The sequence below is a fragment of the Pseudomonas sp. ArH3a genome (genome assembly GCF_022648765.1).
Classification (GTDB): domain Bacteria; phylum Pseudomonadota; class Gammaproteobacteria; order Pseudomonadales; family Pseudomonadaceae; genus Aquipseudomonas.
Genome location: NZ_CP080330.1, coordinates 5,994,834 through 6,050,927, shown reverse-complemented (window position 1 = coordinate 6,050,927; position 56,094 = coordinate 5,994,834). Strand labels below are relative to the sequence as shown.

At 58.2% G+C, this 56,094-nt stretch carries 59 protein-coding genes, 2 tRNA genes, 1 other RNA gene and 1 pseudogene (2 of these 63 running past the window's edge); 49 read left to right on the top strand and 14 right to left on the bottom strand.

Going from position 1 to position 56,094, the window contains the following annotated elements:
• From K0P33_RS27825 to K0P33_RS27790, 8 genes are all read left to right on the top strand, one after another.
• A protein-coding gene (locus tag K0P33_RS27825) for a replicative DNA helicase (RefSeq protein ID WP_242152702.1) crosses the window boundary here: on the top strand, positions 1-855 show its 3' portion. Its footprint begins 519 nt before the window's first position; only the last 855 of its 1,374 coding nucleotides appear in the window; its start codon lies off the left edge, out of view; it ends in the stop codon at positions 853-855.
• 166 nt (positions 856-1,021) lie between these two features.
• Positions 1,022-1,609: a hypothetical protein gene (locus K0P33_RS27820; protein ID WP_242152700.1), complete on the top strand. Its 588-nt coding sequence runs from the start codon at positions 1,022-1,024 to the stop codon at positions 1,607-1,609.
• Between the two features lie 149 nt (positions 1,610-1,758).
• Positions 1,759-2,226, top strand: a complete 468-nt coding sequence (locus K0P33_RS27815; RefSeq protein ID WP_242152697.1) for a hypothetical protein — start codon at positions 1,759-1,761, stop codon at positions 2,224-2,226.
• Positions 2,227-2,309: 83 nt separating this feature from the next.
• Positions 2,310-2,654, top strand: a complete 345-nt coding sequence (locus tag K0P33_RS27810; protein WP_242152695.1) for a hypothetical protein — start codon at positions 2,310-2,312, stop codon at positions 2,652-2,654.
• Positions 2,655-2,716: 62 nt separating this feature from the next.
• Positions 2,717-2,802: transfer RNA gene (locus K0P33_RS27805), tRNA-Ser, on the top strand.
• Positions 2,803-3,381: 579 nt separating this feature from the next.
• Positions 3,382-3,467, top strand: a tRNA-Ser gene (locus tag K0P33_RS27800).
• 105 nt (positions 3,468-3,572) lie between these two features.
• On the top strand, positions 3,573-4,061 hold the full coding sequence (locus tag K0P33_RS27795; protein ID WP_242152692.1) for a hypothetical protein: 489 nt from the start codon (positions 3,573-3,575) through the stop codon (positions 4,059-4,061).
• 16 nt (positions 4,062-4,077) lie between these two features.
• Positions 4,078-4,293, top strand: a complete 216-nt coding sequence (locus tag K0P33_RS27790) for a hypothetical protein (protein WP_078826855.1) — start codon at positions 4,078-4,080, stop codon at positions 4,291-4,293.
• Positions 4,294-4,389: 96 nt separating this feature from the next.
• On the opposite strand, the gene K0P33_RS27785 is transcribed toward K0P33_RS27790, so the two are convergent.
• A complete protein-coding gene (locus K0P33_RS27785) occupies positions 4,390-4,818 on the bottom strand; it encodes a type II toxin-antitoxin system HicB family antitoxin (protein ID WP_242152689.1) in 429 nt (142 codons plus the stop codon).
• 53 nt (positions 4,819-4,871) lie between these two features.
• Positions 4,872-5,051 carry a type II toxin-antitoxin system HicA family toxin gene (locus K0P33_RS27780; RefSeq protein ID WP_054919606.1) on the bottom strand — a complete coding sequence of 60 codons (180 nt, stop codon included), beginning with the start codon at positions 5,049-5,051 and terminating at the stop codon, positions 4,872-4,874.
• Positions 5,052-5,141: 90 nt separating this feature from the next.
• On the opposite strand from K0P33_RS27780, the gene K0P33_RS27775 reads away from it, so the two are divergent.
• Genes K0P33_RS27775 through K0P33_RS27765 form a run of 3 tightly spaced genes read left to right on the top strand, consistent with a single transcriptional unit; the run spans position 5,142 to position 6,051 of the window.
• A complete protein-coding gene (locus K0P33_RS27775; protein WP_099236455.1) occupies positions 5,142-5,513 on the top strand; it encodes a chemotaxis protein in 372 nt (123 codons plus the stop codon).
• Entirely contained in the window at positions 5,513-5,863 is a 351-nt protein-coding gene (locus K0P33_RS27770) for a hypothetical protein (RefSeq protein WP_099236454.1), read from the top strand. Before K0P33_RS27775 ends, K0P33_RS27770 begins: the two co-directional genes overlap by 1 nt.
• On the top strand, positions 5,860-6,051 hold the full coding sequence (locus K0P33_RS27765; protein ID WP_099236453.1) for a hypothetical protein: 192 nt from the start codon (positions 5,860-5,862) through the stop codon (positions 6,049-6,051). Before K0P33_RS27770 ends, K0P33_RS27765 begins: the two co-directional genes overlap by 4 nt.
• Before the next feature lie 66 nt (positions 6,052-6,117).
• Here K0P33_RS27765 and K0P33_RS27760 read toward each other — a convergent pair whose 3' ends face one another.
• Positions 6,118-6,651, bottom strand: coding sequence for a hypothetical protein (locus tag K0P33_RS27760; protein ID WP_242152686.1), 534 nt, complete (start codon positions 6,649-6,651; stop codon positions 6,118-6,120).
• 213 nt (positions 6,652-6,864) lie between these two features.
• Here K0P33_RS27760 and K0P33_RS27755 point away from each other — a divergent pair, with 213 nt between their 5' ends.
• From K0P33_RS27755 to K0P33_RS27655, 21 genes are all read left to right on the top strand, one after another.
• Positions 6,865-7,314, top strand: a complete 450-nt coding sequence (locus K0P33_RS27755) for a structural protein P5 (protein ID WP_242152683.1) — start codon at positions 6,865-6,867, stop codon at positions 7,312-7,314.
• A complete protein-coding gene (locus K0P33_RS27750) occupies positions 7,311-7,766 on the top strand; it encodes a lysis protein (RefSeq protein WP_242152680.1) in 456 nt (151 codons plus the stop codon). Before K0P33_RS27755 ends, K0P33_RS27750 begins: the two co-directional genes overlap by 4 nt.
• A 39-nt stretch (positions 7,767-7,805) precedes the next feature.
• Entirely contained in the window at positions 7,806-8,369 is a 564-nt protein-coding gene (locus tag K0P33_RS27745; protein WP_242152678.1) for a hypothetical protein, read from the top strand.
• Positions 8,359-10,041 (top strand): terminase, encoded by a 1,683-nt coding sequence (locus tag K0P33_RS27740; protein WP_242152675.1) that lies wholly within the window; start codon positions 8,359-8,361, stop codon positions 10,039-10,041. The genes K0P33_RS27745 and K0P33_RS27740 overlap by 11 nt, the downstream gene beginning before the upstream one ends.
• Positions 10,038-10,391 (top strand): hypothetical protein, encoded by a 354-nt coding sequence (locus K0P33_RS27735; protein ID WP_242152672.1) that lies wholly within the window; start codon positions 10,038-10,040, stop codon positions 10,389-10,391. Before K0P33_RS27740 ends, K0P33_RS27735 begins: the two co-directional genes overlap by 4 nt.
• Positions 10,384-12,708, top strand: coding sequence for a hypothetical protein (locus K0P33_RS27730; protein WP_242152668.1), 2,325 nt, complete (start codon positions 10,384-10,386; stop codon positions 12,706-12,708). Before K0P33_RS27735 ends, K0P33_RS27730 begins: the two co-directional genes overlap by 8 nt.
• 188 nt (positions 12,709-12,896) lie before the next feature.
• A complete protein-coding gene (locus K0P33_RS27725; RefSeq protein ID WP_099236444.1) occupies positions 12,897-13,838 on the top strand; it encodes a hypothetical protein in 942 nt (313 codons plus the stop codon).
• Positions 13,839-13,885: 47 nt separating this feature from the next.
• Positions 13,886-14,824 (top strand): hypothetical protein, encoded by a 939-nt coding sequence (locus K0P33_RS27720; protein WP_099236443.1) that lies wholly within the window; start codon positions 13,886-13,888, stop codon positions 14,822-14,824.
• 63 nt (positions 14,825-14,887) lie between these two features.
• Positions 14,888-15,571 carry a hypothetical protein gene (locus K0P33_RS27715; RefSeq protein ID WP_242152665.1) on the top strand — a complete coding sequence of 228 codons (684 nt, stop codon included), beginning with the start codon at positions 14,888-14,890 and terminating at the stop codon, positions 15,569-15,571.
• A gap of 3 nt (positions 15,572-15,574) precedes the next feature.
• The gene (locus K0P33_RS27710) at positions 15,575-16,273 is read left to right on the top strand and encodes a DUF6682 family protein (protein ID WP_078826842.1); all 699 of its coding nucleotides are present in this window, start codon (positions 15,575-15,577) and stop codon (positions 16,271-16,273) included.
• Positions 16,270-16,815 carry a hypothetical protein gene (locus K0P33_RS27705; protein ID WP_242152661.1) on the top strand — a complete coding sequence of 182 codons (546 nt, stop codon included), beginning with the start codon at positions 16,270-16,272 and terminating at the stop codon, positions 16,813-16,815. The genes K0P33_RS27710 and K0P33_RS27705 overlap by 4 nt, the downstream gene beginning before the upstream one ends.
• A complete protein-coding gene (locus K0P33_RS27700) occupies positions 16,812-18,428 on the top strand; it encodes a hypothetical protein (RefSeq protein WP_242152658.1) in 1,617 nt (538 codons plus the stop codon). The genes K0P33_RS27705 and K0P33_RS27700 overlap by 4 nt, the downstream gene beginning before the upstream one ends.
• Positions 18,428-20,191, top strand: a complete 1,764-nt coding sequence (locus K0P33_RS27695) for a DUF1983 domain-containing protein (protein ID WP_242152656.1) — start codon at positions 18,428-18,430, stop codon at positions 20,189-20,191. The genes K0P33_RS27700 and K0P33_RS27695 overlap by 1 nt, the downstream gene beginning before the upstream one ends.
• Positions 20,188-20,469 (top strand): hypothetical protein, encoded by a 282-nt coding sequence (locus K0P33_RS27690; protein ID WP_242152653.1) that lies wholly within the window; start codon positions 20,188-20,190, stop codon positions 20,467-20,469. The genes K0P33_RS27695 and K0P33_RS27690 overlap by 4 nt, the downstream gene beginning before the upstream one ends.
• Entirely contained in the window at positions 20,466-21,302 is an 837-nt protein-coding gene (locus K0P33_RS27685; RefSeq protein ID WP_242152651.1) for a hypothetical protein, read from the top strand. Before K0P33_RS27690 ends, K0P33_RS27685 begins: the two co-directional genes overlap by 4 nt.
• 17 nt (positions 21,303-21,319) lie before the next feature.
• Positions 21,320-23,137, top strand: coding sequence for a GDSL-type esterase/lipase family protein (locus tag K0P33_RS27680; protein WP_242152648.1), 1,818 nt, complete (start codon positions 21,320-21,322; stop codon positions 23,135-23,137).
• A gap of 10 nt (positions 23,138-23,147) precedes the next feature.
• The gene (locus tag K0P33_RS27675; RefSeq protein ID WP_242152645.1) at positions 23,148-23,612 is read left to right on the top strand and encodes a hypothetical protein; all 465 of its coding nucleotides are present in this window, start codon (positions 23,148-23,150) and stop codon (positions 23,610-23,612) included.
• The gene (locus K0P33_RS27670; protein ID WP_242152642.1) at positions 23,609-24,301 is read left to right on the top strand and encodes a hypothetical protein; all 693 of its coding nucleotides are present in this window, start codon (positions 23,609-23,611) and stop codon (positions 24,299-24,301) included. Before K0P33_RS27675 ends, K0P33_RS27670 begins: the two co-directional genes overlap by 4 nt.
• Positions 24,301-24,717 carry a hypothetical protein gene (locus tag K0P33_RS27665; protein ID WP_242152639.1) on the top strand — a complete coding sequence of 139 codons (417 nt, stop codon included), beginning with the start codon at positions 24,301-24,303 and terminating at the stop codon, positions 24,715-24,717. The genes K0P33_RS27670 and K0P33_RS27665 overlap by 1 nt, the downstream gene beginning before the upstream one ends.
• Before the next feature lie 3 nt (positions 24,718-24,720).
• Positions 24,721-24,969: a hypothetical protein gene (locus tag K0P33_RS27660; protein WP_242152637.1), complete on the top strand. Its 249-nt coding sequence runs from the start codon at positions 24,721-24,723 to the stop codon at positions 24,967-24,969.
• A gap of 87 nt (positions 24,970-25,056) precedes the next feature.
• Positions 25,057-25,722 carry a hypothetical protein gene (locus tag K0P33_RS27655; protein WP_242152635.1) on the top strand — a complete coding sequence of 222 codons (666 nt, stop codon included), beginning with the start codon at positions 25,057-25,059 and terminating at the stop codon, positions 25,720-25,722.
• 66 nt (positions 25,723-25,788) lie between these two features.
• Here the strand turns inward: K0P33_RS27655 and K0P33_RS27650 are convergent, their stop codons facing one another.
• Entirely contained in the window at positions 25,789-26,190 is a 402-nt protein-coding gene (locus K0P33_RS27650; RefSeq protein ID WP_242152631.1) for a hypothetical protein, read from the bottom strand.
• 12 nt (positions 26,191-26,202) lie between these two features.
• On the opposite strand from K0P33_RS27650, the gene K0P33_RS27645 reads away from it, so the two are divergent.
• The 7 genes and pseudogenes from K0P33_RS27645 to K0P33_RS27615 all read left to right on the top strand — a co-directional run bounded on the left by K0P33_RS27645 (position 26,203) and on the right by K0P33_RS27615 (position 33,600).
• Positions 26,203-27,324, top strand: coding sequence for a hypothetical protein (locus tag K0P33_RS27645; protein WP_242152628.1), 1,122 nt, complete (start codon positions 26,203-26,205; stop codon positions 27,322-27,324).
• A 10-nt stretch (positions 27,325-27,334) separates the two neighbouring features.
• Positions 27,335-30,526, top strand: coding sequence for a hypothetical protein (locus K0P33_RS27640; RefSeq protein ID WP_242152625.1), 3,192 nt, complete (start codon positions 27,335-27,337; stop codon positions 30,524-30,526).
• Between the two features lie 310 nt (positions 30,527-30,836).
• On the top strand, positions 30,837-31,343 hold the full coding sequence (locus tag K0P33_RS27635; protein ID WP_242152622.1) for a hypothetical protein: 507 nt from the start codon (positions 30,837-30,839) through the stop codon (positions 31,341-31,343).
• 266 nt (positions 31,344-31,609) lie between these two features.
• Positions 31,610-32,116 (top strand): hypothetical protein, encoded by a 507-nt coding sequence (locus K0P33_RS27630; protein ID WP_242152619.1) that lies wholly within the window; start codon positions 31,610-31,612, stop codon positions 32,114-32,116.
• Positions 32,117-32,125: 9 nt separating this feature from the next.
• Entirely contained in the window at positions 32,126-32,545 is a 420-nt protein-coding gene (locus K0P33_RS27625) for a helix-turn-helix transcriptional regulator (protein ID WP_242152616.1), read from the top strand.
• Positions 32,520-33,101 (top strand): hypothetical protein, encoded by a 582-nt coding sequence (locus tag K0P33_RS27620; RefSeq protein WP_242152613.1) that lies wholly within the window; start codon positions 32,520-32,522, stop codon positions 33,099-33,101. Before K0P33_RS27625 ends, K0P33_RS27620 begins: the two co-directional genes overlap by 26 nt.
• Positions 33,102-33,172: 71 nt before the next feature.
• Positions 33,173-33,600, top strand: a pseudogene (locus K0P33_RS27615) (lysis protein).
• Between the two features lie 3 nt (positions 33,601-33,603).
• Here K0P33_RS27615 and K0P33_RS27610 read toward each other — a convergent pair.
• The 7 genes from K0P33_RS27610 to K0P33_RS27580 form a co-directional block, all read right to left on the bottom strand.
• Complete coding sequence (locus K0P33_RS27610) at positions 33,604-34,218, bottom strand: hypothetical protein (RefSeq protein ID WP_242152609.1); 615 nt, start codon at positions 34,216-34,218, stop codon at positions 33,604-33,606.
• 19 nt (positions 34,219-34,237) lie between these two features.
• Positions 34,238-35,152: a DNA-processing protein DprA gene (locus K0P33_RS27605; protein WP_242152606.1), complete on the bottom strand. Its 915-nt coding sequence runs from the start codon at positions 35,150-35,152 to the stop codon at positions 34,238-34,240.
• 298 nt (positions 35,153-35,450) lie between these two features.
• The gene (locus tag K0P33_RS27600) at positions 35,451-35,729 is read right to left on the bottom strand and encodes a hypothetical protein (protein ID WP_242152603.1); all 279 of its coding nucleotides are present in this window, start codon (positions 35,727-35,729) and stop codon (positions 35,451-35,453) included.
• A gap of 121 nt (positions 35,730-35,850) precedes the next feature.
• Positions 35,851-36,247, bottom strand: a transfer-messenger RNA (tmRNA) gene (gene ssrA / locus K0P33_RS27595).
• A gap of 104 nt (positions 36,248-36,351) precedes the next feature.
• Positions 36,352-36,633, bottom strand: coding sequence for a hypothetical protein (locus K0P33_RS27590; protein WP_094951694.1), 282 nt, complete (start codon positions 36,631-36,633; stop codon positions 36,352-36,354).
• 136 nt (positions 36,634-36,769) lie between these two features.
• Complete coding sequence (locus tag K0P33_RS27585) at positions 36,770-39,580, bottom strand: FAD-binding and (Fe-S)-binding domain-containing protein (RefSeq protein ID WP_242152599.1); 2,811 nt, start codon at positions 39,578-39,580, stop codon at positions 36,770-36,772.
• A 71-nt stretch (positions 39,581-39,651) separates the two neighbouring features.
• Entirely contained in the window at positions 39,652-41,346 is a 1,695-nt protein-coding gene (locus tag K0P33_RS27580) for a lactate permease LctP family transporter (RefSeq protein WP_242152596.1), read from the bottom strand.
• A gap of 250 nt (positions 41,347-41,596) precedes the next feature.
• On the opposite strand from K0P33_RS27580, the gene K0P33_RS27575 reads away from it, so the two are divergent.
• Positions 41,597-42,364, top strand: coding sequence for an FCD domain-containing protein (locus tag K0P33_RS27575; RefSeq protein WP_094951697.1), 768 nt, complete (start codon positions 41,597-41,599; stop codon positions 42,362-42,364).
• A gap of 38 nt (positions 42,365-42,402) precedes the next feature.
• Here K0P33_RS27575 and smpB read toward each other — a convergent pair whose 3' ends face one another.
• Positions 42,403-42,885 (bottom strand): SsrA-binding protein SmpB, encoded by a 483-nt coding sequence (smpB, locus tag K0P33_RS27570; RefSeq protein ID WP_003176160.1) that lies wholly within the window; start codon positions 42,883-42,885, stop codon positions 42,403-42,405.
• Between the two features lie 166 nt (positions 42,886-43,051).
• On the opposite strand from smpB, the gene K0P33_RS27565 reads away from it, so the two are divergent.
• Positions 43,052-43,486, top strand: a complete 435-nt coding sequence (locus tag K0P33_RS27565) for a type II toxin-antitoxin system RatA family toxin (protein WP_094951698.1) — start codon at positions 43,052-43,054, stop codon at positions 43,484-43,486.
• The gene (locus K0P33_RS27560; RefSeq protein WP_094951699.1) at positions 43,479-43,781 is read left to right on the top strand and encodes an RnfH family protein; all 303 of its coding nucleotides are present in this window, start codon (positions 43,479-43,481) and stop codon (positions 43,779-43,781) included. The genes K0P33_RS27565 and K0P33_RS27560 overlap by 8 nt, the downstream gene beginning before the upstream one ends.
• A gap of 63 nt (positions 43,782-43,844) precedes the next feature.
• Here K0P33_RS27560 and K0P33_RS27555 read toward each other — a convergent pair whose 3' ends face one another.
• A complete protein-coding gene (locus K0P33_RS27555; RefSeq protein ID WP_094951700.1) occupies positions 43,845-44,372 on the bottom strand; it encodes an outer membrane protein assembly factor BamE in 528 nt (175 codons plus the stop codon).
• 98 nt (positions 44,373-44,470) lie between these two features.
• Between K0P33_RS27555 and fur the strand changes: the two genes are divergently transcribed.
• Positions 44,471-44,875, top strand: a complete 405-nt coding sequence (fur, locus tag K0P33_RS27550) for a ferric iron uptake transcriptional regulator (RefSeq protein ID WP_083360362.1) — start codon at positions 44,471-44,473, stop codon at positions 44,873-44,875.
• Between the two features lie 87 nt (positions 44,876-44,962).
• On the opposite strand, the gene recN is transcribed toward fur, so the two are convergent.
• A complete protein-coding gene (gene recN, locus K0P33_RS27545; RefSeq protein ID WP_094951701.1) occupies positions 44,963-46,636 on the bottom strand; it encodes a DNA repair protein RecN in 1,674 nt (557 codons plus the stop codon).
• 254 nt (positions 46,637-46,890) lie between these two features.
• Here recN and grpE point away from each other — a divergent pair, with 254 nt between their 5' ends.
• The 6 genes from grpE to carB form a co-directional block, all read left to right on the top strand.
• On the top strand, positions 46,891-47,451 hold the full coding sequence (gene grpE / locus K0P33_RS27540) for a nucleotide exchange factor GrpE (RefSeq protein ID WP_094951702.1): 561 nt from the start codon (positions 46,891-46,893) through the stop codon (positions 47,449-47,451).
• A gap of 102 nt (positions 47,452-47,553) precedes the next feature.
• The gene (gene dnaK / locus K0P33_RS27535; RefSeq protein WP_094951703.1) at positions 47,554-49,470 is read left to right on the top strand and encodes a molecular chaperone DnaK; all 1,917 of its coding nucleotides are present in this window, start codon (positions 47,554-47,556) and stop codon (positions 49,468-49,470) included.
• Between the two features lie 316 nt (positions 49,471-49,786).
• Positions 49,787-50,911 (top strand): molecular chaperone DnaJ, encoded by a 1,125-nt coding sequence (dnaJ, locus tag K0P33_RS27530; protein ID WP_094951704.1) that lies wholly within the window; start codon positions 49,787-49,789, stop codon positions 50,909-50,911.
• Between the two features lie 10 nt (positions 50,912-50,921).
• A complete protein-coding gene (gene dapB, locus K0P33_RS27525; protein ID WP_242152593.1) occupies positions 50,922-51,728 on the top strand; it encodes a 4-hydroxy-tetrahydrodipicolinate reductase in 807 nt (268 codons plus the stop codon).
• A 259-nt stretch (positions 51,729-51,987) separates the two neighbouring features.
• Complete coding sequence (carA, locus tag K0P33_RS27520; protein WP_094951706.1) at positions 51,988-53,124, top strand: glutamine-hydrolyzing carbamoyl-phosphate synthase small subunit; 1,137 nt, start codon at positions 51,988-51,990, stop codon at positions 53,122-53,124.
• Positions 53,125-53,229: 105 nt separating this feature from the next.
• On the top strand, positions 53,230-56,094 hold the 5' portion of the coding sequence (gene carB / locus K0P33_RS27515; RefSeq protein ID WP_094951707.1) for a carbamoyl-phosphate synthase large subunit. The gene runs 357 nt beyond the window's last position; only the first 2,865 of its 3,222 coding nucleotides appear in the window; its start codon is at positions 53,230-53,232; the stop codon falls past the right edge of the window.

The following is a 56,094-nucleotide window of genomic DNA, read 5'->3' as shown; positions in this document are numbered from 1 at the left end:
AGCGTGCAGTCGGGGCTTTCCACCGGCCTGGTCGATCTGGACAAGCTGATCCGTGGGCTGCGCAAAAAAACCGTGACGATCGTTGCCGGCCTACCGGGCAGCGGCAAGACAACGCTCGGTCTGCAGATCGCCCAGCATATCGCTTGCACCGGTCTTGGCGTTGGCATGGTGTTCTCGTTGGAAATGCCTGAAGAGGAGCTGGCCAACCGAGCTCTGGCGTCACTCGGCAGCATTGACCTGCAGCTGCTCGACAACGGGAAGCTGGAGGACGATGACTGGCCGCGTCTGACCTCCGCAGTCAACAAGATCATGGATAAGCCCCTCTACGTGAGTGATAAGTCGGGCCTGACCGTGCCACGCATCCGCAGCATCTGCCGACAGGTCAAGCGCAAGCACGGCCTCGACGTGGTTGTGATCGACTACATCGGCCTGATCGGCTCCGATGGCAAGGCGTTCAACCGCACCGCGGAACTCGGCAAGATATCCACAGGCATCGTCAACATCGCCAAGGAGCTTGAAGTGCCTGTGATCCTGCTGGCCCAGCTCAACCGGGATTCAACCAAGCGCCCGAGCAAGAAGCCCATTGCCTCTGACCTGCGCGACTCCGGACAGATCGAGGCTGACGCCCACTGCATCATCCTGGTCCACCGCGACATGGACAGCGAGGAGGGCCAGAACGGCGCGACTGAGCTGCTCATGCCCAAGTGTCGGCACGCGCCGGTGGGTTCATGCATCGTCCAGCAGCAGGGCAAGTTCGCCAGGTTCGTCAATTTTGCGGGCCGTGAGCCCACCCAAGAAGAGGTGGAGATCGGCCGCCCCTTCTCTGAGCAGTACAGGGGGAGGAAGAAATCATGATCGCCACCGAAGTGTTAGACCGCATAGCAGGAAACGCTAATGCCGAGCAGACAGGCGTTAGATTCCAATTTTTTCGTATTCAGCTACAACCCACGGCTTGCGAGGCCAGCACTCCGCATCCACAAATTGTGATTATGGAGGTTTGTAAAAGCCTCGGGAGCGAACTATGACGGTATATCGCGACGTCATGCCGGCCATTGTGAGAATCCTGGCGGCCGACAGCATCGACAACTCAACGAAGCAGAGCTGGCAGAAGCTTATTGACTCAGGTACACGCACAGGTGGGTTCAGGGCGCTCTTATCAGCTCGTGACCAGTTCGATTACGACTGCTGCCTATACGCGCTACTGCACCGAGAGCTGACTGGGCCAGAATGGGATGTGTTGGTGGGCAAATTTTCGACGCACAAGGGCAACAGGATCGGCGCGATCAGCCGAACTGTGTACCGGATCAACTCGCCGGCCCCCGCGTTGTTCCGTTACAAGGCCACCACGGTTTGGTTCATTCCGAAGATGAAGGGGCTCAAAGTTGGCGTCGATCCGAAAGGCCGCCAGGTCAAACGATCAACTCAGGTTGAGGTGCTGCCGGATGAGTTCTACGACATTAACACTTGGGACACGGACGCCAGGCCAGAGTCGACGCGCAGTCGATGGCGCCTCGGTATCCACAAGTCCCTGGAGGCGATGCAAGAGGCGGCGGTGATCCATGTCACCGAAATCTTGGAGCGTGAAAAGCTCATTGATGATGTTGCTTGACACTAGTGGGCAAATGAGCGAAATTGCCATCCATCATCTGATCCCTGCGCGTTAAGGGGATCGAAGAAAAAGCCCGGCCTCTGAGTCGGGCTTTTTGTTTTTCTTTTGGCATGGCACTCTGCCTATTTAGCTAAGATGGAACTGGTGCGATGTCGAAGTTTGATGAGATTCAAAAACAATACATTTCGCTGTGCGATGCCGAAGACGCTTATTGGGTAAAGCTTGATACAGCAAAAGATAACGTGCGGGCGGGATTTGCTGACTACCTCGGCGTTGCTGCTGACGAGAAGGTTGGCCTCTCTGGACAACCTCGAATTTGGTTTGGGGGCAAGCAAGGCTTTACTGGGAAATCTGAACATCTAACGACACGAGAGTCCAACGAGCTTGTATTCACTCTGAATCTGATTTTGGATCAAGCAGACCGAGCTTTTCCGCCGAACACTCTGAAGTTTCGGTGCCGCATAAAATATGTCGCTGAAAATTTTATGATCTCCTTGATCGACTCGGAGAAAGGCTATTTTACCGTCAAGAACGACTTCAGTCCTTTTTACGAGTTTATGTATGAAGAAGGTCAAAAACGACTATCTGCATTCGTGCAACCGTTCAGTATCGATTGAGCTAACCAAGCTAAGTCGAGTGCCTATGAAGTAGAAGCCGGCTCGCCGTGATTGATCCTTGAAGCATTTAGAGCCCAGCCACCGTGCTGGGCTTTTTCGTTTCTGGAGAAGGGACTATTATTCAAGGCCATCTCAAAGCAGGCAGTCATCAGATGAAACGGAGTAAAGGAGTTGCCAAGAGAGTTTTGGAGGCGGTGCGCGACCTCGACACGTCCGACGGTGCAAGTCTGTTACATGTCCTTCTGCGCTGTGAAAAAGCAGGTGATACAAACGATGAAGTTCACTCCTCGATTAGTCTTCTGAAGGAGAGCGGGTATCTCAATGAGAAAATCCACATACTCAAGTTGACATGGGGTGGCCATGATTTGTTAGAGACCCTGGAGGCAGAGTTCCTCGAGGAAATGCGAGCAGCTCTGAATAGGCGCTAAATTTCGTTTTTTGGTTTTGAATTATTTCGAAGCCCCGCCAAGTGCGGGGCTTTTTCGTTTTCAGCGGGTGGCGCCAATTGGACGGCAAACGGCCTTGAAAGCCGTGCTACTGGAAAAGGTAAGGGTTCGACTCCTTTACCTGCTGCCAATTTTGCGAGACGCCATAGCCAGGGTGGGCCTTCGGGCGGGCCTGCACGCGATATCGCCGGTAGTCACGCGTTGCGAAAGAACACCGGCATCCAATGCATCTATGACCTCCAGTTGATGCTGGGTGGTATTGGCGGGCAGCGTGGGAAGACACGCATTTGCGGTAGCGTAGGTCGCTAGACAGCCTTCAAAGCTTTTGATCAGGGTTCGATTCCCTGTATCCGCTCCAGTTTGCATCTGCGCCGTTTCACAATGAGCCAGGGTGCGCAGTTCTGCGCAGTAAGTGCGCACCTGCGCAGCTCGCGCAAAAGTAGACGCTGCGCGGGTTGTGTGTAGTTTGCAGGTGATTGGAATTGCGCATATTGCGCAGCTGATGCCCGATTGTTTTATGCAGGTTATCGCCCAGGCAGCTGGGCTAAGTCGGTAGAGGCGTCGTCTAATCCCGTGCGGACAATGGGCGGCTACGCGATGAGAGGGCAGGGTACGTGACCCGGCGATCTGCCCCACCAGAGCTGGATAATTGCGCCAGCCACCTGCACCCATTCAAGAGCCCCGCCATCGTGCGGGGTTTCGCGTTTCTGGAAGGCGGCGCCAAGTGGTAGGCAAACCGGTTTGAACCCGGTGCTGCTGGAAACGGTAGGGGTTCGACTCCTCCGCCTTCCGCCAATCAACGAGTTTTATGTGGGTGAATGCTCAAGGATGAGCAAAGGCCGGATCAGCAGCATGGATCGCGTCCGGTTGCCCGCGCCTATTACGACCTGGAGATCCGCAATGCAGAGCCATGACTATGTGCCAGGCCTGTCTGGCCTTCGGCTGGACGAAGCAACCGGCGCCATGGAGCTGAATTCGGGACACACAGACCAGTTGAAAGTCCCGCGCCTGATCACAGTGGAAGTGGGGGACTGGGCCGAGAGCGAACTGCCAACCAATGCGATCGAGCGTTACCGATTCATTGGTGGCCAGGTTATGGCTATTCCCGCCGAGTACCGAGACAGTGCGGAGTTCTCGACCACGGACGAGTCATACGACCGCGATTGTGCCGACATTCGCACCAGGCTGATCTACAAGCGGCCAGAGACGGCTGCTGAGATGGCAGAGCGCTTGGCCGCACGCCCGTCAGCCAGCACGCTGGTGGTGTCCGCTGATCGAGTAGAGATCAGCGCCGGCGGTCACGTCATGATCGTGATGGCCGCTGAGCCGCCATTCGTGCTGCACGCTGATAAATGCCACATCAATGGCCGGATGATTGCCGACCGCTAACCAGATAGGTGAACCCATGCCTTTTGTAGTGATCCCTCAGCCTTTTCCCAACTCGCCGCTGCAGACGCAGTTCGCGACTGAGGATGAGGCGAACGCCCGCGCTGAACAAATGGTCCAGCAGGCGCCCAAGCAGCCCGTGTACGTCGCGGAGCTGAAAACGATGTACCAAGGCTCAGTGACCGTCACCACCGCGGCGGCAGTTGCTCAGCCACTGAATCCCGAACAGGGGTGATTGCACCGCCACGCCGTGAGGCGTTGCAGCGACGTGCCGTATCGTCGGGATGACGACACATAAGCACAAACCGCCAGGGTTCGCCCTGGCACCTATTCAGGCTGCCTCGACAGACACCGACAGGCGTTTGCCGAGAGCGGCCAAGGCGTTTTCCAGCTGCTCCATCTTCGACGTGTGCAGGAAGTCGACCAGGCGATCCCCTTGGGCCTGATGAACGCCCAGCAGCCGGCACAAGTCGGCCTTGCGCATATCCCGATCCATCATCGAGTTCCACAGGACAATCTTTGCCACGGTCACCGCTGGCAAGTAGATGACGTGTTCGCCCTCCTGTGCGGCGGATGCCTCTGGAATAGCCCGGCGCTCGTCGACGTAGATGGACAGCGCGCTTTCAATCGCATCCAGCGCTTCACGGATCGCGTGTTCTTTGTCGTCGCCGTAGCTGTTCAGCTCAGGCAGGTCGCGGCAGAACACGGCCAGGCCGGAAGCGCTGTCGTCCTGCTCGAAGCGGATTGCGTAGTCGTACATGGTCACTCCTCTGGAGGTGATCGTTCGGCGTTCAGATGTGGCGAAGGGGCTCATCAGAGCCCCAGTTGTTTAATGATCGCCTTGCGGGTCGGTTCGGGCATTTCCTTGCTTCCGTGATCCGCGAAGGTGGTCCTGTTGCCGTTTGGGGCGATTACTTTGAAGTGGCTTCCCTTGCCAGCTTCGAAGGTCACCCCTTGGGCCTTCAACCATCGTCTGAACTCGCTGAACTTCATCACCTCGCCTCGTTGTTGGGATAAGACCATAATACAACACATTTGTAGTATTACAACACTTTTGTAGTGTTCTTTTTTGTGGAGAGACGGATGGACCCAAACGACCTCGGCCCAGGGACGTTCGCATGGCTGGGCGGTACCGGCACTGTGTTGCTCGGCGGCCTGCTGTGGCTGAGGAGATTCCTCTCCAAAGATGCAACCGACCGCGCAATGGATAGCGCCGACATCGGAACGCTCAAGCGCCTAAACGAACTGCTGAATCAGGAGCGCGCCGCTCGCAAAGAGGCCGAGGCCCGGGCTGACCAGTTCGCCAAAGAACGTAACGAGCTGGCTGCAGCGGTTGGGCGGATGGAAGGGAAGGTTGAGGCGCTGACCAGTCAGATCGCCACCCTGACCGAGAAGGTGACCACGCAGAGCGCTGAGATTGCGCGCCTGCGCACGAAACTGGGAGACGACAACTGATGGACAGATGCGCAATGGAATTCATCGCCCGCCACTGGTGGCGTCGGGTCGAAATCTGGCTAATCGCCCTTCTGCTGGTGGTCGGAGGCGCAACCCTGGGCTGGCAAGCCGGCGTGTGGTCAACCACCACTGAACACACCAAGCAACTCACTGAGGTTCGCGCCGCCTACGTAGCAGCCCTGGGCAAGCGTGACTTGCGCCTAGACAACCTGGCCGAGAAGACCCAGGACGCCGCAGTGAAGGTGCAAGAGGCATCACACACTGCCGTCCAAGCAGCTGACACGGCGAGCAAGGCGGCTGACAAGGCCGGTGAAGCCCTGACGCGGGCACAGACTGAGGAGCGGCCATGATCGAACTGACTGACCACAATGGTTACAGCCACTATTTCGCGCCCAGCGCCATCGCTCATGTGCAAGAGACCTCAACCAGCACGCAATACCGGGGCATCCACGCAATTGTCCGCACCTTTGACGGCCGCGAGACAGAAGTGCGGGAGTCTGCCCAATCCATCGTCAGCAAGATAAGGCAGTCGAGCTGAAATCCGCGCCACGTTTTCGAATGCGCCGAATCGTGGCGCGATAAATGAGAGTTCAGCGTTCTGAATTTACCTACGGTAGGACTGACATACATCCAGAGATCTGTATTTTTTCTCGAGACTCGACTCCCCCTGTGCGCGTTGGACGTCAGAGAGTCGCGGAATTACGTAGGCGGGACGTTGGAGTTCCTCTTCAAGATCTGTGATTTCTTTCCGGATTGGCGCACAGGGGTCTGAGCTTCTTAGCGATGCGCTCAATTGCGCAACACGCTCCTCAAGTTGTTTTGCTTTTAGCTCACTTTCATCAAGCAGCTTCTTGTCATATTTGTTGTCGTTCTGCTCCGTCAGGAGTTGTTTACGCAGATCGTCAATTTGCAGTTGAAGAGATCCCTTTTCTGCTTTGAGCTTTTCGTTCTCGGACTTGCTCTCGACAAGCTGGCCTTTTGTGAATGCGAGTGCAGCTCTGTTCTCACCGTACTCGGCCGATCTCTCGGTTGAGTCGTGCCACATGGTGTAAGCGATGGTGAGGAGCGCGGCGACGCCCGCCCCACCTAGCACCACTTGAATGATCGTTTTGACTGCGTTTGTGGCACTGAAAGCCATGAAGACCCCATTGTGAAATAGATCGAATCGCCATCATACCAAGTGCGAGTAAAGCGTTGGTCAACACCTCCGTGCATAGCTCTTAGGTTTGCCAGGATTTGCCTCGTGTTGAGTTCAAAGCTCATCTCTGCAGAGTTCCAACTACGTCAGATGGATGCCACTTCCAAGTGGCCCGTACTTCCCCCGAATTCATCACAAAACTAGGTAAGGATCATGTCCTCAACTACACGTGGAGTACGCAACAACAACCCCGGGAACATTGACTACAACCCGCGCAATGCTTGGCAGGGGCAGCTTGGGTTGGAAGTCGGCGTGCCCTCCCCACGGTTTTCCCGCTTTGACACGCCCGAGAACGGCATCCGCGCCCTGGGCAAGCTGTTGATCAACTACCGCGGCAAAGACGGCATGCCTGGCGTGGGTGGCCCTGGCATCGACACAGTGCGTGAAACCATCACCAGGTGGGCACCTGGCAATGAGAACAACACTGAGGCCTATATCGAGGCCGTGGCCGGCCGCTTGGGCGTGAATGCCAATGACGTGATCGACGTCCGGAAGCCGGCAACGTTGGGTGTGATGGTGACCAGCATCATTGCCCATGAGTGCGCGGGCTTCGCGTATTCGGAAGCGGTTTTAGCGGAAGGGCTCCGCCGAGCATTATCGTGATCCGCTACCTGATCGCAGCGCTGATTGGATGCCTGATCATCATCTATGGAGGCTATCAGCGCATTGAGTCTCAAAACCAGGCCCTGAAGAAGGCCAGCGATATGGTGGAGACGATGAACAAAGCGGCGGAGTCGCGCCGTACAACCCAGCGGCTCCTCGCCCAGCTCGATACGGACCACACAAAGGAATTGGAGAATGCCCAAGCCGTTAATCAGCGTCTTCGCACTGCTGTTGGTACTGGCGCTCGCCGGTTGTCAATCGAAGCCACCTGTCCCGCAGTGGGAGCCGCCACCACCACCTCCGGCCTGGGTCATGAAAAAGCGCGAGCCGAACTTGACCCAGCGGCTGGAGAAAGAATTGTCGCCATCGCCAACGACGGTGATGAAGGACTGATAGCGCTCCGCGCCGCCCAGGACTACATCACCACGTTCTGCCAGGCGCCGCAGCAGTAAAACAGCTCAACACCATACTCACGCAAAGGAAGTGCTCCCATGGCTGCTAAATGTGATTGGGCAGCCGTCGAAAGGGATTACCGGACGGGCTGCTTTACGAACCGCGAGCTTGGCCGTCGGCACAATGTGTCGGAAAGCTCGATCCGTAACCGTGCCGACAAGCACGAGTGGCAGAAAGACCTTTCCGAGATGATCCGCCAGCGCGTACGGGAGAAGACCGGGCGCGCCGCCGCTGCTGCTGTCGCAGAGGCAACCAATGACGCCGAGATCGTCGAACAGGCCGCCGAGGCCGGTGCCCAGCTGGTGCGCGGCCACCAGGTGGTGATTGCCAGAACCCGCGATATCACTCAGCAGTATGTCGAGCGCATTCATGAGCAGGTCGCCGCCGGCAAGATCACTGTCATGACCCAGAAGGGTGAACCGGTTGAGATCGACATTCCGTTGGACTACGTGGGCAAGAGCATCGGCCACGCCACGCAGTCCCTGGAGCGGCTGATCAAGATGGAACGTCAGGCCCACGGCCTGGACACCGATAAAGAACGGGAAAGCACAGGCAAGTCCCTTGAGGATCTGCTGGCTGAGGCAACTGGTGATGGGGAATGAAACCGACCGCCAACGGCTGATGCGAGAGGGTGACGAGTTCATCGCCCTGCACCGCGCCAAGCAACTCAAGGGCAAGCCTTTACTGCTGAAGGCTCTGAGCAACAAGTGGTACAGGCTCAACGCCCTGTACAAAATCAAGGACAAGAACGGCAAGGTTCAGCGCTTCAAGCCAAACCAGCAGCAGCGCGAGCGATTCCTCGACGAGCATAACCGCGACATCATCCTCAAGGCCCGGCAGTTGGGCTTTACCACCTTCGAGATGATCGACGCGCTCGACGATTGCCTGTTCACCAGGAACTATAGCGCCGGCTGCATCTGCCACACGCTGCCGGATGCCAAGGAGATCTACCGCAACAAGATCAGGTTTGCCTACGAAAAGCTTTCAGGCGACCCGGCCTGGTCGGCAATCTTCAAGCTGATCGGCATGCGCCTGCCGGTACCGCGCAGCGACAAGGACCAAGGCTACATCTTTGACAACGGCTCCAGCATCCAGGTGTCTACCTCGTTCCGGGGTGGCACGCTCCAGCGCCTGCATGTGTCGGAGTTCGGCAAGATCTGCAAACTGAGCCCTGACAAGGCTCAGGAAATCGTCACCGGTGCATTTGAAGCGGTAGGCCTGGGCAACCGGGTCACCATTGAAAGCACCGCCGAGGGCCGTGAAGGTTACTTTTTCACCTATTGCGAGTTGGCCAGGGCCATTAAGGACGCCGGCCGCACGCCGACGGTGATGGATTGGCAGTTCCACTTCTTCCCCTGGTTCAAAGACCCCACGTATCGCCTTGAGGCATACGAGCAGGTGGTGGTGCCGCAATGGTTGCAGGAGTACTTCGCCGAGCTGGCAGCCAAGCATGGCATCCGCCTCGATCGCGCCCAACAAGCCTGGTACGCCAAAAAGGCCGAAGCGCTCCACGACGATATGAAGCGCGAATACCCGGCCACGCCGGATGAGGCGTTCGACCAGGGCATCAAAGGCGCCTACTACCTCACGCAGATGCGATTCCTGCGGCAACAGGGCCGAATCACCAAGGCGGTGACTCGCAACCCTACCTTGCCGGTGTTCACTGCCTGGGACTTGGGCATGGGGGACGCTATGTCCATCGTGCTGTTCCAGGTGGTGGGCCGCCAGGTGCACATCATCGATTACATCGAGCATTCCGGCGAGGGCATGGAGTACTACGGCGATTTGCTCAAAAAGCTGGGCTATTCATACGGTGCTCACTATGCCCCGCACGACATCGTGGTGCGCGAGATCGGTACAGGAAAATCCCGTATCGACGTGGCAAAGCAATACGGGATCACGTTTCAGATCGTCCCGCGCGTCTCCCGCAACAGCGAGGGCGTGCAGGCAGTGCGTAACTTCCTGCCGCTTTGCTGGTTCGCCGAGGATGAGCAAGACACCCGGGCGTCGACTGGCGATGCCGATACAGGCAAGCCAAGGACCGCCGGCGTTTCGAGGCTGATCGACTGCATCGACAACTACCGCAAGGAGTGGGATCTGAGGTTGGGCGTGTACAAGGACCAGCCGCGTCACGACTGGGCAAGCCACGGGGCCAAGGCATTTGAAACCCTGGCCCGCTGCGGAGTCTTCGAAGCAACGGCAGGGGCAATCCCTGCGGCGCCAACAACATCAAACACAGACCGAGCCCGACGCAACTGGAGCGCGCACACATGACCACTATGTTTATTGAATGGAAGCAGGTCGCCGACGTCATAGCCCACCTGGTTGCCCCGCTCACCGTCCAGAGCTTCCAGCTGCGCCGTGATATTGGCTTGGTCCAGGTCGACGCGGTTGAAATCAAGGAGCCGGACGGTGGGCACCCGGCAGTTCGGGTGCAATTCGAGATGGCTCACGACTTGGGCGTGACACTCAACGTCAAGTTAACCGAGTTCGCGGCCGACCCCGTCAACTACATGCAGGATCTGCTGGCCAACCTGCGGCAACTGGAGCACGGCGCGAAACTGCGCCGCTCCGGCCGGCAGGCTGAAATCAACAATGTTCATGAGGCAATGATCCATGGCTGAATTAGGTTTGCTGCAATTCAGGAGCGCCGCAGACCTGCATGCTGATGACGTCGCCGCTGAGGAGCAGGCGCTGCAAAGCCGGCGCGCTCTGCAGGTGCAGTCGTCTTTGGCGGCGCACATCCGCCGGTGTTTTGATTCTGCCAAAAACGCCAAGCGTGAAATCGATGATCGGCTGCTGGACTGCGCGCGGCGCCAGAAAGGAAAGCATGAGGAGACGAAGCTCCAGGCGATCCGGGAGGCTGGCGGCAGCGAGATTTACCCCAAGCTGACCACCACCAAGTGCCGCGCGGGCGCTTCATGGATTCGTGACATCCTGATTCCGGTCAATGGCCACCCGTGGGGACTTGATCCAACACCGGTGGCGGACATCCCGCCCGAGTTTCTTGCTGCATTTCAGCAGAAGCTCGCCCAGCAGATGATGCAGGCACAGCAGGCACAGCAGGGGCAAGATTCGCCGCCTCAGACGATGCCTGACCCGGCCGAACTGGAAGTGAAGCTGCGTGAGCTGATCCAGGCCAAAGCCAAGGAGGCAAGCGAGGCACATGAAACGCTTATCGCCGACCAGTTGGCCGAGGGCGGGTGGGAGACCGCGCTCGAGGAGTTCATCGACGACTTCACCATCTACCCCGCTGCATTCGTTAAAGGGCCATTGCTTCAACGTGTGCCGCAGATAGCCTGGGGCCAAAACTGGCAAATGATCGAAACAGAGGAGATTCAGCCACTGTTTCACCGGGTCTCGCCCTTCGATATCTACCCGTCGCCAGACTCGACGAACACTGATGACGGCGCATTTATCATCGAGCGCGAACGCTATACACGGTCGCGCCTCAACGCTCTCACGGGTGTTCCCGGCTACAGCGACAACGCGGTTCGCGCCGTGCTTACTGAGCATGGCCAGGGTGGCCTACGTGAATGGCTCGCAACGGATTCGCAGCGCGCACGGCTTGAGGATAAAGCCGGCGACTGGATGATCAACAACGGCGAAACCATCGAAGGTCTGCATTATTGGGGCGGTGCCCAGGGACTGATGCTCCTGCAATGGGGCATCGATCCATCGCAGGTGCCGGACGTGCTTGATGAATATCAGGTTGATGCAATCCTGATCGGCAATCACGTTATCCGCTGCGTGTTCAACCGCAACCCTTTGGGCGGTCGGCCATATCACAAGGCGTCTTTTCAGATCGTGCCTGGCTCGTTCTGGGGGATGGCAATTCCTGAGCTGATGAGTGACGTGCAGGACTTCTGTGGCTCAACAGCCCGTGCGCAGGCCAACAATATGGCGTTCGCCAGTGGCCCGCAGGTGGAAGTTGATGAAGACCGCCTGCAGCCAGGTGAAAACCCTAACGAGATGTATCCGCTGAAGCGCTGGCGGGTGAAAAGCGGCCAGACGCCAGGGATGCAGGGTGGAGCGACGTCACCTGTGATTCGCTTTTACCAGCCGGTCAGCATGGCCGGTGAGCTTCAGGCGGTCTATGACTCTTGGGAGAAGCGCGCGGACGACGCGACGAACATCCCGCGATACATCTACGGCGCGGAAAAGGTCGGTGGTGCAGGCAACACGGCCAGCGGCCTGTCGATGCTGATGGAGTCGGCGAACAAGGGGATCAAGGACGCGATCCGTCATATCGACCGTGGAGTGGTTCGTCGCGTCATTGAAGCGCTGTGGTTGTTCAATATGCGCTATTCCGATGACAACGCCATCAAGGGCGATTGCAAGGTCGTGGCCCGGGGTGCAAACGCGATGCTTCAGCGTGAGCAGACGCTTAACGCTCGCACTCAGTTCCTGAGCTTCACCAACAACCCGACCGACATTCAGATCCTTGGCCTTGAAGGTAGGGCCGCGATATTGCGCAAGGTTGCTGAAAGCTTGGATATGCCAGGGCTGATTCCGACGAAAGCCGAGATGAAGGCCCGGGAGGAGCAGCAGCAGGCCCAGCAGGCCAAACAGCAACAACAGCAAGCCGCGGCGGTGGGGCAGCAGGTCGAGGCGGAAACCGAGAAAACCGCAGCCCAAACAGCTGAAATCACCGCGAAGGCCGAGAAAACCCGCGCTGAGGCCCAGCGCCTCGGCATGAGTAACGGTGCCGTGGTCGCCCAACTTCAACATGCAGGTGGCGGAGCCAATGAAACCCAGCAACCAACAGTGGCAAGCCCTGGTCAACCTGACCAACAGCCCGGAATGGAAGCACCTCAAGGAGATGCTGAACAGCCATTTGACGGAGGCGCAGCAGAGCCTGGAGGGGGTGAACAACCTGGAGGCTTTATTCAGGGCCCAGGGCAGGGCGAGCCTGGCCAGGGAACTGATCAAGTCGTTTGAAGAATCCCGCGAGGCGCTTGAGCGAATCCAGGCAAGCACCTCGCGGTCATCCCAGTAGCTACAGAAAAAGCCGCCCACTTGAGGCGGTTTTTTTGTGGCCACTCTCCGGACATTCGGCCAAGTGCCCGGAACCAGTAGCACACCCAGAAGCCCGGACCTGCCGGCTCTACCCAAGGAGAACACGATCAATGAGCACGCTACCCCGCAACGTACAGGCGCAAATCGATGAAGCAACGGCGATTCAGGAAGCACTGAACAAGCCGGCCGAGAACCCCGCACCAGATGCGGCTCCGGCAGCAAATCCCGATGCGCCGGTGATCTCAGACCCACAAGCACCTGCCAAACCGGAGCCGGCCCCCGCCGCCCGCAATGATGGGGCTGACTACTGGGAGCAACGCTTCAAAGTCATGCAAGGGAAATACAACGCCGAAGTGCCGGCGTTGCAACAGGAAGTGTCCCGGCTGACCGCAGAGCTGGCAAAGGCGCAAAAGCCCGCAGGCAATGCCGTGCAGCGCGCAGTGTCGGATCTGACCCCTGAGGAGATCGAGAGCTACGGGCCTGACCTCGTAGCGCTGATCCAGCGAGTGGCTGGTGGGCAAGCATCTGCCGCCAATCCCGCCGAGTTGGAAACGATCAAAACCGAACTTGAAGGGCTGAAGCAAAAAACCCAGCAAAGCGAGCAGGAAAAAGCCGAGCAGGCGCAGGAAGAATTCTTCCGGCAACTGATTCAGCGCATTCCTGACGCTGTTGAGATCAACGGATTGCCCGCGTTCCATGAATGGCTCAGCCACATGGACACGTTCACCGGCAAAGAGCGGCAGCAGCTTTTGATCGAGGCCCAGACAGCCAACGACGCATACCGCGTCGCCGCGCTGTTCCAGGCCTTCAAAGACGCGCAGCCCGCACCGGCAGCACCGAACCCAGACCGCACCATTCCACCGGAAAACGTTCAGCCGCGCTCCACTCGCACCGATCCTACGCCGCCGGCGGAGGGTAAGTGGTGGAGCAATGCTGAAATCAACGAGTTCTACAAGGATGTGGCGCTGGGCAAGCGGTACACGAAAGCCGAGGCGGCTGCGATTGAACAGGAAATCTCAGACGCGGTAGCAAACGGTCGCATTTCGCGATAGCACGCGCTCTGTAACGCCGCGAGGCGTCAGGAAATAGGAGCTACACCATGGCAGGTCCAGTACGCGCCGCAGGGCATCCAGACTACAGCTCGACCAGTGCATCGGGTTTCATCCCCGCGCTGTGGTCGGGCAAGCTGGTGCAGAAGCTGTACGCCGCAACTGTTTTCGGTGAGATCGCTAACACCGACTACGAAGGCGAAATCAAGAACCAGGGCGACACCATCAACATCCGCACCGTGCCGTCGATCGTCATCAAGGACTACAAAATCGGCGGCGGTGTGGTCTACGAAAAGCCGGTCAGCGACAAAGTCACGCTTCAGATTGACCAGGGCAAGTACTTCGCGTTCGAGGTGAACGACGTTGATGCTTACCAGGCCGATATCAAACTGATGGACGAGTTCAGCACCGACGGCGGTGAGCAGATGAAGGTGGCTATCGACACCCAGCTGCTGAACCGCCACTACGCTGATGCCGATGCGGCCAACCGCGGTGACAACGCCGGCGCCAAGTCGGGTGGCATCAACCTGGGCAAGGCCGGCGCACCCGTGCAGATCACCAAGGAAAACATTCTGGATGTGTTGGTGGACTGTGGCACCGTTCTCGACGAGCAAAACGTGCCCGAGCAAGGCCGCTGGGTTGTTCTGCCGGCATGGATGAACGGCATGCTGAAAAAGTCCGATTTGCGCGATGCCAGCATCATGGGCGATGCCACCTCGGTATTCCGCAACGGCAAGGTCGGCATGCTCGACCGCTTCACGGTGTACATCAGCAACAACACCACCGCAGTGGATGACGTCGCTGCGACGAAGCGGGCGAGCAATGTGATGTTCGGTCACAAGAAGGGCCTCACCTTTGCCAGCCAGATGACCAAGATGGAAACCCTGCCGAACCCGAACGACTTCGGCAAACTCGTTCGTGGTTTGAACGTGTTCGGTTCCGGCGTCATCGACCCGAAAGCGATCGGCAACCTGTACTGCAGCCGCTGATCACCATCATCTCCACACCACAAGCGGCCGCCTGGCCGCTTTTTGCTTTTCTCGGAGAAAACCATGATTCGCGAATTGATTGAAAAGGCCAAAACAGCCGACAAAGACGGCTTGCTCGATATGCTCAAAGATCTGGGCTTGAAGGCTGACCAACGCAAAAGCGAGGACACGCTCCGCGCCGAATTGCTCGCGGGGCTTGAGAAGGCCCTGGCTGATGAAGCCGGAGACGAAACCGCGCCGAACCCTGATCTGGAGCCTGGCAATGCCGGCACTGCTGGCCTCGCTGATCCCAAGACTACCGGCGATCCTGATGCCGGTACCGACTCCGCAGCAGACTCAGCATCGGGTAATAGTGCTGATCAAGCGTCGGGGGGCGACCTACCATCCGGCGACGATGCCGTTGCCCACAGTGACGCTGTTGAAACAGTCCAAGTGGCTGCCGACCCAGGCCTCGGGCGTCACGTCGGGCCGGTCACTCTGAATGGCGAAGACGGCCAGCTGTACATACCGCAGGCGCTCGTTGATGAGATGAGCATTCCAGGAATCAACATGAAGTTGGTAGGGGGCGACCCACCAACGGCTTCTGCTCTGCGCGAGGTCCAGGCGCCCGATCTCGAAGACGTTGACGATGATCATGAAAGCCCGGCGCCGGTCACGGGCAATCGCCTGTTGCGCAACACCAGAACCGGCTGTGAGTTCGTATGGACCACTGAGCTGGCGAAACTTTCCTACATGCAAGAGGTGTAAATCGTGGCCGTGACGACTGTAGGCAACATCCTGACCCGCGCCAAAAAGATCCTGCAGGAAGTCACTTCCAACGGCACCCGGTGGGCAAACACCGAGCTGCTGGATTGGCTGAATGAAGGGTATGCGGCAATTTGCAACATCAAGCCCAATGCCAGTTCTGTCACGGCCGAAATTACTTGCGCCCCGGGCACCAGGCAATCCATCCCCGAGGGCGGCCTGCGCCTGCTGGAGGTGGTGCGCAACATCACCCCCGCGGGCGGTGGGCTGAGTGTGATTCTCACGACCCGAGGCGCTATCGACTCAACCAGGCGCCGGTGGCACGCCGAGCAGCAGGTCGAGGAGATCGAGCAGTACATCTTCGACGAGGCGGCGCCGCGCCAGTTCTATGTCTACCCGCCGGCGATGGCCACCAGCAAGCTGGAGATCATCTACTCGTCGGTGCCAGACCCGCACGCCCAGGCGATGGCCACCGACTCCGCCGCTGAAAAGATCCGCCTGGATGATTCGTTTGCGCCGGTGCTGGTGGATTACATCCTCTCCAGGGCCTACGCGAAAGACGCCGAACACGCGGCCAACCTGAACCGTGCAACGATGCACTTCCAGATGTTCCAGGCTGCCCTGGGCATGAAAGTGCAGACAGATCGCATGCTTGGCCCTCTGCCGGTCGCCGCCACATCCCAACAACAGGTACCGCAGCAATGAACGTGAGCCAGCTGGTCGACCAGATCCTGCCAAACGTGCCGGGGGTGGTAATCGCCTCTATCCGTGACGGTGTGGCCTGGGCGCTGCGCGAGCTGTGCACCGAAGTGCCGGCCTGGAAGGTCAGAATTCAGCTGTCCGATGGTGAGCAGCAGATCACGGCCGGGCCAGGCCTGGAGCCTGTCCGCATCCAGGCGCTTTATCAGGATGGCCGGCCTGCCTATTGCCAGGTGTTCCAGCCTTCGCCGGATACGGTCATTGTCACCGGTGGCCCTTCGGGACTGACCGCTGATGTGGTCGTGCGGCCCACGTTTGGCTCCACTTTGGCGGTGCCCCCGGAATGGCTGCTGGACCGTTACTGTGAGGCGTTGATGCTCGGCGCCCAGTACTGGCTGCGCAAGATGCCCGAGAAACCCTGGTCCGACATGCAGCGCGCCCTGATGGATCAGGCAGCGTTCTATGCCCTCTGCACCAATGCCCGATCTGAGGCGCTCGCCGGCCACCAATCCGGCAGCGTAAGGATGAAAACACCGAGGTTTCCATGACATCGATTGCGATCACGTCTTTCAAGGGCGAGCTGCCGGCACTGACCCCGCGTCTTTTGCAGCCGACCAACGCCCAGGCGGCTCGCAACGTAAACCTGCGCAAGGGGTCGCTGCGGGCTGAAAACGCGCCGCTGCCCGTGCTTGGGATTGGCGGCGTGATTAATCCGTCATCTATCTACCGGTACCCATTCGGTAACAACGGCGCCGGGTTCTGGTTTGCCTGGGGCGATGGCCAGCAGGTCAATGCCGCGAAAAGCCAGCTGGCGAAGGATGCCTGGTCGCGGGTCTACTGGACCGGTGACTCGTTCCCCAAGATGGCGCCCATCGGGGTTGCCACCCAGGGCGCCGGGCCGTATCCGTCCGGATTTTATCGCCTGGGTATTCCAGCACCGCTCAGTGCGCCATTGGTGACGGAGCCGGCCGGGGGCGAGGCGCCGCCCACCACCACGGTGGGCGCAACGTATGTCGTTACCTATGTCTCCGCCTACGGTGAAGAGGGGCCGCCCAGCCCGGCGTCGAACATCATCAACCGCTGGGACGGCGCTGGCGACCAATTGGCCGGAAAGCTCAACGTTCAGCTTCCGCCGTCCCCCAATGGGCCTTACAACATCGTCACCAAGCGGCTCTACCGGTCGGAAAGCGGCGGTGAGTTCCTGTATTTGGCTGACTTCCCGGTTGCCCAGTCCAGCTGGGTGGACGACGTGAACAGCGATGAGCTCGGCATCGCTTGCCCGTCGCTTACTTGGGATATGCCCGATCCGGCGATGGTGGGCCTGGTCGAGATGCCAAACGGTATATTTGCCGGGTTCTTCGACAACACGCTGTGCTTCTGCGAGCCCTATCACCCGCATGCCTGGCCAGTCGACTACCAAATTTCCTTTCCCGACAAAATCGTTGGGATCGGCGTCACCACCGCCGGCCTGGTAGTCGCCACCACCGGGCGCCCGCGACTGGTCACCGGCACAACACCGGCGGCAATGAGCGCCGCTGACCCGGATGCAGACCGTGTGTGCGTGTCCAGGGGGTCGGTGGTCGATATGGGGGAATACGTCGTCTATGCGTCGACCGAGGGGCTGGTGGCGGTGTCCGGCGGCGAGCCGCAGTTAATCACCGACGGGGTGCTGACACCGGAACAATGGCAAGCGCTGAACCCCGCTACTATCCACGCCTGTCGGTATGAGGGCCGGTACCTGGCGTTTTTCGACGGCGGATGCTTTGCCCTGGTCCCGGGCGAAGGCATTGAGTTCATCGACGCGCAGGCGGCCAACTCCTACTACGACATTGCAGCCTCGGCGCTGTACCTGATCCAGGGCAACACAATAGCCAAGTGGCGAGGCGGGGCGCCGATGACCTACCGGTGGCGCTCGAAGGTTTTCGAGTTTCCACCAGGTTCGGCCAATTTCAGCTGCGGCAAAGTGGTGGCTGCAGCCTTTCCGGTTCGATTCCGGGTGATCGCCGACGGCGTCACCGCGCTCGACGCTGAAATTGGCAGTAACCAGATGTTCAGGCTACCGCCGGGGTTCGCGGATGCGCGCGAGTGGCAGGTGGAAGCGTCCGGCTCGACCGAAGTTTTCTCTATCCAAATTGCCAACACTCCCTCTGAGTTGACCTAATGACGACCAAACGCTCAAGCCTTCCTGCACCCAGCAGCAAGGTTTCGGCGGAGTTGCGCCCGTTCTTCAGTGCTCTGACCGAGATCATTGAGACGGGCGAGGGGAATCGCGGGAACGGCCTCGACAAGAAGCTGACCTACCGGGATTTGCTGGAAAGCGGTGCGTTCACGCTCCGGCCAGGCTGGAAGCCAGGTGGTAACGGCGGATTGGTTCCAAGCCCTGGCGTGCCAGACCGGGCAATACCGCCTGCCCCTGTGGGGTTTCAAGGTGCTGGTGTGTTCGGCATGAACACCCTGACCTGGGATAACCCCTACAAGCTCTATCGAAACCACTCGCTGACCAACATTTACCGCAGTGAAACCGATAACTTCGGTCAGGCTACGCAGATCAGCCGCGCCACGGGCATGATGTACAGCGACCCAATTCGAGGCGATGCGTTAGACCCCAGCGATCCCAAGAAAGGGAAAGTGTATTTCTACTGGATCACCTGGGTTTCCACCTCGGGCATTGAGGGGCCTCCTAACAGCCCGGCGGGCACCCCCATCGAGGCGCAGCTCGATATCGAGTATCTGCTCAAGCTGATCACCAGCCAGACCAGTCAGAGCGAGCTTGCGAAAGCGCTTGCGAAAGCCATCGACCTGGAAGGACTGAATCAGACGATAGCAATGCTGGATGCGGCCGCGCAGTCGGCGAGGCTTCTGACGTCCGCTGAGCGATTCCTGCGCGATGACGACAACGTCCAGATCCGCCGGCAAATCACCGATATCCGGGTGCAGACCGGCGAAGACGTGAAGGCGGCTATCACGCAGTTGCAGGAAGTCATTACCTCCGATCAGCAGGCAATCGCCCATCAAATCGACCTGATGCAGGTCAGCGTCGGTAAGGCCCAGGCCGATATCGTCGGCGAGCGCTCGGCACGTATCACCCTTCAGGACGCCGCAACCCAGGCACTGAACGGCATGTCATCCCGCCTTGAGACCGCTGAGGCGGTGCTGACCGGTTACAGCGAGACCTTTGCAAGTGCTTTGGAAACCCAGGTCCGCAACATGATGAGCCTGGTCGCGCGGATGGATAACACCGACGCGATTTACGTCCAGGATCAGCAGGCCATCGTAAACGAGTTCGAGGCGACCACCCGGGCTATCACCACCTTACAAAGCAACTTGAACGACCAGTCAGCGGCGATTGAGCAGACCCTCAGCACGCATTCATCGGCGCTTGAGGGGCTATCGGCTCAATACACGCTCCGGCTCGACGTGAATGGGCTTATCAGTGGTTTCGGCGCCTATAACAATGGTCAGGTGGCTGACTTCTCTATCTTGGCTAATCGCTTCTGGATCGCCACTCCCGGGGCTCACGGTCCGAACTACGTGAACCCCTTCACCGTGGATAACGAGCGGGTCTACATCAACACGCTGCTGGTGAAAGAGGCATCCATCCAGCAAGCGCAGATCGGCCCCATCAGTATTGGCAAGCTGACTGCCAATGACGGGTTCACCCCGATCACCACGATTGGCGGCCAACTGCGCGCCGAGGCCATCGACGTGGCGAGCATCACCATCGGTTTCGGCCAGATTTACGGGCAGTTGGTCAGCTCGCAGATTGGTGCCGGCGGGCTGCCACGGTTCGTGATCGACCCGCAGGCCGGGATTTTCATGAATGGCCTCGTGGGCGGGACACGCATGGTCATGACGGACCAGTACCAGCACTGGTACGACGCCGCCGGCGGCCTGCGTATTGAAATCGGGGAGATGATGGTATGACGTCGATCATTCGCTGCCGTGATGCGAATCGGCAGGTCACGTTCGATAGCACGGTTCGAACAATCCGGAAAATGGAGTCGATCCGAACGCAGAGCAATGCCGGTGGCAGCTTGGACCTGACGCAGTATGCGGGCTTCAAACTGGACATCAGCCTGATGCCCGCGGAAAACGTTGGGTTCTCCCCAGTGCCCCTTGTTGTGATTAGTGCGGACGGCAATACGCTGACCTGGTCAGCAGCGCCCGTTTCCTGCTTTCTGATCCTTGGTATTTCTTCATGAGCATTGGATTCAGGATCAAGAATGACTGGGGGAACCTCGCCGTCGATGAGAACAACCCGATATTCATCGCGGTCGGTGAGAGCGCTGGGCACGTCGATAACGCCGGCTGGACCGATATCCGCCTCTACAAGGAGAAGGATGGCATCCCGCCGGTGGCGATCTTCTTGGAATATACGTTCTACGGTGTATCAACCAGCCCGACGCCGCCGCTGGTATTCGCCAGGCCTCGCAACGTCGCCTCGCAGGTCAACACCGTTATCGGCTACGTTGCCGCTAAGGGCGCGCCAGGCGCATGGACCGGAATGGTGGTGGTGTTCACCATCACGAACCTCCCAGGCAACCCCCAGAACACCGCGCAGCTTTATCCGCTCCTGCGGGCTTATATGTGCGAGTTCCTGGTGGTGTTCTCCGGCGGGTATATCAGCGGCGAAACCCACGGCGTGCGTGTTTGGGCGCCCGGGTCGTCGACGGTGGTGTTCGACTCCGGAAACAATGCCGTCAGCTACAAGCGATCCAGTGGCGTCTGGAACTACAGTCACCGCGACCAGGTGCTCAGCGACCAATACCTCGAGGCTTGGAACGGCTCGGATACTTTTGGCGCTCGCAATGAATGGATGCTGATCAGTTCCATCGGGACAGGCTATTTCATGCGGTACAACGGCGAGGTGGCCGGCAGCAGGATGATTATTCCAGGCCTGATAGGGGAAGCCGTTCAGCGAATCATCCTCACAGGCCGGTCTGGCACGCTGATTCACATGCCATTTCTGTTCATCGAAACCCGCAAGCCAGTGGCTGAAGGTGTCGTTCTCCCCACCGGCCCCGGCCCCGCGTAAATTCTTCAGGAAAAATTATGGCTACGACTCATATCTACCGCGCTGGCACGGTCAGCATCGCCGCGGGCGCTGTAATTGCAACCGGCGCGGGCACCGCCTGGCTGTCGAACGCGGCCAGGGGCGACGTGCTGGTGGTTCCAAGCGGTCAATGCTTTGAGCTGGTTACGGTGGAAACCGACAGCCGGCTGACGCTCGATGCGGGCCCTGTGGCGGCGATAAATGGCGCACCCTACGTCCTGCTTCGCTTTGCCACCGCCCAAAATGTGCGCGATCTCCTTGAGAAAGTAGAGGAGTTCCTGAAGGACAGGCAGGTCAGCCTGGCCGAGTTCGCCGACTGGGCTTCGGGGACTGCTACCGGCGGGCCGAACAAAGACGGAAAGTATCCACTAACCGACCGGTACGGCACTGTCACCATGGCCGCATGCCCGGCCAGGCTTGCAGTTATTGCGGGCACTGGCGGCGGCGGTGGTGGTGGGGCTGGAACGGTGAAGCGACTCAATGACGTCACCCCGGATGAAAACGGCAAGCTCACCGTCACCCCGGGCGATATCCAGGCGGCGACGGCGCAGCAGGGTGTGCTGGCTGATGGTGCTGTGCAAAAGGCGTTGGCCAGGCTCTACAAACCCCTGCTCACTGACGTGCTGGTGTTGGGGGACAGCCGGGTTTTCCAATGCACAAAGGGAAACGTCGGGTTTTCAGACTGGGCGGTCTCGGAATCCGGCGGTCTGGCGGCATTCCCGCTCAACCTGAACAAAGGCATCGACGGCAACACCACCTCACAGATGCTCGCCCGACTTGAGGCTGACGTGTTGGCCAACAGCGCTTCGTTTGACGTGATGGTGCATTTCGGCACGGGCAATGACCGTATCAAAGGCATGTCCTTGGAACAGACGATCCGGAACGTTGAGTATATGTACGCCGCTCTGATCAAGCGGGGCAAGGTTGTCATTGCCGTCGCCGAGACCCCGATCATCGGTGCGAATGTGGGGTTGCCGGCGCAGCAGACCGCGAACCACTTCGCTATCCATAACTGGTATCTGAATATCGCTCCAAGCCTGGGCGTGCTGGTGGTAAATCCGTGGGACGAGATGGTCGACCCCGCGTCAGGTTCGAATTACTGGCCGCTTGGTGGGCTCACCGGCGACGGCCTCCACCCAACGCCGGCCGGCGCGCGCATCATCGGTCGCAAGGTCGCCGAGATGCTGAAACGGCTCTTTACCTTTCCCGCAATCCTCCCTACAGCAAATGTTGCGTTCGACGCAGTGCTGGTGCCCGGCGGTAGCCTGATCCCGAATTCCCTTCTCACCGGCACGAACGGTTTGCTGGGGGATGGCAGCAACGCCACCGGCCTGCTGGCTTCTTCATGCACCCTGCTGGGCTCGGATCTCAACGGCCTGGCCGTGGCGGCTTCGAAAGAGGCGGCAGATGTTGGGTTCAAACAGGTGCTGCGAATTACCGGCATGCCAAGCGGCACCACGCCGACACTGACCCTTGAGCAATCGGTGGACGTGTCGAAGCTGGCGGTTGGGCAGCGGCTGCGCGCTGTGGCCGGCTGGGAGTTCATCAGCGTGAACACGAGCGTGCTGCAGGTTGCGCTGCAAATCGTAGGGGTGAGTGCGAGCGGCACCACAATTGCCCAGATCGGGCAGAACCAGGAACTTGTCAACGCCATGCCAATTGGAACCATAGCCGGAACGCTCGTCACGCAGGCGCTGACGCTGGCGGAGGCCCCCACAAGCCTCAAGCTTCGTGTGTCCATCATCTTCAAACCCGGCACCGGCCAGGATGCAACTATCAAACTGCGTCAGGCGGATCTGACACGAATTTTCGCGTGAGGGCTTATCAATGAGTGAAACACAAGAGCAATTGCTCGCCCGGGTACTCAAGGGCAACGGCGATGCCATCTGGTTCTGCGAGACGCTGTTCTCTATTTCGCAGACCTTGGATGACATCGTGGACGGTGATAAGCCGCTCACCACCAACGACGTGTACCAGGCCTTCTGGCTGGCGCTGATTGAATTGCCCATCAACCCGTTTTATCGACATTTCGAGCACTTCGTGCGCCCGCTCATGGCCGGGGCGCTTCAGGACTGGCGCGATAGCGTCACCCTCGAGCGAGACGGAGACCACCACGGTCGCAGCCTGGCATATGTCCTGCGCGACCAGCTCACCGGCCTGGTGGTGCAGTGCGCCTACCTCATCGGCGGAAGCGCCTGGATGGCAGAGGTCTCCGCCGGCATTCGTCGATTTTTCCATGACGAGACCTTTTCCGCCTACAACCAGGAATTAATCAAGGGAGGTGCACAATGAGTGGCGGTGGGGGCAAAACCGACAATTCGATACAGGACACGCCTGAGCAGAAGTATGCCGCTCAAGTGGCTGCGGAAAAGTGGAACTACGCCCAGGAAAGGCTGGCTCCGGTTGAAAATGCGTACATGAAACGCGTGGATGACATGGATTCGGCCGGGAGCATGGCCTACGTCCGCGGCAAGGCGAACGCGGGAACTCAACAAGCACTGGCATCGGGATTGAAGCAGGTCGACCAAGGCATGGCTCAGCAGTACGGCCTTAATCCAAACAGTGGCCGCTCCATCGGTGCCCAGGGTGACTTGGCTGCCAGTGTCGGGGCCGCCGGCGGTGACACGATGGCTCGGGCACAGTTTGAGCAGAAGGGGCAGAAAATCGCCGGGCTCAGCAGCGTGGCAGCGATCGGTCAGGGGCAATCCTCTCAGGCCCAGGCTGGCCTGAACACCGTAGCCAACCAAGCGGCTCAAGATGCCCAAGCTGCTGCATTCACCAGCTTTAACCGTAAATCGGCGAACCTGCAGCTCGCTGGCGCGGCCATGGGTGCCGTGGCTGGTGGTGCTGCATATGGCCTCAATAACATGGCTCCAGCCAAGACCACTGCGGCCAGTTCGACTGTCCTCAATCCGAAAGGTTTGAGCGGGAATGTTTACGACAGCGTCAATAGCGGCGCCAACTTCCGGAGCTACGCATAATGCCCTACTACGTCGATCCGAATGCGGCGTTCGCCAGCAAACAAGGCGCCTCTACGGTGCTGGGGCAGTTGAGCCGCTCCCAATGGGACGACTGGAAAGCCCGATTCCAACCCTATGTCGACAAGTTGGCCAACATCGCCACCAGCGAGTCATTCGCCGGCGAACAAGCTGCGACTGCCTCAAGCGCAGTCAATAAAACGTTTGATAGTGCAACTCAGGGGCTGCAGATGCAGCAGCAAGGCATGGGCCTGATGCTGTCGCCCGCTCAGCAGGCGGCGCAGGACAGAAAAATGCAGCTGGGTCGAGCTTCAGCAACCGTCGACGCGAGCAACAACGCCCGTGTTTCGGCGCGCGACATGCAAGAGCAAATCATGGCCGGCGGGATGGGCCTCAGTGGGTTGAAACCGGGGAGTTAAATCATGGGATATGGACTGATCGGACTGAAACAGGAAATGCAGGGGGAGGCGATGCAGGGTCTCTCGCAGCTGTCCCAGCAGCAGCAACAGGCCAAGATAGCTGAGGACCAGATGAATCAGCAGTCCAAGGCCAATACACAATCCAGCCAGGTAGGGATGGCTACCACTGGAGCAATGGTGGGCTCGGCTTTTGGTCCTGTTGGTACGGCTATCGGAGCGGGGATTGGCTACATCGCTGGTTCGTTTATGTGATTGGACGTCAGGGCGTTGCCGGGTAAACTCAAAGTGCTATCACTTGGGTCGCGTGGCCCGCCGCAATCACACGAAGGGAATTCAGTGATGTATCGGACTTTGAAAGTTGGTTTGCTCGCTGCATTAATTGGTCCTCTGCTTTCAAGTTGCACTACTTGGCACAACTCCTATATCCCGGAAGATACCGCGAAGCGACAGTTCGACATTGATAATGGCTATTGCAAGTCCGCATCATTCGGAGCAGTAGGGATGCCCGAGATTCGCGAGTATCAGACCTCGCCCGCTCCTTACACTGTTCAGACCTACGGACAGGTATACGACCCGTATCGAGGCACGAGTACAAGTTATCAGGCAACAAGTTATGTAACACCCTTGTCTAACGAAAACATTGGAAATGGCTTCGCTCAAGGGATGCAAATAGGAAATGCCTGGGCAGCCTCTCAAGCGAGAGCCGATATTTACCGCGGTTGTATGCTAAATCTCGGGTGGTCTGATTCCAAGGGCGCGAATGTCCAGGCTAGAGTTGCTTCGGATAGAACGACGAAAACACCATCGCCAGATTTCTATAGCGCGCTCGCAGTTAGAGTGCCGAATTACGCATCTATAAATGCCGACCCTCGATTCCATGACTGGCTTAAAATGAGAGATGCTGCGACCGGCAAACAGCGACAGTTACTTTTGGTCGATGCGGAACGAAAACACGACGCTGATTCAGTCGCCGCTCTTTTTAAGCAATTTTTAAGTACACTTTGATCGGGCCGTATATCAAAACGCGGCCTGGATCATATTATTGTCGGGAGACAACAAATGGCAGGCGGATTAGACACCCGTGGCGGAATGGATGGCTTCACCCAGGGCTTTGGCCTGGTAAGCAATCTCCTCGCACAGAAGGACCAGCGAGCACTCCAGCAGGCTCAACTTGCCCAGCAGGCAGAAGATCGCCAGTATGGTCGCGAGATCCAGCAACAGGAGATGGGCCTTCGCAAAGACGACTTGGCGTATCGCCGGGAAACTGATCAGCGAAACTACACTGACACCCAGGCCCAGCGTCAGTACCTCCACCAGCGCGATGCCGGTAACGCTGCGCGCCAGGATCGCCAATTCCAGGCAACCTACGGCCTTCAGGTGGCCGGTCAACGGCAGGCGGCGGCGAGGATGCAGCGCGAGGATCAGCGCTTTGACCTTCAGCAACAGCAGCTGACTCGCCAGATTGGTCGACAAGACAAAGCTGAGATGCAGCAGCAGGATGCGCTCACAGCGAAATCGGCCTATGCCAAGATCGCCGCCGGCGGTGACCTGGATGATAACGACCTCGAAGTCTTCAAGCGCAACCCATGGATGGACCCCCGCCACGTCCTTTCTCCCGCGATGCAGAGCGACGTAGCCACCGCGGGCAAGGTATTTACCGGAGAGCTCAACTCCAATGCCCCAGAAGCTTTGGATGCTGTAAACCGGGTGTTCGGTCCCGATATCCAGAAGGGTGGCGGCGGCAAAAAACGCATTGTTCAAGTGATGCCCGGCCAGACCGAGGGCACAGTGGTATTTGAGCTCGAAGTTACCGGTGATGACGGGAAGAAATACACCGCGCCCATGACCAAGAACCGTGGCACGGCAAACGATGCTGACGACGAAGTGCTCGAGGTGCCCATTGAGAAGTTGGTGGACCGTGTGTCCGGGTACAAGCTGCTGAGCGGCGTCTTCAACACTCCTGAAAACAGACAGGCCGCGCTGCAATATGGTCAGCAAATGGGGCTGGCCCCGAAAGACCAATTGAGCAAACCCCTTGCGGCTCCGGTTCAAAAAGCCGAGGACAAGGATCTGGAGGCGATCGCCGCCGCATCAACCATGAACGATCAGTTGTCGAAGATCGGCGAGCAGATCACATCCGGGAAGCTCAATCTCGGCCCGGTCAATAACAAACTCGCAGCGGCGCGCAACGCGATGGGCATGAGCACCGAGGAGTCGAGGAACTACGGCTCGCTCAACTCGACACTTGAGCAATTGCGCAACGCCAGTCTTAGGCTTAATGCTGGTGTGCAGACGGATGGAGATGCCCAGCGCGCCTGGAATGAGCTCATCACCAACATCAACGATCCCGCGCTGGTGCAGCAGCGTCTGACTGAGATCCGCGCCCTGAACGAAAAGGCAATGGAGCTCAAAACCAACATGATCCAGCAGCGCCGGCATAACGCCCGCGCGGAGCCTTTGGACATTGGCACGGTCATTCCGCAGGTCGATCAGAAGCGTGGTCTCAGCATGCCTTCGGTTGGAGCGCGGCCGAGTCAGCCAGCAACATCCTCGAAAGCGCCAACCGCTGAGCTGCCGCACGGCGCCAAATTCCTCGGCTTTGAATAAGGAGCAAGTCATGCCAATCGCAAAGTTTGAGATGCCGGACGGCCGTATTGCTCGTTTCGAGATGCCCGATGGAGCCACCCCGGAGCAGGCTCAAGAAGTGTTCTCCCGGATGGCCAAGATGAGCGCGCCCGCCGCGGACGAACCGAAGAAGCCTGCAGCACCAGAGGTGGGCGCTTTTCGGGCGGGTTTGCGAGGCCTGAATGACGGCCTAACCTTCGGGTTTGCTGACGAAATTTCCGGCGGCCTCGCAGCAACGCTGGAGCCGTTGGTCGGTACCGGCAACCCAGGCAAGACCTGGCGGGAGCGATATGACCAGAACGTCGCGGGCGAGCGCAATCTTGATGCGGCGTCCCGTGACCAGCATCCGGTTGCAAATATCGGCGGCGGATTAGTCGGCGGCATTGTTCCAATGCTTGCCAGCGGCGGTACCACTGCCTTGCCTGGCCTGGCGGCTCGCGCTTCGGCAGCGACCGCTCCCACGACCGCGCAAGTTATTGGTCGGTCGGCAGCCACCGGTTCGGCTTACGGCGGGTTGTATGGTTTGGGATCAGGCCAGGGGGATCTCGCTGACCGCATTCCTAGCGCAGTGGAAGGGGCGGCACTCGGGGGCGTTGTAGGCGGCGCATTGCCTGCGGCAGCAGTAGCCGCCGGCGCCGTCAAACGCGCGTTGACTTCATCAGAGAATTCGGCGAACCGTCAACTTCAGCGTGCGCTGGAACGAGACGGCATCAGTCTAGAGGAGTGGCAGCGTCGGGTTCAGGCCATGCGTGAAGAAAACCCGGCCGCGCTGCCCGTTGACGCTGGGGGTGAGAACGTAGCAGGCCTCCTGGAGCGTGTAGCGAATACGCCTGGCGCTGGACGCACCAAGATCATTCCTGCGCTGAACGAGCGCCAAGCAGCTCAACCGGACCGCGTAGCTGAGCAATTGTACAAGCTGACCGGCGCAGGCCGTGGCCGTGACAAACCGGTGGCAATGTCCGATTCCAAGGAGATGACTGTTTGGCAGCCACCCGCGCCGGGCTCCCGTGAAGGCGATGCGATGTCGAAGGTCGCCGATGATATGGCCGCCGGCGGCACGCCAGAACAGCGTCGGAGTGCTTACCGTGCGCTTGAGGACACGATGAAAGAGCGCGCCAAGGCGGCAGCGCCTCTCTACGAGCAGGCTTACAAGGAGCCGGTGCCCTGGACAAAGGAGCTTGAGGAGTTAATGGCCCGCCCGGCTATGCAGACGGCATTCCGTGATGCCAAGACGCGCGCTGGAAACCAGGGCCGCCCGTTCTACGGAAAGTTTGTGGATCTGGCCGACGATGGAACGTTTACTGTCAAGGACGTGCCCAGCACCGGCGACCTGGACATCATGAAGAAAAACCTCGATGACCAGATTGGCGCGTTCATGCGTTCGGGGGAGAAGGGCCGGGCAGGCGACATTATCAACATCAAAAACAAGCTGCTCGGCATCATGGATGAGCACAGTCCCACCTATTCCAAAGCACGGAAAGTCTGGTCTGACGACTCCAGCTATATGGGGGCAACGGAGAAAGGGCGCGATCTGATTTTCAACCAAAAGATGAGTCCCGAGGAGTTCGCAGACACGTTCCGTAGAATGTCGCCCGCTGACCGGGAAGGCTTCGCGACCGGCGCGGTTTCGTCTGTGATCGGCAAAATGGGCAGCAAGACCAGCACCTATTCGGATGTTGTTCGAGATCTGAACTCACGGAACATGCGCGAGAAAATCGGCGCAATGCTGCCGAGTAAGGCTGCGCGGGACCGCTGGAACACCTTGCTCGATCAGGAGGTGGCGTCGACTGCTCTCCGTCAACGGGCAACGGGTAATAGCGCTACCGCTCGGCGAATGGCCGAAGTTGATGATGAGAGCGGGGCGGTGGAAAGGGCGGGCGGAGCGCTTGCTGATCTTATGGGCGGGCGCTTCTTGGCATTGACCGGTAAGACTATCGCGGCCGGCTACAAAGGCACCCGTGATCGACTGCACGCTCGTTCGGATGACGCTGTGGCGGACCGGTTGCTCAAGCCCGAAGTTGCTGCGAAGGCTCAAGACGTTCAGCCGATGCCCGCGATCGAGGCTCCCTCGCAGGTAGCTGCGCCAGGTGCTGTGGTTTCGGCCCTGGGCGGCGATGAGTCGAAACAACAACCAACCCCGCCCGAGGCGCCACGCACCGCCGCCGTCGCCGCGCCTGGGGCTGATCACGCACCCCCTGCATCCGTGGCAGGGCAAATCACTGCGGGCAACATTGACCTGAACGCCAGACCCACTGTCAAGAACGCTGACGGTTCGATCAGCACCGTTCGGTCAATGTCGATCGGCATCGATGGCAAGGAGGTGCTCATCCCGACAGTCAGCGATGACGGCAGGATCATGTCGGACGACGAGGCGATCCAGACTTATCAGCGCACCGGTAAGCACCTCGGTATGTTCAAAGATCCCGAGAGCGCGAGCGCTTATGCTGAAAAGCTGCATGAGGACCAGGCGGAGCAATATGGCGACAAGGCTGGCGCCAAGCCTGGTGACGTTCTGCCGGAGGCTGGCGACGATCAAGCGGCTTTGCCACCCGCCCAGGCGCTGGACCTCGCCGCCCGGAGCGCTGCCACTTCTCCGGACAACGATCTGCCTGAGCCGAGCAGTGCCCAGAAGGAAGCTGGCAACTATCGCAAAGGGCATATCAAGCTGCAAGGGCTGAACATCGCCATCGAGAACCCACGCGGCTCTGAGCGCAAAGGATTCGATGGGAACGGCAAGGAGTGGTCTCATTCCATGTCCGACCATTACGGCTACATCAAGCGCACCACCGGTGCTGATGGCGACCAGGTTGACGTGTACGTCGGTCCTGAGCCTTTCAGCCAGCGGGTGTTCGTCGTAGACCAGAAAGACCAAAGCTCAGGCAAGTTTGATGAGCACAAGGTCATGCTGGGCTACACCAGCCAGGCGGCGGCGATCAAAGCCTACAAGTCAAACTTCGATAAGGACTGGAGCGTGGGCGACGTCACCGAGATGAAAATGCCGGAGTTCAAGGCCTGGCTCAAGGCTGGCGACACCGCAAAGGCGGTGGCGTCTGGGACTTCGAAGCCAACGGTGAAGTCCATCAACGCCAAAATGGCAGCGGTGCGCCTCGGCGGAATGAGTGCCGAGCGCAAACAGCAGGAACTGGCCAAACTCACCCAGGAACGGGAACAGCTCGCCAGTTGATTGATAGCGGCCTACATGTAGAGGGGCCGCACCCCATTTAATCCGGCCGTGAGGCCCCATCCAATAGGTATTCCAGATGCCTGGACAATCTCCAGACTCGGCACTTTTCACCGACCCAGACCGCTTGCAGCCAGGTGAGCGAGAGCCAATCCGCTCGCTGAATCCACTGCCGTTGGCCGGGCAGGGGCTTTGCTCGTGCAATTGCGGCTGGTTCGGCCCCGAGGGACAGCGCCAGGACGGCGCATGCCCTGCGTGCGGCTCAACTGTAGCGAAGGCTGCGAGCAAGGCGACGGTTCATGTTTACGAGACCATGGCCAAGCTGCTGGACGACAAAAGTGAACGACTCACGGGTGCCCAGATTGACTGCATATCGCTGCGCGCGATGGTGGATCAATCGGTCCAAAATTGCCGAACGCTGCAGGACGTCCAGACGCCACTCACCGCAAAGGCAGCTGCATTTGACGCCTCAATGAAGCTGATCGGCCTGCCGACGGATACTGCGCCTGATGTGTTTCCTGGGGTTGTTCAGGCCATTCTGCGCGACCAGCTTCGTTACACCATGCATCGCGATGTGCTGCGCCTCGATCAGGCCGCGTGGGATGCCGTGCAAGACTTCCCGCAATACAAAATGTCTGCCCTAGATTACGATCAGGCGGTCGACCGCCAGATTTCGCGCTGGCGTCAGATTCAGCATCAGGCGGAAATGCAACGCCAAACCGACAATAAGGTTGACGCTGAGCAACTTGAAGTGGCTGGCGAGCAGCCAGCCGGAGCCATAGAAAGCTCCGAGAAGGAACCTCCGGCATCTGTCCAATAGGATCAATGAGTGAGTAGTTTTCAGAAATCGGTTCTAGAGAGTGGAAACGGACAGCATGCGGGAGTTTCAAGGGGACGTAGTCACTTATCATTGATTTATAAGCTTTTTCATTAGCGATTTTCGATGCGGTCGGCGTCAATAATTTAGCTCCAGGTGGCGATTTGCTATTGCGCTGTGGATCCAATCTAAACCGCGAGTTATCTTCCTAACACTTCTTGCGGAATGGCTAAGTGAGAGTTAACCTGTGTGTTAATAAGAGGCGCAGCATGAAGCTAAGGACACTCACACGGACGTATCTTCTGGAGGCGGCCAGGATCGATCCGGCGAAAGCTCCTAGGATCACGAACCAGCCAATCTGGACGCCAGTGTTGGTGATGGGGGCCGGTAACGATCCAGATAAAACTCATCTGGTTCGTTCTATAAAGAAGGAGGTGGACGATAATGGAAAAAAGGGCTGCTTTCTGGTCATGGTTCAAAGTTTATTTGAGGCTATCGCATTAGAAGACTTTGGTAGTTTTTATGCGCAAAACTTGGTGGAGTATAAGACTGCATTTAAGTTTGACTATAAAAACTCTCAACACCATTTAAAGGAGCTCAAGCGTGGAAAGAAGGATAGGATTTATGTGTACCCCTATACCGGGAAGCTTGGTCGCCTTCTGTTCGTTCTAGAGGTTGCGCATAAAAATCAAATGCAAACGGCTCCTGAGACCAAAAAATATGCTGAAGATATAATTAAAGAAATTCTAGATTCGAAATTAATGGTTTTTATTTGAGGTTGTATGATGAATAACGAACGTGTCGCGGAACAGATCACTGAAGATATGGAGATTTTTGGTTCGACTCGTCGCGCTGCACCAGTTTTCGAAATTCGACGTTTGATGATTGAAAAAGGTATTCGTAACTCTGATGTGGCCGCTCGTCTCCGAGTCAGTGAGGCGAATGTATCCAGGATGCTCAGAGGGGACCAAAATCTTAAGATCGATACTTTGTACTTGCTTGCCAGTGCCGTAGAAGAGAAGTTGAATTTCAGCTTTTCTGATGAGGTTAGACCTGTTCGTGTGACCGGTAAGGTTAAAAGGACATGTGGCGAAGATACTTTCGACAATGATTACGCAGTTTTTTCCCTGAATCATGAATTGTTTTTGGAAATCGCTGGTGAGCTGGAGGAGCGCTCTAATGAAGCCGTCTTTGCTCTCGGTTGAGAAAGTATTTTTTTTGAAGGTTAGAGTTGATTCCAATCCTGATTGGCTCGGAGACTATTCTGATGAACTCCTTCAAATTGCTTTTGATTATAAAGGTAGTCGTTTTACGCGTAAAGTTGAGCTTGGTTACCCTGAAGATGAAATTAGTGATCCAAGAAATTTCTCCGTAGCATTAAATCTCCGTCTTGTTAAAAGTACCCAGGAAGATGGATTTGATCTTCCATATGATGTAGACATAACTGCCATGGCTTTGATCAGATATAGATCTGATCAGCACTCTGGGTCGGATCGTTTTAGAGTGGTGAGGCACGCTGCTTACACAATACTTTATGGCGCTATACGAGAAATGACATCTACTTTGACGGCTCGAAGCGTGCACGGCATGTGGTCCTTACCCGCCGCTGACTTCGCAAGCGCCGCTAGAGAAGAAGGCGAAGTTGATGAAGCTGAGCGTTTGGAAAGCATTGGGCAAGAAGCTACAGTGAAGGATGGCGCTTTAAAAAAAACCAAACGCCGTCCAAAGCAGAAAAATCAATCTAAATCTGACGTCGAGTAAGATTCAACCTTACAGCCGCCAAGCGTTCAACGGCCGGATAAGTTCCGGCTTCTTTTAAGCGGATTCCAATCATGACTCCCGGGCAGTTCCTGGAGGCAATCCTTCTGGCGATGGCAATCACCGCCGGCGACACCTGGAAAATTCGGGATAGGCGTTACGGCGGGAAGCTCGCAATCCAGGCTGGCATGCACTAGGAAGACTTGGCGGCGATCAGTAACGCGGCTTCAGCCTAGGCTCGCGCCGAACAACTCAACCAAGGTGTTCTAAGCGATCGCCTGGTCACCGCTGATGTGCAGCTGTCAGTCCTCCCCGCCGACGTCCAGCCAGTGGCTGCAACGTGCCTACCGCCGCCGGCGCCGTCGGCTTGGTTCATGCACCCCGTAGAGCCCAACTTGATCCAGCGCATGCTCAAAGAATTATCGGCATCACCGACTACGGCGACCAAGGACTGATCGCGTTGCGGGCGTGCCAGGCTTACGTCAGGGCTATTGAGAAATGAGCTCTACAGTGCATCTTCATCGTCGTCAAAGTCTGGCCACTCGATAGGAGGGTGAACTGTTTTGGCCAGGAACATTCCATGCACTGCCTGAACACCAGGCAACCCTGCAATGACGCTTTTTGCAGCGGAAAAGCTCGCTCCTCGTGTTATGACATCATCCACAACTATTACTGTGGGGCGCAGAGGGATTTGAAGAAAGGCTCTATCCAATTGCAGTGTTGCCGCCAACCCCTCTGGTTCTGAGCGATTGCCTTGATGTTGTGCATCTCTAGCCTCCGACTGTATTAGGAGTGGTCGAACGTCAATACCGGGCTTTCGTTGAGCTACATACCGCATGACCTGGAGCATCCGATCATCATATTCGGGATGCCCCACAGGCTTGGAGCACGGTATTGGTACGAAGGTTACATTGGTTGCACATACATCTAGGTTCAAGCCTGCCGAGGTCAGAATTACATTTCCCCAGTACGAGATTGCCTTGGTCTTCCAGCGAAGCTGTGCAACTGATACGGTGGGGCTTTTCTTCAGATTGAAGATTTGTTGGTTTGTTTCGCTGGCCCCAAAACCGCCCCCTGACGTGTACTCACCGTAGTGCGCACAACTATCATCGTTCGACAAAAACCTGAAGTCTGCGGGATCAAGAATTGAGAGTCGCATCAATATTCAGCTCTTCCATGAGATGAGAAACATTCTTGATTCTTACCGCTCCGAGCTTTTCGAAGCGCTGAGGCCAAGTTAGTTCTGCCATACGGAAGCAGCTTTCCAAAATGAAGAGCTTTCGACCTTGAGCAAGGGCTGCTCGGGCCTGCACCAGGGTTCCTGATGTGTTTCCTGCCTCGACGATAATGGTGGCTTGGGTAAGCGCAGACATCGTTACGTTTCGAGCGGGAAAGAACAGCCGATTTGTGCGGTAGTTCTGGTTTCGGTATCGAAGGAACGGTACCTGGGATATGACCAGAAAACGCTTGGCAATCTCTTCTTGGAGAGCCCTGTTTTCTTTAGGGTAGGTGTCGGTCAGTGGTGTCCCAATTACGGCGATTGTTTTGCCGCCGGCAGCTATAGCCGCCGTGTGAGCCGCCGTATCAATTCCTTTGGCTAGCCCTGAAACGATTGTGTAGCCAGCCTTTGATAGGGAATGCGCAATTCGCCCAGCATTTATTGCACCGTCATCGCTAGGAGAGCGGGTGCCGACAATCGCAACGGACGGAGTTTCTACTAGCTCCCAGTTGCCTTCGTAGTAGAGAACCTCTACCGGGTGGTCGGCATCGCGTAATTTTTTGGGGTATTCACCGGCACCGTTTACGCGAATGCCAATTGTCCGTAGTCGCTCCTCGCCAAGGAGATCAATAAGCATAGCCCGGGTGCGAGAGACCTCTTCCTCAGGAACAAGCTCGGAGGGGAGCGCTCCAGGGTTGGTCCGGAAAAGCTCGGCCAAGTTGGCAAACCAAGCCCCTTGGCCCAGCCAGAGAGACTCATAAGCACACATCTCGTTCTGCAGGGTGATTGGAGGCGACTCGAACAGGTCTGCAAAGTTGAAGCTTGTTTTATTCATATGATATGCGGTATCGACTCGCATCTCGGCGGCTCATCCAGTGAGTGAGTGGTACGAGCAGGTTGTCCAGGCTACTCGCAAGGTTTAATAACATCATACGTTGCAGGGTAGCTCAAGGCATTCGTATTCTCCGGCCTAACCGCCGGCCAGGATATGTTTTCCAAGCTGTCTAAAATTACCTCAACCTACTTCGGTTTCATTGCTCTTTTCAGGCGCTAACTCACCGAAGAGTTTTAGGCCGGAAGCCTACATAGCCCGCGAATCATGAGGCCTACGTGCTGCATCAGGGGCGCGCAATTCATAGTGAGCTCCGCAAATCCACCGCCAGAATCCGGGGCTCGACTTCTTCCAACGTAAATTTGCTGCCATCGTAGACGAAGTACAAATACCCCTGTTTTGGGACATTGAGGTAGGACATCCTTGCGAGAACCTCCTTGTAGACGGAAAGCACATGGATCACCCTTTTACAGTACGGGACTGCAGTTGACAGAGTCCCCTCAATGGCAGCGTACCCGTGCCTCTGAACCGAGTCTGCAGCTTTGTAGACGTTTTCGTGGTGCTGGAAAATCCTTGTCATTTGAACTCCTTCATAAGATGCATGCTGTCATTAAGCTGGCATAACCGAGCCAAAACCAACCATTCAGGCACAAAAAAGGCACTTGCGAGATGCGCTAAGTGCCTGATTTGTATAGCTTATTTGGTGGAGCCGGGGGGATTTGAACCCCCGTCCGCCAGTACTCCGCTGTCGGTACTACATGCGTAGCCGTTTCTATTAAGTTAACCCTCAGCGACCCGAAGGGCAGGGTGCTTTGGGCGAGTTGTGTAAGTTTTAGCCGCTTCGTCCACAACGTACTGCACGGCGATTCTGTTCTATATGACAATCACTTTGGGTTTACAGACATCCCCTGGTGATTGCTGGACCCGAAGGTACCAGAAGCTCAGGTCTAAGGCTGCTTACGCAGCGATAGCGAATTCCTGGCCGTAGTTTTCGTCATTGGCAACTATAAGAAGTTGCAACAGTGGATTTACGAGTTCTGTTACCAACTCGGCATGCACCTAAAGTTTCGCGACCGGCGTCGAATCCTAAACGGCCCCGTGCTTGTAACTCGTTGTTTCTTAGTGAGTGACAAGCCTGTGCAGTGTACGCCAAACGTTCGCAGAAGGCCAACCCGAAGGTTGGCCGCGAGCGCGTCAGGGGCTTACTGGCCGCCTTTCTCGCTGTTCTGCAAGTCCTGGATGGCTTTGGAGGTGATCTCGATGCACTTCTTGTCATCGCCGGCCGCGTGGGCAGCCTTAGCCTGGGAGACGGCGGTGTCGATTTCGCCGCTTTTACCACTGGTGTCGGTGGCCAGTAGCGCTTTGCCGTTGTTGATTTTGTCCAGGTTGATTTGGCAAAGCTCGTCTGTTTTACCGGCTGCAAACACCGGGGAGGCCATCATCGCAGCGGTAATAAACAAGCCAGCAAGAGCGGAACGCTTCATAGGGTATCTCCTTGCGAAAAAGGGCTCGACGCTGCTGGCGTTCAAGGCCTGCCAGCGACATCACTGATGAGCCTCGTTCACCGAGGCCTATGCAGATGACTACGCCGGCACGCAGGGGTTCGGTTTTGTTGGCTGATTAAAGCGCCCGCGCCTGGGTTACCCGGTCCACCAGGTACACCAGCCCGTGGTAATCAATGCCTCCATGTTGGCTCAGGCCGATCTCGCAGGTGCGGCTGGTGGAGATGCCTTCGCTGCAATATTGCACGGCGTCCTTGAGCGAGCGCAGGGCGTGGGCGTTGAGTTCCGGCGTGGTAAAGCCTTTGTCGCCGGCAAAGCCGCAGCAGTGGATGCCTTCCGGGATCACCACGGTTTTTGAGCAGCGTCGCGCGAGATCGATCAATGCCTGGCTTTCACCCAGGTGCTGAGTGCTGCAGGTGACGTGCACGGCGATGGGCGCTTCCTGGGGCGTGAAATCGAGGCGGTCCATCAGGTGGGTGCGGATAAACCGTACCGGGTCGTAGAGGTCCAGGCGCGTTTCGCCGAGGTCTTGCACCAGCCGCAGAGTGCAGGGGCTGGTGTCGCAGTAGATCGGGTCGAGGCCGCCACGGCTGGCGTGAAGCAGGGCGCCGATCAGTTCTTGGCGTTTGTGTTCGGCCTGTTCGGCATAGCCTTTGGAGGCGAAAGGCTGGCCGCAGCACAGGCTGTCCTGGTTGTCGGGGATGACGACTTGGTAACCGGCTTTTTCCAGCAGGCCACGGGTTTTGTCGTACAACGACATCTGTTCTTTATCACTCGCCGCAGGGCCCATGGCGCGTGAGACGCAGGCCGCCAGGTAGACCACGCGAGGTCGCTCATCCGTCACGGCCGGGCTGAAGCGGATAGCTTTCTCCGGCTGCGGCATGGCGCTGGTCCATTGAGGGATTTGCCCTTTGGACAGTTTGGTCACCGTGGCTGACAGCTTGGCCAGGCGCGGCGCGCCCAGAAGCATGCGCGCACCATTGGCGACATGCAGAGTAAAACGTGCGCCTTGCAGTGCTGTGGCGAAATGGCTGGCCAGCCAGTCGGCGGTTTTCGTACGGTCGGCGTCGCGGGCGCGCAGCTTTTTCACCAGGTCGCCGGTATTGATGCCTACAGGGCAGCGTTGGGCGCATAACCCGGTGGCGGCGCAGGTGTCGATGCCTTGGTAGTGGTAAGCCGCTTCCAGTTCGGTGGTGTCGACGCCCGCGCGCTTCTTCGCCTGGATGTCGCGCCAGATCACAATGCGTTGGCGTGGGCTCAAGGTCAGGCCCTTGGAAGGGCACACCGGCTCGCAGAACCCGCACTCGATGCACTTATCCACAAGCTCGTCGGCGGCGGGCAATGGTTTGAGGTGCTTGAGGTGGATTTGCGGGTCTTCGCTGAGCACCACGTCGGGGTTGAGAATGCCGTTGGGGTCGAGCAGGCGTTTTAGCTGCCACATCAACTGATAGGCATCGCTGCCCCATTCCAGCTCAACGAACGGCGCCATATTGCGGCCAGTGCCGTGCTCGGCTTTCAGCGAGCCACCGAACTCCACCGCCACCAGTTGCGCGACGTCGTCCATGAACGCTTGATAGCGTGCGACTTCTTCGCTGCTGTTGAAGCCTTGGGTGAACACAAAGTGAAGATTGCCTTCCAAGGCATGTCCGAAAAGGATGGCTTCGTCGTAGTGGTGTTTGTCGAATAACTCGATCAAGCGGTTCACGCCGATGGCCAGTTGCTCGACCGGGAAGGTCACGTCTTCGATGATCACCGTGGTGCCGGTTTTACGAACGGCGCCGACGGCGGGGAAGGTGTCTTTGCGGATGGCCCACAGGCGTGCGTTTTCGACCGGGTCTTCGGTGAAGTCGACCTGTTTTTCCACTGGGAAGGGCGCCAGGGCCGCCATGATCAGCGCCAGTTGCTCGTGCAGCAATGACGGCGATGCGGCGCGGGATTCGATCAATAGCGCGCAGGCATTTTCCGATAGCTGCTGTACGAAAGCAGGCATGCCCGGCTTGTCCTGTACCGAACGCATGCTGCGCCGGTCCAGCAACTCGACGGCCGAGACCGGTTGGGATTTCAACACGGTCACGGCGTTGCAGCAGGTCTCGACATCCGGGAACACGATCAGCGCCGAGGCTTTGTTCGGGTGATCGATCACGGTGTCGTAAGTCACTGCGCTGATAAAGCCCAGAGTGCCTTCGGAACCCACAAGTAGGTGGCTGAGGATATCCAGCGGCTCATCAAAATCGACCAAGGCATTGAGCGACAGGCCGGTGGTGTTTTTCAGACGGTATTTGTGGCGGATTTTGGCGGCTAATTCAGCGTTAGCCCGCGTCTCGCGGCCCAGTGTTGCCAAGCGCTCAAGCAGCGCACAGTGCTGTTCACGAAAGGCAGCGACGCTGGCTGCATCTTCGGTGTCCAGGCGGCTGCCATCGGCCAGTACCAAACGGATACCCGCGAGGGTGTGATAGGTATTTTGCGCGGTGCCGCAGCACATGCCGCTGGCGTTGTTGGCGACGATGCCGCCAATTTTGCAGGCATTGATCGACGCCGGGTCCGGCCCGATCTTGCGCCCGAACGGTGCGAGCCACGCATTGGCCTGGGCGCCAATCACGCCAGGTTGCAGGCGGATCTGTGTGCCTTGCCCGCGAATCTCACGGCCGTTCCAATTGTCACCCAGCACGATCAGCACCGAGTCGCTGATGGCTTGGCCGGACAAGCTGGTGCCCGCCGCGCGGAAGGTCACGGGCACGCGATCACGCTGGGCCAGTTGCAGCAGCGCCACCACTTCGTCTTCCGACTCCACGCGAATCACCAGCTGTGGGATCAGTCGGTAAAAGCTGGCGTCGGTGCCGAAGGCGAGGGTGGAAAGTGGATCGTCGAAGCGACGATCTTTCGGGATCAGTTGTGCGGCGTCGCTCAGGAAAGCAGCAGGCAGGCTCATCGGTCCTCCAGAAATAGCTGACGCCGGCATGGTTGTCCGGCGTCGATTCTTACCCTATTACGTGCAGGTCTTTAGTGCACCAGCATACCGGTGAACCAGTAGGCCTGCGCCAGCGTGATCAGCCCGACGATGGTGGCAAAAAACAGGCTGTGCTTGAGGGTAAAGCGGAACAGATCGGATTCCTTGCCCACCAGCCCGGTGGCGGCGCAGGCGACGGCGATCGACTGCGGCGAGATCATCTTGCCGGTCACGCCGCCGCTGGTATTGGCGGCGACCAACAGCACGTCGCTGACGCCGATCTGATGCGCAGTGGTGGCTTGCAGCGAGCTGAACAGGGCGTTGGACGAGGTGTCGGAACCTGTCAGGAAAACCCCCAGCCAGCCGAGGAAGGGCGAGAAGAATGGGAAGGCAGCGCCGGTGCCAGCCAACACCAGCGCCATGGTCGAGGACATGCCGGAGTAGTTGGTGACGAAGGCGAACGCCAGCACCATGCCGATGGACAGGATCGGCCAGCGCAGCTCGTAGACGGTCTCTTTAAAAGTGGTCAGACCAGTTTTTATGTCGATCTTTAACACCAGCATTGAAACCAGCGCGGAGAAGAAAATCGCGGTGCCGGTGGCTGAAATCGGATCCAGCTTGAACACGGCTGGAATCGCCGTCGGGTTGGTGACGATGGGGGCGACCTTGATCACCAGTTGGTCCAGGTGCGGGATCGCGAAGTTGAACACCCAGCTGTACATCGAGCCGCCCGCCGCGAACATCGCCTTGAACGGCTTGAGGGTCCAGATGGTAACCAGCACGGTCAGGATCAGGAACGGCGACCAGGCTTTGAAAATCCGCCCCAGGCTGTAGGGCGACGCGACGGTTTGGCGTGGTTGACCGAAGCCGCCGACACTGCCGGTAACCGTTGTACTTGAGGTGGCGCCGGCAATCTGTGCGCCTGCGGTGCGCTTGGGCTGCCAGACTTTCAGGAACAGGGTCAGGGAAATCAGGCTGGCCAGGGCCGAGGTGATGTCCGGCAGTTCCGGGCCGATGAAGTTGGAGGTGAAGTACTGAGTGATGGCGAAGCTCAGGCCTGCCACCAGGGCTGCCGGCCAGGTTTCGCGAACACCGCGCAGGCCGTCCATCATGAACACCAGCCAGAACGGCACGAACAGCGACAGCAGCGGTAGCTGGCGGCCGGTCATGGCGCCGATCTTGAATGCGTCAATGCCAGTGACTTGCCCGGCGACGATGATCGGGATGCCCAGGGCGCCGAAGGCGACGGGCGCGGTGTTGGCGATCAGGCAAAGGCCTGCGGCGTACAGCGGGTTGAAACCCAGGCCGACCAGCAGTGCGGCAGTGATCGCAACGGGTGCACCGAAACCGGCTGCACCTTCCAGGAAGGCGCCGAAGCAAAAGCCGATCAGCAAGACCTGTAAGCGTTGGTCGTCGGTGATCGACAGGACCGAGCTGCGGATGATCTCGAACTGGCCGCTCTTGACCGTCAGTTTGTAGAGGAACACGGCCGCGACGATGATCCACGCGATAGGCCACAGGCCATAGGCAAACCCATAACCGGCGGCGGCCAGCGCCATGTCCACGGGCATTTGGAAGGCGAAGATCGCTACCAGGATCGACAGCGCCAGGGTGATGCTACCGGCGACGTGGCCTTTGAGGCGAAACACAGCCAAGGCCAGGAAGAAGAAAACGATCGGAATAACCGCGGCCAATGCGGACAGGCCGAGGCTGCCGAGAGGGCTGTAGAGCTGTTGCCAGGTTTGCATATGGGGTGGCCCCTGATTGTTGTTGTTTGGTCAGCCTGGGTAATTGGTAATACCAATTTACAGTCGCTGTCGGCTAGAGTAAAAGCCTTGGATGGGGTGTGTCAATTTGCCGCTCGCGAAACTTTGGTCTTAGGTCGCGGGTGGAGTGTTCTGGTCTGATCAATCGAAGGCGTTCTGATAGGTGCCGCAAGCGCGGCGATAGGCCAGAATAGAGGGCCCGGCGAGTGGTCGGGATTGTGGAGAGTGAGTTATGGGGTTTGATCAGGTGCGTCAGCGCCGTTTGTCTGACGATATTGTCGAGCAGCTTGAGGGCATGATCCTTGAGGGTACGCTCAAGTCAGGCGAGCGCTTGCCGGCCGAGCGCGCTTTGGCTGAGCGGTTTGGCGTGTCGCGCCCGTCGTTGCGCGAGGCGATCCAGAAGCTGGCGGCCAAGGGGTTGCTGGTCAGTCGCCAGGGCGGCGGTAACTATGTGGCGGATTCCTTGGGGTCGACGTTCAGCGATCCGCTGCTGCACCTGCTGGAAAATAACCCCGAGGCCCAGCGTGATTTGTTGGAGTTTCGCCAGACCTTAGAAGCTTCGTGTGCTTACTACGCGGCGCAGCGCGCCACCGAGGTTGACCGTGAGCGGCTGACCGCCGCCTTTGAGGCGTTGCAGGATTGCTACACGCGGGTTGATGAGGTCAGCCGGGTGGAGGAGGGCGCGGCGGATGCGCGGTTTCACTTGGCCATTGCCGAGGCCAGCCATAATGCAGTGTTGCTGCACACCATTCGCGGCCTGTTTGATCTGCTCAAGCGTAACGTGGTGACCAACATCGGCGGCATGTACCAGCAGCGTACGGAAACCCGCGACATGCTGATCAGTCAGCACCGGGATTTGTACTTGGCGATTATCGAGGGGCGGGCCGAGCAGGCACGCGAAGTTTCAACACGTCACCTGCTGTATGTGCAGGAAGTGTTGGAGGAGGTGCGTCAGGAAGTTCAGCGCGTGGCGCGGGCGGAGCGACGTAAAGGCATGTAGCCTGGGGTGAGCCACCCAAGGCTACATTGTCACAAGGATTACTCTTCCTTGCCCTTGTTACGCACGGCGCGATGCAGCTCACGGTTGGAGTCGCGTTCACGCTCGGTATCGCGCTTGTCGTATTCCTTCTTGCCCTTGCCCAGTGCGATCTCGCACTTGACCAGGTGCTTGCTCCAGTACCAGGACAGGCAGATGCAGGCATAGCCTTTCTGCTGTACGGCGGCAGCGAGCTTTTCCAGTTCGCGCGCGTTGAGCAACAGCTTGCGCGTGCGCACCGGGTCGGCAATCACGTGGGTGCTCGCGGTGGTCAGCGGGGTGATATGACTGCCGAGCAGCCATGCCTCGCCATCTTTGAGCAATACGTAACTGTCGACCAGTTGCAGTTTGCTGGCGCGCAGACTTTTTACTTCCCAGCCGGCCAGGACCAGACCAGCCTCGAACCGATGTTCGATGAAGTAATCGTGTCGCGCCTTTTTATTTTGCGCGATGGTCCCTGTGGGGTGTTTCTTTTGTTTAGCCATAGGGGCGGCATTATAGGGAGTTGCGAGCGTGTCGGCTACGGTCAACCTGCGTGCTTGAGCGTGTTGGACGAATCCCGGACAATACCGGCAGTTCTTTGGTTTTTTTCTCTCGCGGATTGGGCTGTTCTTTCGCGATGTTTGCCTCAGCAGTGGAAGTAACGCTCACATGACGACGCATATTCAACGTTCGGCTTTATTGCCTTATCCGGCGCAGGCGCTCTATGACCTGGTCAACGACGTGGCGCGTTACCCGGAATTCCTGCCGTGGTGCAACACCGCCGAGGTGCTGGAGAGCAGTGATGAGCACATGGTTGCCAGTGTCGGGGTGGCCAAGGGCGGTCTTAGTCAGCATTTTGTTACGCGCAATGTGCTGGTGCCTGGGCAATCTATCGAAATGAATCTGCAGGAAGGCCCGTTTACCCAGTTGCATGGGGTGTGGGTCTTCAAGGTGTTGACTGACAAGGCCTGCAAAATCAGCCTGGACCTGTCCTTTGATTACGCGGGGCCGATTGTGCGGGCAACGTTGGGACCTTTGTTCAATCAGGCTGCCAACACCTTGGTGGACGCATTCTGTCAGCGGGCCAAACAACTGCATGGTTGAGATTGAAGTGGTGTACGCCGCCGAGGATCGCCAGGTCTTGCTGGCGGTGACGGTGCCGTCGGGTTCAAGCCTGAGGGCGGCGGTGCAGGCGTCGGGAATAGCCGCGCAATTTCCGCAGTTGGTGTTGGCTGAATGTCCATTGGGGATATTCGGCAAGGTAGTCGCCGACGCAGATGTGCGCGCTGTGCAGCCGGGTGACCGCATTGAGATTTACCGGCCCTTGCTGGCAGACCCTAAAGAGGTGCGCCGGCTGCGCGCGGCCAAGGCGGCGATGGCCAGGCAGCAAAGTTCATAAGCCTGCCAATCGGCAGGCAACAAAAAGCCCGGCACGCCGGGCTTTTTATCGAGCACCGCAAAATTACTGCGGGCTGGTGTCCAGAGGCTGAGGCGTCGGGACTGGAACGGTTTGCACGCCGTCGACGTCTTTCTGGATCTGATCCAGCAACGAACCTGGCTTGGCAGGTACTTCGGACTTCGGCTTCTGCGCTTCCTGAACAGGCGCAGTCACGTTGGTGCCGTTGTCCTTGCCCAGCAAGGCTTCATCGCGGCTTACGCCGGGCATGAAGTCGCCGGACAGGCTGACAAGCTGGTCACTGCCATTGAAGATGACACTAACGCGTTCCTGCTGGCGTTCACCGCCGCCTGGCTGGATGCTGTAGAGATAATCCCAGCGATCGGCATGAAAAGTGTCGGTCAGCAGGGGGTTACCCATAATAAACCGTACTTGCCGTCGGGTCATTCCCGGACGTAACTGGTCTATCATGTCCTGCGTGACGACATTGCCCTGCTGGATGTCGATTTTGTAAACCCCGGGGAATGAACAACCGGCGAGTGCGAGCAGTCCCACAAGGGTGAAACTGGTTAGCAAGAGCTTGGTGTTTTGCATCGGTGGGCGACTTCCACTATCTTGGCTGGGACAACGTAAACGCCGATCATACCCGTATTAAGAGAAGCTGCGAAGCAGCATCCGCGAGAAAGCTAACCATGGTTGAAAATAGCGAACTACGCAAAGCCGGTCTTAAAGTGACTCTGCCACGAGTCAAGATTCTACAAATGCTCGATTCTGCTGAGCAGCGCCACATGAGTGCCGAGGATGTTTACAAGGCACTGATGGAGTCTAACGAGGACGTTGGCCTGGCCACGGTTTACCGTGTGCTGACCCAGTTTGAAGCCGCAGGGCTGGTGGTTCGTCATAATTTCGACGGCGGTCATGCGGTGTTCGAATTGGCTGACGGTGGTCATCACGACCACATGGTTGACCTGGATACCAATGAGGTTATCGAGTTCACCAGTCCGGAAATCGAGAAGCTCCAGCACCAGATTGCTGAGGAGCATGGATTCGATTTGGTGGACCATAATCTGGTTCTTTACATCCGTAAGAAAAAGTAAAAATCGACACAGATTCGCTCTGTGAAACGATAGAAGGCGACCCTAGGGTCGCCTTCGTGCTTTCTATAAGGCAGAAAAATGCTCGATTCAGGCCTTGGCGGCCACGACCATTTTTTTCGCGTGAGCCAGGGACTCTTTCGTCAGGTCGATACCGCCCAACATCCGTGCCACTTCCTCCACGCGTTCCGATTTGTTCAGCTTGGATACGGCCGTGTGCGTCGCATCGCTGCCGCGTACTTTATGTACAAACAAATGCTGATGCCCTTGGGCGGCCACTTGCGGCAAGTGAGTCACCGTAAGCACCTGGCCGCGATCCCCGAGTCGGCGCAACAACTGGCCAACAATCTCGGCAGTCGGCCCGCCGATACCCACGTCCACTTCATCGAATACCAGTGTGGGTACCCGTGAGGTCTGGGCGGTGATTACTTGGATCGCCAGGCTGATCCGCGACAGCTCGCCACCGGACGCCACTTTCGCCAGCGCCTTGAGTGGCTGGCCAGGGTTGGCGCTGACCAGCAGTTCCACCTGTTCCAGGCCGTGTGGTTGCAGTTCGTTGCTGGTGTTGGCGTGCAGCTCGATAGTGAAGCGCCCGCCAGGCATGCCCAGGCGCTGAATCTCCTGCTCTACGGCGCTGGCCAGGCTTGTAGCCGCTTGTTGGCGCAGGTCGCTCAGTTCGCGGGCCTTTTCTTGGTAGTGCCGGGCAAACGAGGCGAGTTCGTCGCCCAGCCGCTCAATGGATTCGTCGTTGGCGTTGAGGGTTTCGATTTCATCCAGGAGTTTTTGCTGCATCGTGGCCACTTCGGTGGGCTGGATGCGGTGCTTGCGCGCCAGGGTGTAGATGGTATCTAGGCGCTCCTCTATTTCCTGCAAGCGGGCAGGGTCGGCGTCGAAGTGGTCGAGAAAGCGATTCAACTCTCCCACGGCTTCTTCGACCTGGATCTGTGCACTGGTCAGCAGGGTCGTGGCCTCGCTCAATGAGCCTGATCCACTGTTCACGCTGGACAGGCGATTGAGGCTGGCGGTCAGTGCATTGAGCACGTTGCCTGAATCACTTTCGCTGCATTGCTCCACCACCTGGCGGCAGATACCCAGCAGGGTCTCGGCGTTGGTGAGGTTCTTGTGTTCCTGCTCCAGTTGCTCCAGCTCGGTCTCGCCCAGGCCGAGGCTTTCCAGCTCTTCCAGTTGGTAGCTGAGCAGTTGATGACGGGCGCGCTGCTCATCGCCGGAATTGGAGAGGCGTTCCAGCTCCTGGCGTGTCTGCCTCCAGCGCTGGGCGGCAAGCTGTACCTGCCGGGCCAGATCGGTGGCGCCGGCGTATTCATCGAGCAGTCGGCGATGGGTGTCGGTTTTCAGCAGGGATTGGTGTTCGTGCTGGCTGTGGATATCGATCAGCAGCTCGCCCAGGGCTTTCAAGTCGCCAAGGGGGCAGGGCGTGCCGTTGATGTAGCCGCGCGAGCGCCCTTCTGCGGTGATGACGCGGCGCAGGATGCACGGGCCTTCATTATTAAGGTCGCGCTCGGCCAGCCAGGTTTCGGCTTCGGGAATGTCTGCCAGGTCGAAGGTGGCCAGGATATCGGCCTTGTCCGCCCCGGGGCGCACCACGCCGCTGTCGGCACGGTCGCCGAGCGTCAGGCCCAGCGCGTCGAGCATGATCGACTTGCCGGCACCGGTTTCGCCTGTGATTACGCTCATCCCGCGATCCAGTTCGAGGTCCAGATGTTCAACGATGGCGTAGTTATGTACAGACAGGTGCACGAGCATAGCGGCCGCTCCGAGGCGTTAGGTCTGGTTATTTATACAGTGTTTTGTTTGGGGCTGACAATCCTGGTGCTTAGCTCGATTTGCTTGATCGAATCGTTTTTTTAGCTCAGCAGGGAATGAGGGCGCAGGAATTGATCTACGGCAGGCGAAAGACTTTTGGTAACGCTTGCGCTCTTGAACCTGGAAATTGTGGCCCCATATACCGGAACAGAAGCGCGAGTTGAGTTCGCGCATGATTTTGAAAGGAGAAATCTATGGCTGACGAACAGACGCAGGATACGCAAACTCCAGACGCCAATTCGGCTGTCGGTGATGAACTGGCGACTCGTGTGCAAGTGCTCGAAGAGCAATTGGCTGCTGCGCAGGATCAGTCTTTGCGTGTTGCCGCCGATCTGCAGAACGTCCGCCGCCGCGCCGAGCAGGATGTTGAGAAGGCTCACAAGTTCGCGTTGGAAAAATTCGCCAATGACCTGCTGCCGATTATCGACAGCCTGGAGCGTGGCCTTGAATTGTCCAACCCGGACGATGAAAACATCCGCCCAATGCGCGAAGGGATTGAACTGACCCTGAAAATGTTCCAGGACACCCTGAAGCGTTATCAGCTGGAAGCCATCGATCCGCAAGGCGGCGAGCCGTTCAATGCAGAGCATCACCAAGCCATGGCCATGCAGGAAAGCCATGACCTGGAGCCCAATAGCGTATTGAAAGTGTTCCAGAAGGGTTATCAGCTCAACGGTCGTTTGTTGCGCCCGGCAATGGTGGTGGTGAGCAAAGCTCCTGCACCCGTTGCACCTTCTATTGATGAGCAGGCTTGAAATCCGCCGCAAGGCCCCCATTTATAAGTCAAGCGTTTAAGTGCTACCGCAGTTAGCCACCACTGCTGCGGCATCCAAATTAAAGTTTCGGGAGAGTAAATCATGGGCAAAATTATCGGTATCGACCTGGGGACTACCAACTCCTGCGTCTCCGTGCTGGAAAACGGTGTTGCTAAAGTTATCGAAAACGCCGAAGGCGCGCGTACCACGCCGTCGATCATTGCTTACGCCAACGACGGTGAAATCCTCGTCGGTCAGTCGGCCAAGCGTCAGGCTGTGACCAATCCGCATAACACCCTGTACGCGGTGAAGCGTCTGATCGGTCGTAAGTTCGATGAAGAAGTCGTACAGAAAGACATCAAGATGGTCCCTTACAAAATCGCCAAGGCTGACAACGGTGACGCCTGGGTTGAAGTAAACGGCCAGAAAATGTCGCCGCCGCAAATCTCGGCTGAAATCTTGAAAAAGATGAAGAAAACCGCCGAAGACTACCTCGGTGAAGCAGTGACTGAAGCGGTGATCACCGTTCCGGCCTACTTCAACGACAGCCAGCGCCAGGCGACTAAAGACGCCGGCCGCATCGCGGGCCTGGACGTAAAACGTATCATCAACGAACCCACTGCAGCTGCACTGGCTTACGGTATGGACAAGGCCAAAGGCGACCACACTGTGATCGTTTATGACCTGGGTGGCGGTACGTTCGACGTCTCCGTGATCGAGATCGCTGAAGTTGACGGCGAGCACCAGTTTGAAGTGTTGGCCACCAACGGTGACACCTTCCTGGGTGGTGAAGACTTTGACATTCGTCTGATCGACTACCTCGTTGAAGAATTCAAGAAAGAAAGCGGCATGAACCTCAAAGGTGACCCGCTGGCAATGCAGCGCCTGAAAGAAGCCGCTGAGAAAGCCAAGATCGAGCTGTCTTCCGCTCAGTCGACCGACGTGAACCTGCCGTACATCACTGCAGACGCCACCGGTCCTAAGCACTTGAACGTGAAGATCTCGCGTTCCAAGCTGGAAGCGCTGGTTGAAGACCTGGTTCAACGCACCATCGAGCCTTGCCGCATCGCGCTGAAAGACTCTGGTATCGACGTTGGCGCGATCAACGACGTGATCCTGGTTGGCGGTCAGACCCGTATGCCACTGGTTCAGAAGCTGGTTACCGAGTTCTTCGGCAAAGAAGCGCGTAAAGACGTGAACCCGGACGAAGCTGTTGCCATGGGTGCTGCTATCCAAGGTGCGGTACTGGCCGGCGACGTGAAAGACGTGCTGCTGCTGGACGTCAGCCCGCTGACCCTGGGTATCGAAACCATGGGCGGCGTGATGACCGCGCTGATCGAGAAAAACACCACGATTCCTACCAAGAAATCGCAAGTGTTCTCGACTGCCGACGACAACCAAGGCGCAGTGACTATTCACGTGCTGCAAGGTGAGCGTAAGCAAGCTGCTCAGAACAAGTCCTTGGGCAAGTTCGACCTGGCTGAGATTCCGCCAGCACCACGTGGCGTGCCACAAATTGAAGTGACCTTCGACATCGACGCCAACGGCATTCTGCACGTAGGTGCTAAAGACAAGGCCACTGGCAAAGAGCAGAAGATCACCATCAAGGCCAACTCCGGTCTGTCTGATGAAGAAATTCAACAGATGATTCGTGATGCTGAAGCCAATGCTGATGCGGATGCTAAGTTTGCTGAGCTGGCCGGCGCCCGTAACCAAGGCGATGCCCTGGTTCACTCGACGCGCAAAATGGTCTCCGAAGCGGGCGACAAAGTGACCGCTGAAGAGAAAACCGCAATCGAAGCGGCAGTGGTTGCCCTGGAAACCGCCATTAAAGGCGACGACAAGGCTGCCATCGAAGCCAAGGTTGAGGAGCTGTCGAAAGTCTCCGCACCGGTTGCTCAGAAAATGTACGCCGAACAAGGCCAGCCGGCAGAAGGCGCTGCACAACACGCAGAACCTGAAGCCAAGCACGACGACGTTGTCGATGCCGAGTTCGAAGAAGTTAAAGACCACAAGTAAGTTGGTCGCCCGGTTGACCGCTATCAAGCGGTGACTGGTAGGATGTCGCCGCGCGGGAGCTTGCTCCCGCGTTGGCGTGTCTGGGGTATGCGAATTTTTACAACATGCGACAAGGTTCGGGTGTTGGCGGTGTGACTGGGAATGCTCCTGCTTCCTGGCGGCAGTCACCGCGTTTTTGGCCGGGTCCCTGGCTAAAAGCAGTAATGACCAGGATCGTTGAATTGACGTGAGTTGGGTCCGGGCCTGTATTGGGGCTCAACGAGTTTGGCAAGGCTCAGGAGGGTCTGGCCGAACGTCCTTAAGAGTGCAAAAACTTATGGCAAAGCGTGACTATTACGAAGTATTGGGTGTGGAGCGCGGTTCCAGCGAGGCGGACCTGAAAAAGGCTTACCGTCGCCTGGCGATGAAGCACCACCCGGACCGTAATCCGGATAGCAAAGAATCCGAAGAGATGTTCAAAGAGGCCAACGAAGCCTATGAATGCCTGAGTGATCCGAACAAGCGTGCGGCCTACGACCAGTATGGCCATGCCGGTGTCGACCCAAGCATGGGTGGCGGCGGTGCCGGTTTTGGTGGTCAGAACTTCTCCGACATTTTCGGTGACGTATTCAGCGACTTCTTCGGCGGCGGTCGTGGCGGCCAGCGTGGCGGTGCCCAGCGTGGCAGCGACTTGCGCTACACGCTGGAGCTGAACCTGGAAGAAGCCGTGCGCGGCACTACCGTGAATATACGTGTGCCGACGCTGGTCAATTGCAAGCCATGCGACGGTTCGGGGGCCAAGAAGGGTTCCTCGCCGATCACATGCCCCACCTGTGGTGGTATCGGCCAGGTGCGCATGCAGCAGGGCTTCTTCTCGGTGCAGCAGACTTGCCCGCGTTGCCATGGCCAGGGCAAGATCATTTCCGATCCGTGCGACTCCTGCCATGGCGAAGGCCGCGTCGAAGAGTACAAGACCCTTTCGGTGAAAGTGCCGGCGGGTGTGGATACCGGTGATCGCATTCGCCTGTCGGGCGAAGGCGAGGCGGGGGCTCAAGGTGGCCCTACGGGCGACCTGTACGTGGTGATCAATGTGCGCGAGCATTCGATCTTCCAGCGCGACGGCAAACACCTGTTCTGCGAGGTGCCTATCAGCTTTGTCGACGCGGCCCTGGGTGGCGAGTTGGAGATTCCGACGCTGGACGGTCGAGTCAAGCTCAAGATCCCGGAAGGCACGCAGACCGGCAAACAGTTCCGTATCCGTGGCAAGGGCGTTGCGCCTGTGCGTGGTGGCGGTGCTGGGGACCTGATGTGCCGCGTAGCGGTGGAAACGCCAGTTAACTTGGGTCGCCGTCAGCGCGAACTGCTGGAAGAGTTCCGCAGCTCGTTGGAAGGCGATGACTCGCATTCGCCGAAAACCACCGGCTTTTTCGATGGTGTGAAGCGCTTCTTCGGCGACCTCTAAGGAAGTGAGTATGCGACGTATAGCCGTAATGGGCGCTGCCGGGCGCATGGGCAAGACCTTGGTCGAGGCGGTGCAGCAGGGCTCGCCGGCCTCCGGGCTAACGGCGGCGATTGTTCGCCCCGGTAGCACGTTGATCGGTGCGGACGCCGGTGAGCTGGCCTCGTTGGGGCGCATCGGTGTTTCGCTGTCGGGCAACCTTGAGCAGGTGGCTGACGAGTTCGACGTGCTGATCGATTTCACATTGCCGGAGGTGATGCTGAAAAACCTGGCGTTCTGCCGCAAGGCGGGCAAGGCCATGGTGATCGGTACTACGGGCTTGGGTGCTGAGCAGAAGCAGTTGCTGGTGGAGGCGGGCAAGGATATTCCGGTCGTCTTCGCTGCCAATTTCAGTGTCGGCGTGAACCTGTCGCTCAAGTTACTGGACCTGGCGGCGCGTGTGCTGGGTGATGAAGCGGATATCGAGATCATCGAAACTCATCACCGGCACAAGATCGACGCGCCGTCGGGTACTGCGTTGCGCATGGGTGAGGCAATTGCCGATGCGCTGGGGCGGGACCTGTCGAAAGTCGCCGTGTATGGTCGTGAAGGCCACACCGGTGCGCGTGCACGTGACACCATCGGCTTTGCCACCGTGCGCGGTGGTGATGTGGTCGGTGATCACACTGTGCTGTTCGCCACCGAAGGCGAGCGCCTGGAGATCACGCATAAGGCATCCAGCCGCATGACGTTCGCCAAGGGTGCGGTGCGTGCCGCGCTTTGGTTGGAAGGTCGTGAGGCGGGGCTGTATGACATGCGTGATGTGCTGGATCTGCACTAATCAGTAGCTAAAACGGGGCCTCAGGATTATCCTGAGGCCCCGTTTTTACCCGCTAAGCGACGTCCTGTCGCATTCCCCTGCCTTTAAGGCTCATTAGCGGTGGACCAAAAAAGCCTTTTTCTGTAAGCTACAGCTTTAGTGTGTCCACTAAAAGCGCGCAGAATAATTCAGTGAAGAAGCGGGGTGACGTGTCCATACGTCACTCCGCTTTTTTACAACCTGCGATCGCCCTTTCAGGCTTTATTTACGGGAGGTCTTCTTGACTAAGCCAGCCATACTCGCCCTTGCTGATGGCAGCATTTTTCGCGGCGAAGCCATTGGAGCCGACGGTCAAACCGTTGGAGAGGTAGTGTTCAACACTGCCATGACCGGCTATCAGGAAATCCTTACCGATCCTTCCTACGCCCAACAGATCGTTACCCTGACCTATCCGCACATCGGCAACACCGGTACTACACCGGAAGACGTCGAGTCTGATCGTGTCTGGTCGGCCGGCCTGGTCATTCGTGACCTGCCACTGGTTGCGAGCAACTGGCGTAACACGATGTCGCTGTCCGATTACCTGAAAGCCAACAACGTTGTGGCGATCGCCGGTATCGATACGCGCCGCCTGACACGCATCCTGCGTGAAAAAGGCTCGCAGAACGGCTGCATCATGGCGGGTGACAATATTTCCGAAGCAGCGGCAATTGCCGCAGCGCAAGGCTTCCCTGGCCTGAAAGGCATGGACCTGGCGAAAGAAGTCAGCACCAAAGAGCAGTACGAGTGGCGCTCCACTGTCTGGGACTTGAAGACCGACAGCCACGAGACCATCGCTGCTGCTGACCTGCCTTACCACGTAGTCGCCTACGACTACGGCATCAAGTACAACATCCTGCGCATGCTGGTCGAGCGCGGTTGCCGCGTGACCGTGGTGCCAGCGCAAACCCCAGCCAGCGACGTGCTGGCCCTGCAGCCGGACGGTGTGTTCCTGTCCAACGGCCCGGGTGACCCGGAGCCTTGCGACTACGCCATCAAGGCGATCAAGGAAGTGCTGGAAACCGAGATCCCGGTATTCGGTATCTGCCTCGGTCACCAGTTGCTGGCCCTGGCTTCCGGTGCCAAGACCCTGAAAATGGGGCATGGCCACCACGGTGCCAACCACCCGGTGCAAGACCTGGACACTGGTGTGGTGATGATCACCAGCCAGAACCACGGCTTTGCGGTGGATGAAGCGACCTTGCCGGCTAACGTTCGCGCAATTCACAAGTCGCTGTTCGACGGTTCCTTGCAAGGCATCGAGCGCACTGACAAGAGTGCGTTCAGCTTCCAGGGCCACCCTGAAGCAAGCCCGGGCCCGAACGACGTAGCGCCGCTGTTCGACCGTTTCATCAATGAGATGGCCAAGCGACGCTGACTGAGTGGCTTGCGGGCGGCCCCGAACCTCGGTGGCCCCCGCAGGCTCTTCAAAGAGTGTTCAAGACGGCTTGCCGACTGACCTGCGGATTTGAGTGACAAACCCATGCCAAAACGTACAGACATAAAAAGCATCCTGATTCTCGGCGCTGGCCCGATCGTGATCGGCCAGGCCTGCGAGTTCGACTACTCCGGCGCCCAGGCTTGTAAAGCCCTGCGCGAAGAGGGTTACCGCGTCATCCTGGTGAACTCCAACCCGGCCACCATCATGACCGACCCGGACATGGCCGACGCCACCTACATCGAACCGATCAAGTGGCAGACCGTTGCCAAGATCATCGAGAAAGAGCGTCCGGACGCACTGCTGCCGACCATGGGCGGCCAGACTGCATTGAACTGCGCCCTGGACCTGGAGCGCGAAGGCGTCCTGGAAAAATTCGGCGTAGAGATGATCGGTGCGAATGCCGACACCATCGACAAGGCTGAAGACCGTTCGCGTTTCGACAAAGCCATGAAGTCCATCGGCCTTGACTGCCCGCGTTCCGGTATCGCCCACAGCATGGAAGAGGCCAACGCGGTTCTCGAAAAGCTCGGCTTCCCGTGCATCATTCGTCCATCCTTCACCATGGGCGGCACCGGTGGCGGTATTGCTTACAACCGTGAAGAGTTCGAAGAAATCTGCGCGCGTGGTCTGGACCTGTCGCCGACTAAAGAACTGCTGATCGACGAATCCCTGATCGGCTGGAAAGAGTACGAAATGGAGGTTGTCCGCGATAAGAAGGACAACTGCATCATCGTTTGCTCCATCGAAAACTTCGACCCGATGGGCGTGCACACGGGTGACTCGATCACCGTTGCTCCGGCACAGACCCTGACGGACAAGGAATACCAGATCATGCGTAACGCCTCGTTGGCGGTATTGCGTGAGATCGGCGTTGAAACCGGCGGTTCCAACGTTCAGTTCGGTATCTGCCCGGACACCGGTCGTATGGTTGTGATCGAGATGAACCCGCGTGTATCGCGTTCTTCGGCGCTGGCATCGAAAGCGACCGGTTTCCCGATTGCGCGCATCGCTGCCAAGCTGGCGATCGGTTACACCCTGGACGAGCTGCAAAACGAAATCACTGGCGGCGCTACACCGGCCTCCTTTGAGCCGTCTATCGACTACGTTGTGACCAAGCTGCCGCGCTTTGCATTCGAGAAATTCCCGAAAGCCGACGCACGCCTGACCACTCAGATGAAGTCGGTTGGTGAAGTCATGGCCATCGGCCGGACCTTCCAGGAATCCCTGCAGAAAGCCCTGCGTGGTCTGGAAGTAGGCGTTTGCGGCCTGGACGAGAAGCTCGACCTGAGCAACCCGGAAAGCATGAGCGTGCTCAAGCGCGAGCTGACCGTGCCGGGCGCCGAGCGCATCTGGTACGTAGCCGATGCTTTCCGCGCCGGCATGACCGTCGAAGATATCTTCGGCATGAACATGATCGACCCGTGGTTCTTGGTGCAGATCGAAGATCTGATCAAGGAAGAAGAGAAGGTCAAGACCCTCGGTCTGTCCTCTATCGACCGCGACCTGATGTTCCGCCTCAAGCGCAAAGGTTTCTCCGACATGCGCTTGGCCAAGCTGCTGGGTGTGACCGAGAAGAACCTGCGCACGCATCGCCACAAGCTGGACATCTTTCCGGTCTACAAGCGCGTTGACACCTGCGCCGCCGAGTTCGCAACCGACACCGCGTACCTGTACTCCACTTACGAGGAAGAGTGCGAAGCCGCGCCGTCGGGGCGTGACAAGATCATTATCCTGGGTGGCGGTCCAAACCGTATCGGCCAAGGCATCGAGTTCGACTATTGCTGCGTACACGCCGCCCTCGCCCTGCGCGAAGACGGGTACGAGACCATCATGGTCAACTGCAACCCGGAAACTGTTTCCACTGACTACGATACTTCCGACCGTCTGTACTTCGAGCCAGTAACGCTGGAAGACGTGCTGGAAATCTGTCGCGTCGAGAAGCCTAAAGGCGTGATCGTCCAGTACGGCGGCCAAACCCCGCTGAAACTTGCTCGCGCTTTGGAAGCCGCTGGTGTGCCGATCATCGGCACCAGCCCTGACGCCATCGACCGTGCCGAAGACCGTGAGCGCTTCCAGCAAATGGTTGAACGCTTGAACCTGCGTCAGCCGCCAAACGCCACTGTGCGCAGCGAAGACGAAGCCATCCGTGCAGCCAGCAAGATCGGCTACCCGCTGGTCGTGCGTCCGTCCTACGTACTGGGCGGCCGGGCGATGGAAATCGTCTACGAAGAAGAAGAGCTCAAGCGTTACCTGCGTGATGCGGTGAAAGTGTCCAACGACAGCCCGGTGCTGCTGGACCACTTCCTCAACTGCGCCATCGAAATGGACGTGGATGCGGTGTGCGACGGTACCGACGTGGTGATCGGCGCGATCATGCAGCACATCGAACAGGCGGGCGTTCACTCCGGTGACTCCGCCTGCTCGCTGCCACCGTACTCGCTGCCGGCGCACATCCAGGACGAGATGCGTGAACAGGTCAAGAAAATGGCCCTGGAACTGGGTGTTGTCGGCCTGATGAACGTTCAGTTGGCGCTGCAAGGCGAAGACATCTACGTCATCGAAGTCAACCCGCGTGCTTCGCGTACCGTGCCATTTGTTTCCAAGTGCATCGGTGTGTCCCTGGCCATGATCGCCGCGCGCGTGATGGCGGGTAAGACCCTGAAGGAAATCGGCTTCACCAAGGAAATTATTCCGAACTTCTACAGCGTGAAAGAGGCGGTGTTCCCGTTCGCCAAATTCCCTGGTGTGGACCCGATCCTGGGCCCAGAGATGAAGTCCACCGGTGAAGTGATGGGTGTGGGCGATACCTTCGGTGAAGCGTTCGCCAAGGCGCAGATGGGTGCCAGCGAAGTGCTGCCAACCGGTGGTACCGCGTTTATCAGCGTGCGTGATGATGACAAGCCACTG

Coding starts and splice junctions, on each gene's coding strand:
- K0P33_RS27655 (WP_242152635.1), top strand. CDS start 25,057: ATGTATCGGACTTTGAAAGTTGGTTTGCTCGCTGCATTAATTGGTCCT.
- K0P33_RS27565 (WP_094951698.1), top strand. CDS start 43,052: ATGACGACGCATATTCAACGTTCGGCTTTATTGCCTTATCCGGCGCAG.
- K0P33_RS27590 (WP_094951694.1), bottom strand. CDS start 36,633: ATGAAGCGTTCCGCTCTTGCTGGCTTGTTTATTACCGCTGCGATGATG.
- K0P33_RS27725 (WP_099236444.1), top strand. CDS start 12,897: ATGAGCACGCTACCCCGCAACGTACAGGCGCAAATCGATGAAGCAACG.
- K0P33_RS27620 (WP_242152613.1), top strand. CDS start 32,520: ATGAAGCCGTCTTTGCTCTCGGTTGAGAAAGTATTTTTTTTGAAGGTT.
- K0P33_RS27630 (WP_242152619.1), top strand. CDS start 31,610: ATGAAGCTAAGGACACTCACACGGACGTATCTTCTGGAGGCGGCCAGG.
- K0P33_RS27690 (WP_242152653.1), top strand. CDS start 20,188: ATGACGTCGATCATTCGCTGCCGTGATGCGAATCGGCAGGTCACGTTC.
- K0P33_RS27670 (WP_242152642.1), top strand. CDS start 23,609: ATGAGTGGCGGTGGGGGCAAAACCGACAATTCGATACAGGACACGCCT.
- K0P33_RS27625 (WP_242152616.1), top strand. CDS start 32,126: ATGAATAACGAACGTGTCGCGGAACAGATCACTGAAGATATGGAGATT.
- K0P33_RS27760 (WP_242152686.1), bottom strand. CDS start 6,651: ATGGCTTTCAGTGCCACAAACGCAGTCAAAACGATCATTCAAGTGGTG.
- K0P33_RS27705 (WP_242152661.1), top strand. CDS start 16,270: ATGAACGTGAGCCAGCTGGTCGACCAGATCCTGCCAAACGTGCCGGGG.
- K0P33_RS27645 (WP_242152628.1), top strand. CDS start 26,203: ATGCAGCAGCAGGATGCGCTCACAGCGAAATCGGCCTATGCCAAGATC.
- K0P33_RS27815 (WP_242152697.1), top strand. CDS start 1,759: ATGTCGAAGTTTGATGAGATTCAAAAACAATACATTTCGCTGTGCGAT.
- K0P33_RS27575 (WP_094951697.1), top strand. CDS start 41,597: ATGGGGTTTGATCAGGTGCGTCAGCGCCGTTTGTCTGACGATATTGTC.
- K0P33_RS27780 (WP_054919606.1), bottom strand. CDS start 5,051: ATGAAGTTCAGCGAGTTCAGACGATGGTTGAAGGCCCAAGGGGTGACC.
- K0P33_RS27605 (WP_242152606.1), bottom strand. CDS start 35,152: ATGAATAAAACAAGCTTCAACTTTGCAGACCTGTTCGAGTCGCCTCCA.
- K0P33_RS27740 (WP_242152675.1), top strand. CDS start 8,359: ATGGGGAATGAAACCGACCGCCAACGGCTGATGCGAGAGGGTGACGAG.
- dnaK (WP_094951703.1), top strand. CDS start 47,554: ATGGGCAAAATTATCGGTATCGACCTGGGGACTACCAACTCCTGCGTC.
- K0P33_RS27820 (WP_242152700.1), top strand. CDS start 1,022: ATGACGGTATATCGCGACGTCATGCCGGCCATTGTGAGAATCCTGGCG.
- K0P33_RS27660 (WP_242152637.1), top strand. CDS start 24,721: ATGGGATATGGACTGATCGGACTGAAACAGGAAATGCAGGGGGAGGCG.
- K0P33_RS27795 (WP_242152692.1), top strand. CDS start 3,573: ATGCAGAGCCATGACTATGTGCCAGGCCTGTCTGGCCTTCGGCTGGAC.
- recN (WP_094951701.1), bottom strand. CDS start 46,636: ATGCTCGTGCACCTGTCTGTACATAACTACGCCATCGTTGAACATCTG.
- K0P33_RS27675 (WP_242152645.1), top strand. CDS start 23,148: ATGAGTGAAACACAAGAGCAATTGCTCGCCCGGGTACTCAAGGGCAAC.
- K0P33_RS27770 (WP_099236454.1), top strand. CDS start 5,513: ATGGACAGATGCGCAATGGAATTCATCGCCCGCCACTGGTGGCGTCGG.
- dapB (WP_242152593.1), top strand. CDS start 50,922: ATGCGACGTATAGCCGTAATGGGCGCTGCCGGGCGCATGGGCAAGACC.
- K0P33_RS27785 (WP_242152689.1), bottom strand. CDS start 4,818: ATGTACGACTACGCAATCCGCTTCGAGCAGGACGACAGCGCTTCCGGC.
- K0P33_RS27685 (WP_242152651.1), top strand. CDS start 20,466: ATGAGCATTGGATTCAGGATCAAGAATGACTGGGGGAACCTCGCCGTC.
- smpB (WP_003176160.1), bottom strand. CDS start 42,885: ATGGCTAAACAAAAGAAACACCCCACAGGGACCATCGCGCAAAATAAA.
- dnaJ (WP_094951704.1), top strand. CDS start 49,787: ATGGCAAAGCGTGACTATTACGAAGTATTGGGTGTGGAGCGCGGTTCC.
- K0P33_RS27765 (WP_099236453.1), top strand. CDS start 5,860: ATGATCGAACTGACTGACCACAATGGTTACAGCCACTATTTCGCGCCC.
- K0P33_RS27680 (WP_242152648.1), top strand. CDS start 21,320: ATGGCTACGACTCATATCTACCGCGCTGGCACGGTCAGCATCGCCGCG.
- K0P33_RS27755 (WP_242152683.1), top strand. CDS start 6,865: ATGTCCTCAACTACACGTGGAGTACGCAACAACAACCCCGGGAACATT.
- K0P33_RS27695 (WP_242152656.1), top strand. CDS start 18,428: ATGACGACCAAACGCTCAAGCCTTCCTGCACCCAGCAGCAAGGTTTCG.
- K0P33_RS27720 (WP_099236443.1), top strand. CDS start 13,886: ATGGCAGGTCCAGTACGCGCCGCAGGGCATCCAGACTACAGCTCGACC.
- K0P33_RS27745 (WP_242152678.1), top strand. CDS start 7,806: ATGGCTGCTAAATGTGATTGGGCAGCCGTCGAAAGGGATTACCGGACG.
- K0P33_RS27775 (WP_099236455.1), top strand. CDS start 5,142: ATGGACCCAAACGACCTCGGCCCAGGGACGTTCGCATGGCTGGGCGGT.
- K0P33_RS27600 (WP_242152603.1), bottom strand. CDS start 35,729: ATGACAAGGATTTTCCAGCACCACGAAAACGTCTACAAAGCTGCAGAC.
- fur (WP_083360362.1), top strand. CDS start 44,471: ATGGTTGAAAATAGCGAACTACGCAAAGCCGGTCTTAAAGTGACTCTG.
- K0P33_RS27790 (WP_078826855.1), top strand. CDS start 4,078: ATGCCTTTTGTAGTGATCCCTCAGCCTTTTCCCAACTCGCCGCTGCAG.
- K0P33_RS27665 (WP_242152639.1), top strand. CDS start 24,301: ATGCCCTACTACGTCGATCCGAATGCGGCGTTCGCCAGCAAACAAGGC.
- K0P33_RS27580 (WP_242152596.1), bottom strand. CDS start 41,346: ATGCAAACCTGGCAACAGCTCTACAGCCCTCTCGGCAGCCTCGGCCTG.
- K0P33_RS27560 (WP_094951699.1), top strand. CDS start 43,479: ATGGTTGAGATTGAAGTGGTGTACGCCGCCGAGGATCGCCAGGTCTTG.
- K0P33_RS27735 (WP_242152672.1), top strand. CDS start 10,038: ATGACCACTATGTTTATTGAATGGAAGCAGGTCGCCGACGTCATAGCC.
- K0P33_RS27585 (WP_242152599.1), bottom strand. CDS start 39,580: ATGAGCCTGCCTGCTGCTTTCCTGAGCGACGCCGCACAACTGATCCCG.
- K0P33_RS27730 (WP_242152668.1), top strand. CDS start 10,384: ATGGCTGAATTAGGTTTGCTGCAATTCAGGAGCGCCGCAGACCTGCAT.
- K0P33_RS27555 (WP_094951700.1), bottom strand. CDS start 44,372: ATGCAAAACACCAAGCTCTTGCTAACCAGTTTCACCCTTGTGGGACTG.
- K0P33_RS27640 (WP_242152625.1), top strand. CDS start 27,335: ATGCCAATCGCAAAGTTTGAGATGCCGGACGGCCGTATTGCTCGTTTC.
- K0P33_RS27715 (WP_242152665.1), top strand. CDS start 14,888: ATGATTCGCGAATTGATTGAAAAGGCCAAAACAGCCGACAAAGACGGC.
- K0P33_RS27635 (WP_242152622.1), top strand. CDS start 30,837: ATGGCCAAGCTGCTGGACGACAAAAGTGAACGACTCACGGGTGCCCAG.
- grpE (WP_094951702.1), top strand. CDS start 46,891: ATGGCTGACGAACAGACGCAGGATACGCAAACTCCAGACGCCAATTCG.
- K0P33_RS27700 (WP_242152658.1), top strand. CDS start 16,812: ATGACATCGATTGCGATCACGTCTTTCAAGGGCGAGCTGCCGGCACTG.